Origin of the sequence: Nostoc cf. commune SO-36 (assembly GCF_023734775.1) — a bacterium.
GTDB lineage: Bacteria > Cyanobacteriota > Cyanobacteriia > Cyanobacteriales > Nostocaceae > Nostoc > Nostoc commune_A.
The window spans coordinates 3,874,823-3,931,668 of record NZ_AP025732.1 but is presented as its reverse complement, the minus strand read 5'-3'; the positions used below and the strand labels follow the sequence as shown (position 1 = coordinate 3,931,668).

Genomic DNA, 56,846 nt, shown 5'->3' with positions numbered 1-56,846 from the left:
CTGGAAAATTTACAATTCCTGATCTGATACAGCAAATCATTTAGCAAAAAAACAACGGCAGGTATTAACATTACAGAACTCGTTTCTTGCGAATAGGTGATACCAATACTCAAGCAAGAAACTATTGCTATTTCTGCTAAATACATTTTTTTTGACCAGTTGGTGAGAGATTGTTGTAGATACCAATACCAACCCACCAAACCAAGAAGTATCAAAACAATTAAGTTTGACAAAAGCTTGGCGAAAAATGGGTTATTAGGAAGTAATCTCGGCCCCACAACCATCAAATCGAGACGACTGATAGATATATAAGGGCTAACTGACGGATCATTTTGCCAGAGGGAAAATCCATGAAATGCATCCGAGACGAATTGTGTCAAAGAATTACCTGTCAAAGCTAAACCTAAAAATGCTAGACAAGTTACTGTGATAATAGATACAAAAACTAGAGAGAACCGTCTTTTAAGTAGAAAATACAGAACGAATAATGCAGCTAATGTTGGTTTACAAAGGGCAATCCCCAAGCAAACTCCTGCTGGAATATCCTGATTTTTTCTAGCCCAGATAAACATCCATAAAATAAGAATTGCAATAAAAATTGCAACATTAGCAACTTGAAGATCGCGAACTACGCCATAAATTAAGGCAACCGAAATTGTGCAAATAGTTCTCAAAGCTTGCGACTTCGACTCCAGCAGGATATTCGCCCCCCATAAAGCCAAAGCGATTGCTAATATATGCATCACAAGCCAGATTTTAAATGCAGTATTCATCGAAAAATAAGCGAGAAACCAGAGGAGGGGAATAACATTAGGTGGATAGACAAACGGCGGAATAAAGCCACACACCTTAGTTATGGTGCAGAAACTTTGATTAAAAATCTCGGCATTAAAAGGACTCAAATGTTGATGAGCCAATTTACTCGCCACATAATACCATTTAAAATCCCATAAAGGTGGATCTGGCTGGTTTAGAAAATAAATTAGCCAACCTGTATAACAGAGGAATCTTGTAACGACTAATACAATAGCTGTTTGGATGAGGAAGTTAACAATTGGTTTACGAAAAAATTGTATCAACCATTGGATAACTGAAGATTTTAAGAATAAAGAATTTTCCCAAGCTGCCTTTTCATCATCTTCTAATCGCCAATTATTTTTAAGAACTAAAGCAACTAAAATTACTATGATTAGGTTCCAAAAGCCAAAGCTTATCATGAGAATGATCTCGATAATTATTTCTGCATGTCGTAAATAATATCGCTGAAGTCAATCTTGATAATAGATACTTAAGTATTTTCATAGCTACTTCATACAAAATTGACAATTATTCCCTAGAATTTTCATAATAACTTCACAAAAATTTGACAATTACTCTCTTCCCACCATAAGATTACTAAAAAAGACGCGTCTTTATATGTCACTTGCTTCCTCGTAGAGGTACACGGACTGGCTCTAAGCGTACTCCTACGGAGAAGTAAGCTACACGTAGCGTCTCGCAGACAAGCCTTTCGTTCGCGTAGCGTCTCCCAATTGGGAAAAGAAAAGGCTTTACTTTACGCTATCGCCTACCTATCTCCGGCGCTCCTGCTTATTTTTGGGTTTTCTCAAGTATCTCTTCGTTAGCGCTATCTATTTCAATCTGCAAAAGCCGATTTGGTTAACTGGGAACAAGCATTGCAGTTTCATCAAATAGTATATAAACGAAGTTTGGCATTTTCTTCGCTCTACATTTTTTGGTTTTATTTATTACATAAAGCCTGGCTCAACAACTCGCGGTGCATTAATGCCCTATCGACTAAAGATTGTATTTGGTTTGGTGATAACGGATCGCCATTAGCGTAAAGCTCCATCCAAGTCAGACTAATGAAGTTGGGGTCATCTGGTAAACTAGCTAAATCCCATCCTGGTATTTCCAAGTCTTCCATGAGACGATTTACTTTGGGATCATAACTGAGAGCAAAGCAGCGACAACCTTCAGCAGCAGCCATAATCAAGCTGTGTAGACGCATCCCAATTGCCATTTCCACGCCGCGAAACACACCTTTCAAAAGTTGTGGATCTTCCAGACATAAAATCTTGCTAACATCTTTAAGGTGTGGTTGAATCGCTTCGGCAATACTTAAATCTTCACTTTTTTGAAATGGCAGTAGTAAGATAAAAGTTTGCGTAGCTTTTTGGAAGTCAACTAAAGCACGGGTTAAGTTTGATAGGCGTGTTTCTGTAAGTTGTGGATGCGATCGCAACGTTACCGCAACCCTCGGCGCAGGTAAATCCCAAAGTCCCGGTACTGGTTTAGATTCCAATGCCCAAACCGGGTCAGGAGCTATAATACAAGGAATTTGCCAATCAGACAATAAAGCAGCACTGGCGCGATCGCGGACACTAATTTTGGTACAATTACCAAAGGTTTGCCGTGCCAACCAACGAGTTTGCGGACGTAGTAATGGGCCAATACCTTGCGCCCAAGCAACAGTTTTCAAACCCATTCTCTGCGCCAATGCCATCAGTCCGCCATAATAAAATGGGCTGATAGTACTAGTAACATCTTGGATGAGACTCCCGCCGCCCCAAATCAAGGCATCACTTGAGCGTAAAGCTTGCAGTACAGGTAAAGTAGCCATGCGATCGCAGGTTTCTACATTGTAGCGATCGCGCGTTTCCTCTGGATTCCCCGAAAGTACCACAGGGGTTACATGAGATGGTAACATTTGCAAAAGCGTTGCCAACAAAGCTTCGTCACCACCATTACCTTTACCGTAATATCCAGATAATAACGCCCGCATCTTGACCATTTTGGATTTTGGATTTTAGATTTTGGATAAATAGTTGTTGTTAAATGAATCTCTGTCCCCGATACAGATGATAAACTCAATCCTAAGTTCTACTTTGAATAGTGCAGAAGATAGTTAGAACCCCCTCTGAACTCGGACGTTGAGCCTTTGAACTCGGACGTTGAGCCTCTGAACTCGAAAGTTGAGCCTTTGAACTCGGAAGTTGAGCCTCTGAACTCGGAAGTTGAGCCTCTGAACTCGGAATCTTTAAAATTCTAAAAGAGCAAGCAAAGATTTTGTTTAAAAAAATATAAAATTCAAGCTACATATCACCTTGACACCGCTACTCCTAACTCTTAACTTTCTTATGCAAGCCCTTTCGATTCCCACCTGGATTATTCATATTTCTAGCGTTATTGAGTGGATTGTCGCCATTTGGTTAATTTGGACTTACGGCGAACTCACTGGTAATCGCAATTGGTGGGGATTATCCCTTGCCATGTTACCAGCTTTAGTCAGCGCCATGTGTGCTTGTACTTGGCACTATTTCGACAACGCCGAATCTCTAGAATGGTTGGTAACGCTGCAAGCTACCATGACCTTAGTTGGTAATTTTACACTTTGGGCAGCAGCGTATTTGATTTGGCGTTCTACCAAGTCTCCTAACACTGTCGAACCAGAACCTATTAAATCAGAGCAATGATTTCTAAAGAAACCCTGTTTGCACTTTCACTGTTTCCCTATTTGGGTTTCTTGTGGTTTATCAGCCGCAGTCCGCAAATGCCGCGTTTAGCGCTGTATGGATTTTACGGCACTCTCGTCTTTGTTGCCATCACCATCCCAGCCGGAATTTACGCCCAATTGCATTATGGCGAGTCTTTGGCCAATATAGATTGGTTGCACGGTGGTGCAGAAGTATTTTTGACCCTTTCTAATATCTTGCTTGTGGTGGGTTTTGGGCAAGCTGTAAGGCAATTAAAAATGAAAAATTAAAGATAATAAACCCAGCTATAGCTAGAGTTTTAATTGCAATGAGGAAAAAGTAAATGGATGTAATTCCAGCAATTGATTTATTAGAAGGTCGCTGTGTGCGACTATATCAGGGAGACTACGATCGCTCACAAGTTTTTAGCGATAATCCTGCTGATGTTGCCAAACAGTGGGTAGATCAAGGTGCTACCAGATTACATATAGTTGATTTAGATGGTGCTAAAGCAGGTAAAGTAGTAAACCTGGGGGCAATTGAAGCGATCGCACAAGCGGTGTCAGTGCCGATTGAAATTGGTGGAGGATTGCGCGATCGCACCAGCGTACAACAAGTATTCAATCTAGGCATACAGTGGGCAATTCTCGGAACCGTTGCGGTAGAACAACCCCAGTTAGTGCAACAACTCTGCCAAGAATTTCCTGAACAGATTATCATCGGTATCGATGCCCGTAACGGCCGAGTAGCAACTCGCGGTTGGTTAGAAACCTCAGAAGTTTTAGCAACTCAACTGGCTATACAAATGCAAGAATTGGGTGCAGCCGCCATCATTTATACAGATATCCACCGTGACGGTACACTTATCGGCCCCAATTTAGAAGCTTTACGAGAACTTGCAGCAGTAATTTCCATCCCGATAATTGCTTCTGGTGGGGTAAGTTCTGTCACCGATTTGTTAAGTTTGTTGGCATTAGAACATCAAGGCGTGAGCGGTGTGATTGTCGGACGTGCCTTGTATACTGGGGATATTTTACTTAAAGAAGCATTACGAGCGATCGGGCCTGGACGGATTCAGGATATTCCACCGAATTTAGATTTTTCTACCTTTGCTTGACATTTTCTGTCTTTGCTAAAAGGTTTTGTCTGCGTTTAATATACTCGACATAGGGACACATCTGTGATGTAGCTATTTCATGCCATAAAGTCCCTATGATTATCCTGGCTTTTCACATTATGTGGAAAAGCTATAAAGCTTTCAGTAGCTAGTCTGATTCAATCTTCCTACTCGATAGCAACTAAAAGTAAAGGCTTAGTATTGGTATTGCATAAGCAATTGATTCAAACAACAAGGCTTTTATTCTTTTATAAAAAAATTATATATTCTCCTTTTTATATAAGTATATCTTATATAGTTACAACCTGATACATAAAAGTATGGGAAAAAGCTGTATATTATATGGTGTACTTGGTAAAAGAGATTAAAATTCTAGTTTTGATCTCTTTCAAGTATTAATTTTACTTATTGCAAGTATTGCTAGTAATTGCAATTTTATGTTCTTTATCGAACATGGAGTAAAACCAAGTTTGAAAATAAAGTGAAACCGACAATGCAAAAAATAACTGTCAATCTGCCTCAAGAAACAATTGAAGTTCTTAAACGACTCGCTGAAGAACAAGGTATTACTGCTACTGCTGCTTTACGTAAAGCGATTGCAACAGAAGACTTTTTGAGAAGTGAAGCAATCAATAAAGATGCAAAAGTCATCATTCAAGAACCTAATGGTGTAACTAAGCAAATTGTTTTTAGGTAAGTCTAGTGTCAATTGGCCCACCTAATTCCGATGAAAATCCTAGTACGAGTACTAATCTTACGTCCTCTGACAGTTCTGATTTAGATTTAGTTACCGAAACCGCAAAGGGAGAAAGTAACTATGATCCTCACAAAGTCAAGAAGGTTTTTGATGGGGAGAAATGGAGAGAAAGTACTCGTACTTTTCTAGCAATAGCTTTATTGTTGAACATTGCACTAACTCAGCTTTCAGTTATTCTTTACTTATTTATTCCTAATGTTATTTCTCTGGTTACTAAAGATAAAAATGATGATTCCAAGGAAAAGGATTTAAACAGAAATCTTGTAAAGTTAAGTAATTCAACCTTTGTATATGTGGTAGATAATGACAAAGAAGATAAAAGCAAAGATAGCAGAGAACTGATTACTTTAATTTGGACATCTCAGGTAACTTTAGTTGGGGGTGCATTAGGATTCTATTTTGCGGCTAGTAAAGAGAAACAGTAGCTTTAATCGAATTCATTAAATCATTTTCTCTTTAATAAACTTCACTTTACTTACTTGTGATCATAATTTTTTTAATCAAAATTATAGATCCGCTAGACAAATTTCTAATTCTATCGATAGCGATTCTGAAATTATTTTATCGCGCTGATGGAAAAGCTGATCAAAGCTGCTTATCCCAGCTTCAGTAGATATTCTAATTTGTAATCGGATCATTCACAAAGATATTAAACCCGGCAATATTTTAATTAATCCAAAAACTAAAGAAGTTAAATTAAGGCGAAGGAACAGAATTTGTCATTGAGATTCTAGTGTCTTACAACAGTTTTTGATCAAACCCACCACAAAATAAATCCTAAAAAACAAAGTCCAGTATTGCTTTCAGTAATTTTATCTGTGGCACGTTTGATTGCAATTTGCTGTAAGCGATCGCTGACTCATATATTAAGATTTGTGTTTATCCCATTAAAAGTGAAGGTTCCTACAGGGGTAACATTCCATACTAAGTTTTTCTAGTTAGACTTAAATTTTCTATGATATATTTCTGTAATCAACAATACTCATGATGTAGATAATATTGTAGGAGATTTTAAAATTTAGTATTATGTCTAGTCAAGAACAAAATTCCAATCAAGCATTTAAGCAAACACAAGCTACCGGAACAAAGAGGAAGAAACCACAACCTCCCCCAGACATCAAAAAACCAAGGAAAACTGACTGAAAATCGCTATAGTTCTTAGTAGAGACTTAAATTAAATCAAGTCTCTACAATTCTTATCAAAAATAAATTAGCTTATTTGTTTTTCGCTTGAGTCTTTGCTTGTTCCAAAGCTATTTCTTTAATTGCCTGATATGAATTAACATTTGAAGTACCTTCAATAGCTTTAACCGCCAAATCTTGAACCTGTTTGAGAGCAGATTCAAGTTGTTTAGAAAGGTTTTGAATTCTCGTCTCTTGATTAGTAATAGTTTGTTCTAAAGATTGCAGTCTTTGTTCATAGAAGCGCTTTTGCCCTTCTACTTCTTTAGAATATAAATCTGATTTTACTTTAGCTTGGTAGTGGGCAATGCCTTTGCCTTCTTCTGTAGCCTTTTTAATAGCCGCTTCTTTATCTTTTGGAAAAGCCTCTACCTTGGCTTTTAACTCTTCAAATTGTTTCTCCCTCTCAAAAATTGCTTTCTCTCGTTCAGCCCACTGTTTTTCTGTTTCTTGTAGTAATTCTTCTAGCTGCTTATATAACGCTTTCTGCTCTTGTTCGTATTCGTCATTTTCTAATTGACGCTGGAGTTCTAAATTATACTTATACTCTGAAGCATCCCGTTGTCGGGTTTTATTCAAGTTTTCATTCCGTTCTTTTATCGCCCGTTGCTGTTCCTCTTGTTCTTTCCCCCAAGTATTCCTTTGCTCTAATATTTCTTGAAATAACACTTCAGAACGCCGGGTATATTCTTCTTGATAGGCTTTAGTATTATCTTCATAGGCTTGAATAAGAGTATCCAAAATATCATCAGAAATTTCTAAATTGTGCAACTGTGTTAATTGTTGGATTTCTTCTTCTAAATCTCGCCTAATTTCTTCTAATTTAGAGGCTTTTGTGGTTAGCTGTTCCGATAGTTCATTAGCAGCACTGCCAAAGCCTAATTGAATCTTCGCCAAGCTTTCAATTGTATTATTCATTTTTTCTTGGACACTAGAAAGCTGATTCATAGCTGTTTTTTGTTCTAAGTTAGGCTGTTGTTTTGTTCCAGACTGGTTTTCCTTAGCAACTTGTTCGAGTTGCGATTTCAGCGCTGCTTTTTCTTTAGCTAACTCCTCATACGCCTGAAGAATTTCTACTTTAGTATTCTTATCAGTCGGCTTTTTCACCACCACAATAAACCTCCTCTTCAGGAATTAAAAATGATCTACAGACTCGCAACTATTTAGAATTAGAGCTACCAAAAGCTCTCATAGCTAAGTCTTGTGCTTGTTTTAGTGCCGTTTGCAATTGAGTAGAAATACCTTCAATTTGCTCAGACTGTTTCTTAATAGTTTCTTCCAGAGATTGAATTTTTAATTCATAACTCTGTTTGCTAGATTCCCATTCTCTTTCAAATAAATCAGCCTCAAACTTAGCTTTTTGGCTTGTTTCTTTAATAGCTTCTTCCCTAGCTTTCTTGACGGCTTCTTCAAGTTCGTTAGGAAATGTAGTTACCTTTTGTTGATAGTCTGCAAAGAGCGGTTGGCGTTCAGCGAGAATCTTTTCTCGTTCTGCCCAATCTTTATTTTTATTTTGAGAGTTTTCTTGTATTTCCCTTTGTTGTTGCCGCTTTATCGCTTCGTAGCTATCTGTATTAAGTTTACGAGTAGTTTCTAACTTATACTGAGATTCTTCTTGTTCTTGCTGGCGATCTTTGGCTAACAAATCATTATATGTTTGGAGTTTTTCTTCATACTCTGCTTGTTCTTTTTGCCATTCTTTTCGCCTAATTGTAATTTCTTTCTCTAAAGCTTCTTTTTTACTAATAGTGTCTTGTTCAAGGTTTTTTAATTTTTCTTGATGTTCTTGACTTAAAACGTCTAGAGTATCTGCTATCACTCTGATTTGTTGAAGCTCTTGTAAGCGTTGAGTTTCAATTTCTATAGCTCGGTTTAACTCATCTAATTTGGAATTTTCTTGAGCTAGTTTTTCAGATAATCCATTGAGAATACTGCCAAACTCCAATTGTAAATCAGCTAAACCTTTGACAATACTATCAACTGTATATGCAGAAGCTGCTTGCAGAATTTCTTGACTTTTTGCCTTTTCTGCTTCTTCTTGTTTAGTCGCTATTCTAGATTCCAGTTTTTTTCTTTGGATAATAATTTGTTGAAATGCTTGCATTAGTTGTTGTTTGCTGTCCTTGACTCCAACTGTAGTCATCTTCCAACTCCCTTCAATAGGCAAATGATTTATTGGGTAGCAAGCCATACCAATGACTACCCTATGCAGACATCAGAGTAGCTTTTAAATAAACATTTTTAACGCAGTGTAAATACTGAAATGATCAACAGCTGACACTTAGGTGCTACGAATTTTCCACATATATGTCCTTCTGTGTTTCATGTATAGTTTTGTCTTTGAGTGTTATAGTATTTTTGTACTATGATAAATATACTTAACCTAATCTCCTTTTGTCAAGATAATCCTTCATGTAGTCCTTTCCCTGTCATTGATCATCAGAATCGAAGTAGGGGCGCAAGTCCTTGCACCCCTACGATAGGATATGGTTCAAATAGATGAAACCTGCTGTAAAAGAATATTTAGAAGCTTGCGGCCACAGTGATTTATGATTGAGGATGCTGCTGTGGTATGTGTTACTTTTTGTAAATAAAATCTAAAAGAATTATCCCTAGTAGAAGCGCGGTTGCAGCAACGCGAGATAATAGACTTGATCAGCCTAATTGATACAAGCACAGTCCCAGACTTTTGTGATATCAATGTATACCAGTGAATCGACCAAATATTCTGCAAGAACGGACATTGGGCAAACCAGCCGTATTCTAGTAGTAGAAGATGAAGAATTAATCCAAGAAATGTTAGCTGTAGCTCTGGAAGAAGAAGGTTATGGGGTGATAACTGCTCCTGATGGGCGATCTGCTATAGAGTATCTCAAAAGTTTTGAAACCAATTCAGGAGAACTTCCCTTTGATTTAGTCATTCTTGATTTGATGCTGCCGCAAATTAATGGGTTAGATATTTGCCGTTTGCTGCGTCATCAAGGAAACCCAATACCTATTTTAATGCTCAGTGCTAAGGGTAGTGAAACTGACCGCGTTTTGGGTTTAGAAGTGGGAGCAGATGACTACCTGACTAAACCTTTTAGTATGCGAGAGTTAGTGGCTCGTTGTCGCGCTTTACTCCGCCGCCAACGTCTAAGTAATTTACCGCAAGTACCAGTATTAAAATTCAAAGATGTCAGCTTGAATCCTCAAGAATGTCGTGTGCTAGTTCGTGGTCAAGAGGTGAGTCTTTCACCTAAAGAGTTCCGCTTACTGGAACTCTTTATGAGTTATGCCCGGCGCGTATGGTCACGGGAACAATTGCTCGATCAGGTTTGGGGGCCAGATTTCGTCGGCGATAGTAAAACCGTAGATGTTCACATTCGCTGGTTGCGCGAGAAATTAGAGCAAGACCCTAGTCATCCCGAATATATTGTGACTGTACGAGGTTTTGGCTATAGGTTTGGATAATTAGTTTGGATAGTTGTTAGTTTTTAGTAGTCACGAAGAAACTAACAACTCAAATGCTTTTATTGGGATTTTGTCTGGGTTTAGCGGTAGGCATTGGGTTTTGGGTTTGGCAACAGGTTCAACTTAACCGTTACCTGGGGCGCTTACTCCGGCCGTTAACCTCGCATTCTTACAAGATGGGACTGCTGCTGATTCCTGGGTTGCAGCAGGAAATAGCGATGGTGAAGCAGCATCGGCAAGATTTGCAGCAGTCGTTGCAAACTTACCAAGACCTGCTAGATTTTGCACCAGTGGGATATTTGCAGGTGGATGAGGAAAATCAACTGCTGTGGTGTAATCGGCAGGCGCAAGAAATTTTGTATCTGCAAAGGTGGCAACCAGAACAGGTGCGCTTGTTACTGGAGTTGGTCAGGTCTTATGAACTCGACCATTTAATTGAGCAAACTCGTGATTTGCAAAAACCACAAACGGGAGAATGGATATTTCATCCATCTTGTGATGATGCGGCAGAGATGGCAAAAATAAAATCTTTGGCTTTGCGGGCATCCAGCTTGCCTTTACCCAATGGACAAGTGGGAGTCTTTTTAGAAAATCGTCAACCCCTATTAGATATAAATCAAGTACGCGATCGCTCTTTTTCTGATTTAGCACACGAACTCAGAACACCGCTAACTTCAATTCGCTTGGTTGTAGAAACTTTACAAAACCGCTTGGAACCACCTTTAAATCGCTGGGTTAACCGCCTAATGCAAGAAGTTGACCGACTGATTAACTTAGTGCAAAGCTGGTTAGAACTTACCCAAATGGAAGCAAACCCAAATATACAATTGCAAGCCAAAGCTGTAGAATTGCGATCGCTCATTACATCTGTTTGGGAAACACTAGAACCTTTGGCACAGCGACAACATCTGTCTTTTTCTTATTCTGGGCCTGAAAATATTTGGATTAAGGTAGATAGAGCCAGGATTTACCAGGTTTTTCTCAATTTGCTAGACAACAGTATTAAATACAGCCCTCCTTCTACAAGCATTCATGTTGAAGCGAAAATCTTATCAACAAAGGATAATGATGGGGCTTCTCCAATACTGGAAATAAATCTTATTGATTCTGGAGCCGGGTTTTCTGAGGCAGATTTACCCCACGTTTTTGAGCGATTTTATCGAGGAGATAAAGCGCGAACCCATTCCCCCCAAGATAGTAACTCCATAGGCGCGATCGTTGGTAATGGATTAGGATTAGCGATCGTTGAGCAAATTCTCATCGCCCACGGTGGTTCAATCAAAGCTATGAACCATCCAGAAACTGGAGGTGCGTGGATGCAACTCCAATTTCCTGAAGTTATGGCAAACTCCTTAAGCCAAGACTATAGTTAATAATATCTTCACGTTTGAGACAACAAGGGTGAAAGCTGTCGATTACAGTCCCAATCCGCAAAGACCCCAACTCGCACGCGCCATTAGGCGCTTAGAACGGGACGTATTACGCATGGGTGCTTTGGTAGAACAATCATTTCGCCTCAGCCACCAAGCGTTATTTGCTCGTAACTTAACCGCAGCTGAGGAACTTCCCCGATTAGATAAAAAGATTGATCGCTTTTATCGTCAAATAGAATCAGACTGTACGGCGATTATGACACTGCAAGCGCCTACGGCTCAAGATTTGCGCTGCTTGAGTGCCTTTATGCAGCTGGTGCGAGACTTAGAGCGCATTGGCGATTATGCTGAGGATTTAGCTGAGATTGCGATTAAAATTTTTCCTTACGCGCCTCATACGTGTTTATCTGAAATTGAAGCTATGTCCATTCACGCCCAAGCAATGCTAGCAACTAGCTTAAAAGCTTTGGGAGATTTTGATGAAGCAGGTGGGCGTCGTTTAAAGCACCTAGATGATACCGTAGACGATGCCTACGATCGCGTTTATCAGACTTTAGCCCAACAACGAGATGTGCCCGGTGTAGTCGAGCCAATTGTACTGCTAGCACTAGCAATTCGCTATTTAGAACGCATGGCAGATCATGCTACTAATATTGGTCAGAGGGTAGCATATATTGTCACTGGTCAACGCTCTTAATTGACGTTCCTTGTAACTATTTGTGCCTATATACTTACTTAATCTACAGAAAATAACAAAAAATTAAAATTGAAGAAGAATTCAGAAGTCAGAATTCAGGAGTCAGAACCAAGACGCGACGCTCGAATACTCGCTAACGCTACGCTATCGCGGACTCGCTAACGCTGCGCTATCCGCCACTCGCACAGAATTCATTCTGAATTCTGACTCCTGACTCCTGAATTCTGTTTGATAATCTAACTAAATATTTTACTAAAAGCTTACCTGGTCTTAAACTTGCACAATTAAAGTAATGAATAAACAAACTAAAAAATTCTCGGTATATCTAATTAATAGATGCCTTAAATCAAAAGTTGTTGCATCAGAAGATTTTGAGTTAGTCCCTAACTCTAATTAAAAAGAAGAGACTTTCAGATACAAAGGTAAATTTTGATACAAATTATTAGAGTTTCTTAATCATTGTAAACAGCGAGATTCCCTGATAATTATGTAGTTACAAATGATCTATTCCACAAGTCCTCCTTCAAACTCTTTTGACGTGTCAAATACTTCTGCTTTCAGCAGACAATTACCCCAGCAGATATTTACTCGTCGGCAAATAATTCCACTTCAAAAAGATGTAATTTGGCGCATTGAACACGGCGCAGTTCGCACCTTAACCTGGAGTGAAAATGGAACATTCATCACTCTTGGTTATTGGGGGTTAGGAGATTTGATTGGCTATCCTTTATCTAAGGTCAAGCCCTACCAGATTGAATGTCTCACAGGCGTGGAATTAAGCATTGTGCCAACTCATTTATGGCATCAAGATATTAGTGCTTTGTTGTCTCACATTCAACAGGCAGAGGAGCTACTAAGTATTATGCATCGAAAACCAATTTCACTACGTTTATGGCAATTTTTAGTATGGTTAAGTGAAAAATTTGGACGTGATGTAGAGAAGGGCAAGTTAATTGATTTAAATGTTACCCATCAAGATATTGCTGAAGTTTTAAATACTACGCGAGTAACAGTTACCCGGCTCCTACAAAAGTTAGAGCAAGAAGGAACAGTTTTACGTCACAAACGCCGCATTATTCTGCGTCTACCAAATAAATTAATTAAAAATTATAGTTCAGCATTAATTAACTGACTTACTTGTAATAATTGCAGGATAAATGTATAATCATTGCTGTGAATGTGTGTAAGATCCCCGAAAGTAAAGTGCTTAAAGCATTTTGTGATTTCTGGATTATATAGGTGTGAGTGAAGGTAAAAACATGACAAAACGATTCTGGAATCTTTTTAAGGTTAGTCCGGTTCTTGTCGCTGCTGCATTTTTCGCTGCGAATAGTGCCCTAGCTGCTGAAGTCAACGAACAAGTAACAAACGTTGCTCAGTTATCTGAATCTCAAGATTCTAACAACATTGGTCAGGTAACATCAGTTTCACAATTTTCTGATGTACAGCCCACAGATTGGGCATTCCAAGCTTTACAATCTCTAGTTGAGCGCTACGGCTGTATTGCGGGTTATCCCAACAGTACCTATCGTGGGAACCGCGCTTTAACCCGTTATGAATTTGCCGCAGGTTTGAATGCCTGTTTAGACCGAGTTAACGAACTGATTGCTACAGCTACTGCTGATTTGGTCAGCAAACAAGATTTAGCTACTTTACAGCGCTTACAAGAAGAATATTCTGCTGAACTAGCAACCCTGCGCGGTCGTGTTGATGGACTGGAAGCCCGCACTGCTGAGTTGGAAGCTAATCAATTCTCCACTACCACCAAGTTGGTTGGGGAAGGAATTTTCGCCGTGTCTGATGTTTTTGGCGGAGATAGGGCAGTTAATGCTGGTAATCCAACTGAAGACTTGAATTACAACACCACTTTTTCTGACCGGGTGCGTTTGAACTTGTACAGCAGTTTTACTGGTACAGACCAATTGCAAATCCGTTTGAATGCTGGCAATATCGTTTCCAATGCTGGTACTGCTGCAACCGCTACCGCACCCGCTAGTGGTACTGGTACTAACATGACCCGCTTGGGTTTTGACGGTGATACTGGCAACTCTGTTGCAATTGATAAAATTAACTATGCTTTCAACTTTACTGACGCAGTGCGTGTCAAAGTTGACGCTAGTGGTGGTGAATTATACGAGAACGTAAACACTTTCAACCCTGACTTTGCAAGCTCTGGTAGAGGTGCGCTATCTCGTTACGGACGTTTTAGCCCCATTTATCGTCAAGGCCAAAATGGTGCTGGTCTGACTGTTACTTTCAATCCTAACAGTGCTATCAGCTTGACTGGTGCTTACTTAGCACCTTCAACTGGTAATGGTGTCTTTGGTGCTAATAATCCCGGTCTTAATAATGGGCTGTTCAATGGTGATAACACGATCTTCGGTCAATTAACTTTCAAACCCAACAAAGCCTTTAATATTGGTCTAACCTACGCCCGTAGTTACTTTGCTGGCAATGCTGCCAACAGCCTTTTCCAAGGTACAGGTAGCGCCTTTGCCAACAATCCCTTTGGAGTTGGTACTCGTACTGAATCCAATAACTACGGTATACAAGCTACCTTCCAACTTAGCTCTGCCTTAGCTATTAGTGGTTGGGGAGGTTACACAACAGCTGATGCTAGAGCTGGTGTTAATGCGGGTGCAGACGCAGATCTTTGGTACTGGGCGGGATCACTTGCTTTGAAAGACTTTGGTGGAGAAGGCAATGTCTTAGGTGTTATCTTTGGTCAACCACCTAAAGTTACTGGTGGTAGCATCAAAAATGTTGCCACCAATGTTAACTTAGACGATGATACATCTTATCACTTAGAAGGTCTTTACAAGTTCAAGCTTTCCGATAATATTCAGGTAACTCCTGGCGTATTGGTAATTTTCAATCCAGAGCATAACGACGCTAACGATACAATCTATGTCGGTACTCTACGTACTACCTTCACCTTCTAAGATTGGTGATGAAATTTGACTGCTGAATCCTGTTTCGATAAAGCTGAGAATTAGATAAACAAAACCCCACATTTACGTGGGGTTTTGTTTAGAAAAAAATTAGCTATGTAGGATTATAATCTGGCTGATTAGATATATCTTTTGGGGGGCGATCGCTACTCCAAGCCCACCACACAGAACCACATTGACAATAGTAGAACTCTTGCCATTTGCGACGACGGTCTTCTGTAAGTACAGGCGATCGCCGATTTAGCCAAACTTTTTCAGCTTCTAGGCTACTTGAGTGGCAGTTAGGACAGCAAAAATCATAAGCGTGTGTTGCCTTATTAGTCCATTCAGGCGGGAGGGGAGCAAAAGCATCCATGTAGTTACAAGTGTAGTCTCAATGGTGATCCAAAACTTTCAGGTTTTGAATTTGGCGGCAAAGGAATAGAATAAAATGCCGCCACACTATACAAACTCAATATTTTTATGGCTTGATCTGAATCTACTCAAGACTGTGAGAGCATCTCACAAATCAAAGGTTAACACGAAAACTTTATTTTTTACACAGCTACTTACTATGCACATTATGGCTAATAATTACATTTATGGAGCCAAATGTTGAAATTCGCCGTTTGTTAGATGTGATGCCTGCTTCTGGTCGGATGACGACAAAAATCGTTAGTAAGCCGGAACAGGCAAAAGTGATTGACGCCTCCTTTCCCCAACCCTGGAATCAGGCGCGACCGATATATATTAATTTCGATTTGTGGCGTCGCTTGCCAAAACCGCAACGAGACTTGCTGCTGTTGCAGATGGTTAGCTGGTTAACGGGGGTGAAGTGGTTTAAACCCGACATTTATCAAGGTATGGTGCTGGCTGGGCTGTTAGGCGGATTATTAGAAGCAGCACAGTCAGATGTGGTGGGTGTAGCCGTAGCGGGGGGATTAAGTGCGATCGCTGCTTTTCGGATCTGGCGCACTAATAAATCTCAAGAGTCAGAGTTAAATGCTGATGCCACAGCAATTCGGGTAGCACAACGGCGCGGTTATTCAGAAACAGAAGCAGCGCAACACTTGTTATCTGCGATTGAAGCGGTAGCCAAAATTGAAGGGCGTTCTGGTTTAAATTTTACTGAGTTGATTCGTTGCCAAAACTTACGAGCGATCGCGGGTTTATCACCAGTGGGTATGCCAGAAAGTTATGATAAGTAGAATAAATCTGACTTAGGATCGTGGATTTAATAAGATATCAAACTTTGTTTGAGGTTTCTTGTCCTATGCGAAAACAACAACCGAGAGTTACAGGTTATTTAATCCACGATCCTTAGATATCAACAACTGGGAGTTTTGTCATACTCCTCGGTATTGCTTATGAGGTGATTACCTCGTGCGTAAAACTTAACTTAAATTCTGTCAGTCACTAACGGAGTTGATGGGAATGGGTAAATTCATTATTTTTGCCTTGATAGTAGTTTATGGAGGCGGCGTTTGGAAGTTTTGGAATGGGTTTGGACGGACTAATTTTAATCCAAGCTTGACCAATCGTATTGGTTTATCTTTGCTATGGCCAGCTTTGTTTATTACAAATCAATCCTATCGCCGAAACTTTAGAAAGGCGCTCAAGGGCTAAAGTTTACTATTGAGTCTAACCTCAATCCCATCCTAAAGGCGGGATATATCTACAATAAACCCAACCTCTCTTGTCTACTGAGGAGAGAGGTTGGGTTTACTCTTTTTAAAAAAGAGAGGAATTAGGGAAGAATAAGTTCGTTAACCGTTGGAAAGTATTTCAGCTGATGAATTTACGAAATTATTTGCCATTGGTTAAATAGATGGATTGCTCCACCGACAGCAGCACCATCAATAGCATTGCCAAGGGTATCTCTGCCATCGCCAGTAATTACGCCAGTTACTGCGCTAGTCCCTGCACCAACTCCAATATCTTGAGCAGCGTTCCGGTGGCGACGATTGCGAGTGTTTCTCAAACCATTTGCACCGTTGACAGCTGCGCCAGTGACACCACCTTTAACAGCATTGCCTAATACATTACCATTTCCCCTAACTGCTCCGGTGACTACGTTGGTAACAGCCCCAATACCTGCATCTCTTAATACTTGGTCATCAGCAGCTGCTGGTTTAGCGGGAACTATAGTGACACCAGCTAAACTTGCAGCCATGAGGCTGGGTAGAAGTGCGCGTTTTAGGATATTATTCATTGTGTTACCTTCTCAAAACATCAAACAATTGGATTAAGTCAAAGTTACTGGAGTCAGAGAAAATCATATTTTTTCAATTGGACAACAGCAACTATCTATTGTTTGAGGACATATACATAATCGCATCTATAAAGTCATAACTGTATCCCCTGAAAGCATGAATATAGATTCAGCCTACAGAAGGCCATGCTGATTTACTAGTTCATACTGGAGATTACATATTGACAAAACCAATAAAATATGAACCTATCTATATTTCTTTTATTAGAAGCAATTTCTAATGATAAATCGTGTAGTGTTTACCCTATCTATCTAAAGATAGTTGACAAAATAATTAAATTAATTTTTCAAAGTTAACTCTTAGTTTAGCAGCCAAGCGTTGCGATCGCGCTTCTGTTTGCTGCGATCGCTCCCATCTGTATGTAGCAAATTACCCTGATTATCCCACCAGCGCAACCAAGGTAATTCTATATTCTGATAGCGATCTTGCCAAATTCCTAATTCCACACCAATCGCTTCAGTTTATTTTTTAACCCCAAGGAACAACTTCGATATTTTCCTGATAAAATTCTTTATTTGCTATACGGTTGAAGTACTTGCCTTTGTACTCAAAAAGATTTAACAGAATCAGTTCTAAATACCATAAGCCAAGTTTATAAGCATCTATTTGTTCTGGAAAGGGTCGGTTAAGATATTTTTGACGCTTTTTTGGATTAGGATGAACGATTGCATTACGTATCTCTGTTAAAGCCTGTGCGCCATCAACCCAATTTAATTCCTTTGAGGCTTTGAGCAATTCAGTTAAGCTGTCAGGTATTTTTAGTGGAACACCACACTGTGAAAGGAGATGTCTTAGTTTTTCTGCTGCTTTAAGTTTTTCAAATTCTTGTTGACTGATAATACCTTTTTCTTCCACTAGAAGAGTCCAAGCAAGGATTTCAAAAGCAGCTTGCATCAAAACAATGGAACCTTGTACAGCTCCGGCTTGAGCAATACTTTCCAAATACCAATGGATTGCAAACCTTATCGGCTGATTCCAAGTAGTACTTCGCCAGCGATTAAGGAAACCTGGAAAAAGTTTGCCGAGACTGCAAGAATCTTGTGAATCTGCAAACCACGAATGCACACTTCGCCAGGCTGACGTTGTATAAGAATAAGTACAGTTTTCCCAAACCTTTTCGCTGCTGTTGTCATAACCGACTAATAGGATGGGAGAAGTCCTAAAGCCTCTACAAAAAGAGACAAACCAATGCAAAGCTTCCAATACATCATCAGCATCCTTTGTGGTAAAAGGCTTTTTATCAGAACGTTCGAGTCTCCCCACATGAGTTATAGCGTAGCCTCCTTTTGATTCAAGAGACTTTATAATATCTCCGAGGTTTTGCAGGCTGTCAATGAAAACATTCCAATTCTCAGCTTCTAATATGAGTCTGCCTCGCCACATTGCCCTTGATGTTGATATAGGCATCCCACTAAATTGATGAAAGTTGGTTAGGTGAAAGACTATATGTGATAAATTATTTTCCGACCTTAATATTGCTGGTTTATTTAAAGTACCTGAAATATCTCCACTTTCATGCTCAAAGTCCATAGGAATACTAGAAATAAAAACTTCAGCATAGCTTTGGATTTCTGAAAGATTTAGATTACCTTTACCAAGTTCAAGCTGAATAAGAAACTCATTATCAGATTTTGAAAATAGGAACTTAACATCGGGAGATGGCAGCCATTCAAAGAAAACAGTACCATTTCCTTCATATACAGTTCCTTCTTGAGTAATTTTTAAGGAACCTTGATAAAGTTGGATAGGTTGATTGGGTTCTCCAGTCAAGTAAATTGGTATAATTGCAGGAAAAGATTGTTTAAAACGCGATTCCGAAGATTCCATTGAGAGTATAGTTAGTATATTGAATAAAGTTTTACTGTTACATCCTTAAATATACTAAGTCAGTTAAGCTAGTTATTACCAGGGTGATATCCTCTCAAATTCAAGATTCTGTTCTTGCCCAATTTTCTAAATTAATCCCCTGAACTCTCAGCAAATCAGAGTCATTAGAAACCAGAATTAAACCGCGTGCGATCGCTGTTGCTGCTATCAATATATCTTGCTCTTGGATAGTAAAGCCCCTGCGTTGTAAGTCCACATATATTTCACACGCTAGCTCAATAATCTCTAAATCATCTATTAATAAAATTTTATAGGTTTGACAAAACTTATTAAACTCAGCTAACTGTCTAGTAGCATTGATAGCTAAAAGACCTCGTTTGACTTCATAGTAAGTTATGCAACTAATAAACACATCTTCTTTCAGACGACGAACTTCCCTAAACTTCTGATCTACAATTAAATTTCTCTTCAAAATATAACTAACAATATTTGAATCTAGTAAATAACTCACCTTATTGGTCTTCCTTCTACTGCTGCATCAAAAATAGCTATTTGCTCCGGTGTTAAATCATTTAACGTACCTGAAACTGCCTCTAAAACTAAAATACTATCAATTCTGTCTGTCAAATCATCATCTTTAATTTCACTTATTTCTTCTGGCGAAAATTTCCCAAATAGTTCAACTAACATTTGGATCATTTCCCGTTGGTTTAACTTTACTTGATATAAACTATTACCTTGAAATAAATTTTCCACAATTGGCGATATCCGATTGATAAGTTCCTGATGATAGCTAAAAACTTCTTGCATAACTTCCTACCAATATTTAACTAATTATCTCAATTATAAACAATCTCACTCAGCGCCCCTCTGTGTAAAAAAAAAGGCGGGCTTTTCAGCCCACCTCACAAAATTTTGAGAATATTCTGTTGCTATTAACCCAACAATTGTTTAGCCTTAGCTAATACATTATCAACGCTAAAGCCAAACTTCTCTAGACAAACACCACCTGGAGCCGAAGCACCAAAGCGATCAATACTAACGCAATCGCCTTCAGTACCTACATATTTGTGCCAACCGAAACTGCTAGCAGCTTCTACAGACAAACGCTTGGTAACAGCTTTTGGCAAAATCGACTCTTTATAAGCCGCATCCTGCGCTTCAAACAGTTCCCATGAAGGTAGTGAGACGACACGAACTTTCTTACCTTCAGCCTTGAGTTTTTCGGCTGCGCCAACGGCGAGGCTCAATTCTGAACCAGTAGCAATCAAGATGATATCGGGTGTACCTTCGCTATCTACCACGGTGTATCCACCCTTCGCTACACCTTCAATGGATGTACCTGCTAAGTTGGGGACGTTTTGACGGGTGAACGCCAACAGAGATGGAGCGTTTTCCTTGGATTTCTCTATCGCTACGCGCTTTATAAGCGCCAGAAGTTTCGTTACCGTCTGCGGGACGAAACACTAATAAATTAGGAATGGCTCTCAAGGAAGCAAGAGTTTCAATGGGTTGGTGTGTTGGGCCGTCTTCACCTTGTCCAATGGAATCGTGAGTCATCACCCAAATCGAACCAGCTTGAGAAAGGGCGGATAAGCGGATGGCAGCACGCATATAATCTGAGAAGATCAAGAAGTAGCACGTAGGGAATTAATCCCGAAGTGTGCAGCGCTATACCATTACAGATTGCGCCCATAGCATGTTCCCGCACCCCAAAGTGGATGTTGGGATTTTGGTATTCTCCTTTTTGGAAGTCGCCCTTACCCTTGATTTCGGTCAAGTTGGAGTGGGTTAAGTCAGCCGAACCACCGATCAATTCAGGTAAAACCGCCGCTAGTTTGTTGAGGCAGGTTTCTGAATGCTTACGGGTGGGCAATCCTTTGTCTTCGGGGGTGTAGGTGGGTAGTACCTTATCCCAACCATCGGGTAGTTTGCTGCTAATGTAGCGTTCAAACTCAGCTGCTTCTTGAGGATACTTAGCTTTGTAGTCGGCAAATGTTTTGTTCCATTCGGTTTCGTAACCTGCGCCGCGTTCAACTGCTTTGCGTGTGTGGTTGAGAGCATCTTGTGGAATATCAAAAGGCTCGTATTCCCAACCCAAATTTTTCCGAGTCAATGCTATTTCGTCTCCACCCAAAGCAGCACCGTGAATACCAGCAGTGTTTTGTTTGTTGGGGGAACCGTAACCGATGGTGGTTGTCACCTTAATCATTGATGGTTTATCGGTGACAGATTTAGCTTCTTCAATTGCTTTGGCGATCGCTTCTAAATCGGTATTACCATCTTGAACATGAAGCACATGCCAACCGTAAGCTTCAAAGCGCTTGGAAACATCTTCGGTGAATGCCACATCTGTGGAACCGTCGATGGAAATGTGGTTGTCGTCGTATAGAGCGATGAGTTTGCCTAATCCCAAGTGTCCTGCGAAAGAACAAGCTTCACCGGAAATTCCTTCCATGTTGCAACCGTCACCTAAAATTACGTAGGTGTAATGGTCAACAATCTTGGTATCAGGTTTGTTAAATTTTGCGGCAAGGTGCGCTTCGGCGATCGCTAAACCAACTCCATTGGCAATTCCTTGACCCAAGGGGCCAGTTGTGACTTCCACGCCTGGGGTCATGAAGTTTTCGGGGTGTCCAGGGGTCTTAGATTCCCATTGACGGAATAGCTTGATATCTTCAATGGTGACGCTATCGTAGCCTGTCAAGTACAGTAGGGCGTACAGCAACATCGAGCCATGACCGGCAGATAAAACAAAGCGATCGCGGTTAAACCATTTGGGATTTTTGGGATTAAACTTCATAAAGCGATCCCAGAGGACAAAAGCCATCGGAGCCGCGCCCATTGGCAGTCCTGGGTGTCCCGATTTTGCTTTTTCTACGGCATCAACAGCCAAGAAGCGGATCGAGTTAATACAAAGTTCTTCGAGGGACAATTCTTTGGCGGATTGGGTTGCAACAGTCATAATCTCTTGTTTTTAACGACGGGTTAGCACTCTTGGTAGCTTCTCTTGCTGGGGTTATTTTAGATTCCCCACAGTATCCTCATCATCCCATTCCCGCTTGTGGATGGACAAGCGGGATCTCCTGAGTTTATGGTGATAAATCAAGCTGATAATTGGGTCATGTTGAACGCTTACTTTATATCGGAATGATATTTCTGATACTTTGGGCATTGGGCATTGGGCATTGGGCATGGGGCATTGGGCATTGGGCATGGGGCATTGGGCATTGGGCATGGGGCATTGGTTATTAATTCTTCCCTCACTCTCTCATCCCACTGCTCCCTGCTCCCCTGCCTCCTGCCTCTTGTTTAAACGTATTTCTTAAAAGGCCAGTGTGACATTATGACCGCCAAACCCAAAAGAATTGGATATTGCCCACCTGCAACATTTTTGAGCGCGGCTAGAGTTAGGCACGTAATCTAAGTCACACTCTGAGATCGGGACGTTTTCTAGATTTATTGTCGGTGGAATTTGGTCATTAGCCGATCGCCAGTACTGTTGCGACTTGCCTTTCAATACCTCCAGCAACCGCCCAATAAATGACCTGTCATCGATTTGGTAGAGCTAATTGCCACCTTATAGGCATGTTCTCCCAAGGCTTTTTTGATGGCTGAGGTTTCAGTTGAATCATTCGCTGGGGTACTAGTGCCGTGGGCGTTAATATAGCTAATCTGTTCGGGAGTTATACCGCCGTCCTTCAGGGCTAGTTCGATCGCTCTAGCGGCTCCGAGTCCACCGGGTACGGGAGAGGTGATATGGTAAGCGTCACAGGTCATACCATAGCCAATCATTTCGGCATAAATGTGAGCGCCGCGACTTAAGGCGTGTTGCAGTTTCTTCTAAAATTAAAATTCCTGAACCTTCACCCAAGACAAATCCGTTGCGATCGCGGTCAAAGGGACGGCAAGCATGAGCCGGATCATCATTGTTAAAAGAGAGGGCTTTGCAGGCGGCGAACCCAGCTATCGATAATGGTGTGACAGCTGACTCCGTTCCCCCGCAAATCATCGCTTGGGCATATCCCCCTTGAATTAAGCGAAAAGCATCGCCTACAGCGTTAGAGCCAGCAGCACAGGCAGTTACAGGGCAAGAGTTTGGCCCTTTAGCACCTGTATGAATTGCCGTTAGTCCTGCCGCCATATTGGCGATCATCATTGGGATCATGAATGGACTACAGCGATCGGGGCCACGGTTGAGGTAGATGGTTTGCTGGTCTTCTAATACCTTAATGCCACCAACGCCAGAACCGATCATCACACCTACTTGTTCTGCATTCAGGTCATTGATCACTAACTCCGCGTTAGCTAGAGCCTGTTTTGCTGCCGCAACCCCAAATTGAGAAAATCGATCCATGCGCTTGGCCTCTTTGCGCTCCAAGTAATCATGCGGATCGAAGTTTTTCACCTCACCAGCAATGCGGCAATCATGGCGAGACGCATCAAATAAAGTGATGTAGTCGATGCCATTGCGTCCACTCAATAATCCATTCCAATATTCTGTTGCTGTGTTACCTATAGGTGTAATCGCGCCAACACCAGTTACAACAACCTGCGTTTACGTGTATAATCTGTCATGATTCAGTTAAAAATGGCGAAAAAGCAGCAGGCGAAAAATTCGGGTGTTAGCGAGTAGTGTAATGTGAGCCCAGGGTGGTGTTAGGGGTTTCTGAGGCCACTTGCTCTCTTGTTTAAAGACACTATGCAAATATTTGAGAAAACCCCATTGCTTTTAGTGTCTTACGCCACTTGCTTCACTTGGGGACGGACCCCAAGACCGCAGTGGCTCTCCTTCTCCCCAAGGGAGAGGCTAGCGCCAAGGGAGAAGATCGCAATGGCTGCCCATGAGCGACTGACCTTAGCGACGTTAAAAGCGTTACCCTTGCGGTGACTAGGTACGGAGAAAATTTTCCCAATCCCTAATCTCCCATCCCCAATCCCTAATTAAGCTGATGCGGCAACTTTGTTATTGATGTAATCTACTGCGTCTTGAACGGATATAATCTGCTCGGCAGCTTCGTCAGGAATTTCGATATCAAATTCTTCTTCCAAAGCCATCACCAATTCAACGGTATCTAAAGAGTCTGCTCCTAGATCGTCCATAAACTTGGACTGGGGTGTGATTTTGGCAACGTCGTCAACACTCAATTGTTCGGCGACAATTTTTTTGACCTTATCAAAAAGTTCCGTTTGGCTCATAAGTAATAAAAGTCCTTAACCAGTTCTTAGGTTCTGCTCTTTATGGGAGACATTGTTTTGAGCATATACATCTTATCGTCAAGCGCGATCGCCAGTACACTGCTAAAGGTTTTTCTTCTAAAAAACTCCTGCCATTTCTAAAACGAATGGGGTAAGTTTTTTGGCAACACTTGGGCAGTAGAGGAGGTGACAGCATGGCCGATACCGTCTAAATGCTTTAGTTTTCCAATTATTGCTAAAATTTTTTACAATGTCTCTATCAGTATTTAAAGCCTTGCTAGCAATAAGAATATCTAGATGCTGCGGCTTTGAACCTAGACGGTTAAAGGATCGTTGAACATCAAACATCAGAACTTCGCTGCTAACAAGGGAATGATAAAACAGTTATTTTTAGAGCGATCGCTCTAACTCAAACATACCTCTATGCTACCTCACACGCTGAAATACGCTTACTTCCCCGGTTGTGTTGCTCAAGGCGCTTGTCGGGAACTTTACCAATCAACTCAAGCGCTTACCCAAGCACTGGGTATTGAATTGGTTGAACTTAAAAAAGCTGCTTGCTGCGGTTCTGGCACATTTAAAGAAGATTCGCAACTACTAGAAGATACAGTTAACGCCAGAAATATTGCTTTAGCAGAAGAATTAAATCTCCCCCTACTTACCCATTGCAGCACTTGTCAAGGTGTTATTGGTCATGTCAACGAACACCTGAAAGAATGTCAGACTTCTAATCCTGTCTATATTGAACAGGTTAATGGCTTACTGCATAAAGAAGGCTGTTCGCCTTATCGCGGCAGTACTGATGTGAAACATCTTCTCTACGCCTTGGTGACAGATTACGGTTTAGAGGAAATTACCAAACGTGTCACTCGGAAGTTAAGTGGATTAAAATGTGCGGCTTTTTATGGCTGTTATCTCCTGCGCGCCCAAAAATCTATGCCCTATGATGACCCCTTCCAACCGGAAGCGATGGAAAATATGTTTCAGGCGGTGGGTGCAACACCAATTTATTACCGAGGCCGGACACAATGTTGTGGTTGGCCGCTTTCTAGTTATGCCACTACCCAATCTTTTAAGATGGCGGGGATGCATATTCAGGATGCTTTAGCATCTGGTGCTGACTGTATAGTTACACCTTGTCCTTTGTGCCACTTAAATTTAGATTCGCGTCAGCCAGAAGTAGAAAAGGTGATTGAACAAAAGTTAGGTTTACCAGTATTGCATTTATCCCAGTTAATTGCTTTGGCACTTGGGGTTAGTCCAGAAGAACTGGGTTTAGAACGCCACGTTGTTTCTACAAAACCAGTGTTGGAAAAATTAGGATTTTAGTTTATTGAGTACAAGGGGCTTAAGTGTCAATTTAATGCAAAGTTGCACTAAATGAGTAAAACCAGAAAGTTGGATGAGAGTTAGTTGTTAATCCAAAGATTAATTCCGCATTGGGAAACTGATAAACCGGAACTAAGGCTGTTAGTTGCTTTTCTTGAGATATGTTTTCGTACATATAGTGTTAAATTATGGGATATCAAACCCCATAATTTAACCGTGCTTACATCCTCACGCCACTTGCGGGATGAGATTTTACGCACGATCAATAAAGTTAATCATTGCTATTTTTGAATTTACGTTGCAATTGTTTTAACGATTGATACATATCTGGCAGGCGACCATAAACAGCACATACCTTGAGATATAGTTTGTAAGGAAGGGCTGGAGTTCCGCAGACAATTTCTCCTGGTGCAACATCGCTGTGAATTCCAGCTTGAGCAGATGTCATCACCCCATCTCCTATTTTCACTTGATTGGCTATTCCTGTTTGTCCCGCTAAGATAACGCGATTTCCCAGTTGAACACCTCCCGCCATGCCAACGCTGACCTGCGATCGCACAACCAGCACCGATTTGGCAACCGTGAACCTATTTGCACTAAGTTATCAATTACTTGTATTGCGGCCTACCCCTTGTTTCTCCAACGGCTGGGCGATCAATCCCACTGTTGCAACCAACTTCTACCCCATCTTCTAAGACTGTGTAGCCAGATTGTTCCATTTTGAACCAGCCAGTCCGGGTAGGAACAACAACCAAAGCCTTCAGCACCAATCACAGCACCGACTGTGAATGACACAATCTGCACCGATGCGGGTGCGTTTCGTGGATGGTACAGTTGGCGTGTAAGGTGGTTGCGATCGCCAATTTTGGCATCTGGATAAACTACCACATTGGGATGAATAATTGCACCATTGCCAATTTCTACCCCTTGTTGAATCACAGCATGGGGGCCAATATAAACATCACTACCAACTTTTGCAGTGGAGTGAATCACAGCAGTGGGATGAATTTCTGGGGTAGGGCGATATGGTTGATAAAAAAGTGCGATCGCTTTGGCAAACAACAGTCGCGGTTCTGAAGATGCTATCCAGACAATACCCCTCTCTTGTGCAACCATTTGTAATTTTTCATCTTGGGGCAAAATTAAAGCACTAGCATTGGTCTTGCCGACAAAAGACCCAAATTTTGCCCCTTCTACGTAGCTGATTGTACCGTTGCTAGCTTCATCAATGGCTGCTACCCCTGTAATTTCTGGGTCTTGGTCTGGGTTGCTAGTCAGGCTATGATTAGTGGCCGCGTCACCAAATTGACGGAGGATTTCGCTGAATTTCATTGTTGGGTGTGTTCAAAATTGATCTACAATTGCAAGATAATTTTCCCTCTTTATGATCCTTTTATCGTTATAGTAGTCTGCTACATTACATCTGTTTTCAGGTAAATAGATATGCGGTAGGGGCGCAAGACCTTGCGCCCTTAGAACTAGTCATTAGTTGCCATTGCTAGCCCTGCTAAATACCCGGTTGTCCAAGCACTTTGGAAGTTAAACCCACCGGTAACACCATCAATATCTAAGATTTCTCCGGCAAAATAAAGACCAGGAACTAATCTACTTTCCATCGTCTTGAAGTTGACTTCTTTGAGGTTGACGCCGCCACAGGTAACAAATTCTTCTTTGAAAGCTCCTTTACCGTTGATTAAATATTGTCCCTGAGTAAGTTCTTGCACCAGTTGATTTAAGGTTTTACTAGATATTTCTGCCCAACGGTCTTCTGTGGTGATGCCTGCACGGGCAATGATATATTGCCAGAGACGATGAGGGAGATCAACGCCGCGATGCAATGCGATCGCTTTCTTTCCCCATTCATCTTTAACTGCTAAAACTTTTTCTCGCACTTGTTCTTGTGGCAAATCAGGTAGCCAATTAATCAATAACTTGGCTTGATAGCGGCTTTCGTGGAGAACTCTCGCACCCCAAGCAGAAAGCTTCAAAACAGCCGGGCCGCTCAAACCCCAGTGGGTAATTAACAATGGCCCAATTTGTTGTAATTGGGATTTTCCACCCGCAGATAACCGTAATTGGGCAGGATTAACGCTAACTCCAGCCAATTCCCGCAGACTTTTGATCGACAATGTTGAAGGTAAATAACGAGGGTACTGGTGGTTCAATTTGATGACCTAACTCTCGAAGAATTTTATAACCCACAAGACTGCTGCCGGTTGCAAAAAGTAAGCGATCGCATTTAATCGTCTCTCCCGACTTCAGAAGGATATCAAAACCCCCATCTGCGAGGGTTCTCACTGAAGTTACGTGTGTACCTAGACGGAGTTTTACCCCAGATTTCGCCACCACTTTAATCAGACATTCCACAATGGTTTCTGAAGTATTGGTGACGGGAAACATCCGGTTATCAGCTTCAGTTTTGAGATAGACTCCGTGAGTCGCAAACCAAGTTACTGTATCTTGAGGCCCAAACCGAGTTAAAGCACCCCGCAAAGCTTTTGCACCTCTGGGGTAATTTTGCACTAACTCCTCCGGCTCAAAACAAGCATGAGTCACGTTGCAGCGTCCGCCACCAGAAATTAGCACTTTCGCTAGGGGCTGGCGACTAGCTTCGAGTAAAGTAACTTGGGCATCAGGATTTGCTTTAGCACAAGCGATCGCGCCAAAAAATCCTGCTGCCCCACCCCCAATAACTACAATTTGTAACGGTAACAATTTCAAAAATGTCTCTTTTACAGCACCTACTTTCTAGGCTAGCTGTTATTTTCACTCTTCATCAGGTTCAAAGTCGTCTTTTGTCGCACCGCAAGTTGGACATGACCAATCTTCTGGGATATCTTCAAAGGCTGTTCCCGGTGCTATGTCACTATCTGGATCGCCTTGTTCTGGGTCATATATGTAGCTGCAAACAGTACATTTATACTTTGTCATGTTCGTTTCCCTTAATAATTTGAATTAGTTCGATATCATTAGTTTTTTTCGCCCAGGAGTGGCGCACTATATACCGAAAACTCTTGTATCTTAGACCAATGACCAATGACCAATGACAAATGACTAAAAACGCCACCATGTCCTTTGGGCGTAACTGATAATCCCGATCGCGATCGCCCCAAGTAACAATAGCCAAATTACTCCACCTGGAATAAAAGTAAGAATACCAAAGCCTCTGAGTACCCAAACGGCGACGCTAACGCCGAGAAGGATACCAAAAATCTGGATTAATCTACGATTTAAAGAAGATTGATTCACCTACTTTTCCTCTCAACTCAACAGACATTACATTTGATATTGATAATTAAGATATGAAGTTCTCATGAAGTTGCAGTTTCATCAGAAATAATACGTAAAAGTTTAGAGAAGCTATCCAAACGTTGGGTTAAAGTGCTTGATATTAGGTCGTGTTTGTGCCATTCTAGCGGCTAACAACGCAGTTTTTCATTTATAAATATTGCTTTGATAAAACTTACTTCAGTATTAATTGTATTAATTGTAATAAGAAACACAGTTTTTACAGTAAAGTAACTGAAATAATTAGCAAAAATCGCTGTTTCTGCAAAAGATAAGTATTAGACTGGAGCTAAAGTTTAAGGGGTTGGATCTTAAGCCAAGTTTTACAGCTTGTAGATTCAACTTCATTTAGGTGGATGAGTTGAGGAGTAACTTAAATCATTATGTCTGTATCTTATATATCAGACTCAATTATTGCAGGTTCAGATATGGCTTGGAATCAAGACAAGCAAAACTTGCTGGTACAGGGTGAAATTTTAGTAGAAACGCGATCGCACAAAAGGTGGGGTGGCGCAGTGACAGCCTGGATGTATGTGCCGATGGTGCGATCGCAAGTTTGGCAGCAATTAACTGATTACCCCCGGTGGGTGCAATATTTTCCCGATATCACTAAAAGCGAAATATTGCACAAAGGTGAAGTCAAACGCCTGTATCAAGCAGCACAAAAAGCCTTTTTCTTTTTCACGGCTCAAGTGGAAATTTACCTCAACGTTGTAGAAGTGCTGGGGCAACAAATCCAATTCCGCATGGTAAAAGGGACTTTTGAGGATTTTAACGCCAATTTAGAACTCAAAGATTGCGGTAACGGCACAATACTTGCTTATACTGTGCAAGCTACACCTCTGATTCCAATTCCATCAGTGTTCATTCAACAAGCAATGAACTTGGAGTTGCCTGCAAATATGCGTAAAATGCGACAAGTGATTTGTAAGGGACAGAATAATTCGTAATATCATGTCCGCTTGATTATCAGACCCACAGAACCCCACCCCGCCAAAGCTACGCTTTGTCTCCCCTCCCCGCAAGCGGGGAGGGGTTGGGGGTGGGGTGCAATGACTGTGGAAATCACAACTAAATTATACGGACATGATATGAGATGAGCTTCAATTAGCTGGTAAAGACCTCAGCAGGTAAGCGACTAAAAGAAAGACGCTCATTTTGCACATCTACAAAGATGGTGTCGCCGTTGTTGAATTCGCCGCGCAAGATGGCTTTGGCAATTTGAGTTTCTAACTCTCGCTGAATTGCCCGCTTCAGTGGACGTGCCCCATATACGGGGTCGTATCCTACTTCGGCTAAAAAGTCAAGTGCAGTATCCGAAAGCTTGAGGGATATTTTACGATCGCTAAGTCTTTGGCGCAGTCTCTCAACTTGCAACAGCACAATATGCCGCAATTCCTTCTTATCTAAACCGTGGAAGATGATAATTTCATCAATCCGGTTCAGAAACTCTGGACGGAAGCTATTTCGCATTGCTTCCATGACTCGGCGGCGCATTTCGTCGTAGTGGGCATTATCTCCGGCGATATCAAGAATGTACTGCGAACCGATGTTGCTGGTCATGATGATAATAGCGTTCTTGAAGTCTACTTTATGACCTTGGGCATCAGTGACGCGACCATCATCGAGAATTTGCAAGAAGATATTAAATACATCGGGGTGTGCTTTCTCGATTTCGTCGAAGAGAATCACTGAATAAGGACGGCGGCGAATCGCTTCTGTAAGTTGTCCGCCTTCTTCATAACCCACGTATCCTGGAGGCGCACCGATTAAGCGGGAGACGGCGTGTTTCTCCATGTACTCTGACATATCGATTCGTACTAGCGAATCTTCGCTATCGAACATAAACCCCGCCAGCGCTTTCGCCAACTCGGTTTTACCCACACCTGTCGGGCCAAGGAAAATAAAACTAGCGATAGGACGATTAGGATCGGCTAGTCCAGCGCGCGATCGCTGAATTGCATCGGCTACAGCTGTGACTGCTTCTTCTTGTCCAACTACGCGGCGGTGCAATTCATCTTCTAAATGCAGCAGTTTTTCTTTCTCAGATTCCACCAGCTTGCTGATGGGAATTCCTGTCCATTTAGAAATAATTTCGGCAATATCAGCTTCTGTGACTTCTTCTCGTAATAGTGATTTACCACTTCTTTGAGCGCTTGCCAATTCAGCTTCTACTGTTTCTAATTGACGGTGCAAACTGGTTAAATTGCCGTATTTCAACTCCGCAGCGCGGTTTAGATCATAGTCGCGTTCTGCTTGCTGAATCTCTAAGTTGACCCGTTCAATCTCTTTTTTAACAGACTGAATTTTGTCAATGATATCTTTTTCAGATTGCCATTGACTATTTAGGGTTCTTTGTTCTTCTTTGAGATCGGCAATTTCTTTTTCTAATTTTTCTAGACGTTCACGAGAAGCGGCATCGCTTTCTTTTTTCAGCGATAACTTCTCCATTTCCAATTGCAGAATCTTGCGATCGATTTCGTCGAGTTCTTCTGGTTTGGAGGTAATCTCCATTTTCAATCTGGCGGCGGCTTCGTCTACCAAGTCAATGGCTTTATCAGGGAGGAAGCGATCGCTAATATATCGACTCGACAATACGGCGGCTGCAACTAAAGCACTATCCGAAATCTTCACCCCGTGGTGGTTTTCATAACGTTCTCTCAACCCGCGCAAAATCGAAATACTATCTTCTACACTGGGTTGATCGACATAAACTTGCTGGAAGCGTCTTTCTAGTGCGGCATCCTTTTCGATATGTTTGCGGTATTCATCTAGAGTTGTCGCCCCAATACAGCGCAATTCGCCCCGCGCCAACATTGGTTTTAACAAGTTACCCGCATCCATTGCGCCTTGGGTTGCACCAGCGCCGACAACGGTGTGAATTTCATCAATAAATAAAACAATATTGCCGCCAGATTCAGTAACTTCTTTTAATACTGCTTTTAGGCGCTCCTCGAACTCACCGCGATATTTTGCGCCGGCGATCAACGCGCCCATATCGAGCGCCATCAGCTTCTTGTCTTTCAAGCTTTCAGGCACGTCGCCATTGACGATGCGCAGCGCAAGGCCCTCCGCGATCGCAGTTTTACCGACGCCTGGTTCACCGATTAGAACGGGGTTGTTCTTGGTACGGCGCGACAGGACCTGAATGGTGCGGCGAATCTCGTCGTCGCGACCGATGACAGGGTCGAGCTTGCCTTCGCGGGCTTCTTCCGTCAGGTCACGCGCGAACTTCTTCAGCGCATCGTATTTGCCTTCTGGATTTTGATCAGTCACTTTTTGACTCCCTCGAACTTGTTTAATAATATTTTTGAGTTTGCCTTCGTCTAAACCAAACTCTTGGAATAAAGCTTTGCCAAAGCGGTCATCTTTAGCGTAAGCCAACAATAAGTGTTCAATTGAAATATATTCGTCTTGAAACTCTTGGCGATATCCGTCTGCTCGATCTAGAAGTGTATCTAAGCTGCGTCCTAAGTAGACAGAACTGCTAGTACCGGATACTTTCGGCTGACGTTGAAAAAATTGTTCAGTGCGATCGCGCAGTTTTTGGAGGTTAACACCCGCCTTAGTGAGAATCCCTGTTGCTAGACCATCTTGTTCTAGCAGCGCTTTCATCAGGTGTTCGCTTTCTATTTGCTGTTGTTGATATTGTTTAACAATATCCGGGGTATGGGCGATCGCTTCCCAGGCTTTTTCTGTAAATTGGTTAGGATTAGTAGGTTGCATAGGCTTTTTCAGGAACGAACCATCTTAGACATCATAAAAGCGTAAAGCACTGCTGACCTCAGACCACGGCGGCTTTCTGTAGGTTAGACTCCAAGAAAAGGAAAGTTTTTGTTTTCATATCGTTATTGTAAGAACATGATGGCGATCGCCTAGATCGGTGTTCACGTCTTGTAAAAGTGGTATTTTCCCGTAGTTCCCATTTCTTATTTGTTATTCTCACTCATTGCACTTAACGCGATAGCTGAAGTTGCATCAAATGAAAATGATTAAATTTTCTACTTCGATATGCTGTAGTTAAGCTTGCAATCGCTCATGATATTGGTCATCTCTTTTGCCATCTTCAGGCGCAGTGTACACATACAGTAACTGAAATTTTGTGTTAACTAGTACCGAACGATAGAGAAATTCTACTTCGTTAGACATATTATTGACAGCATTAGTTATTGAGCATGGGAATAATTTAAATTTTTTATTCAGAGAAATTATTAGTAGTATTATACAAGTTATACAAGTTATACAACTTATACACTATTAAAACATTGATTGAAACATGAGCTTTAACAATAGGATGTTATAGTAAAAATTGTTAATGAAAACTATACATAGTAAGCTGTAGACTGGGCGGGCAGGATGCCCACCCCACAGCAATATTGGATAATTTATTTCTTGGAGTTCCCTAAACCGATAGTTGTTGATGATTTTGTTGCTGTACTTGGCATTTTAGCAATTGCTAATAATCCTTATCCTCATGCTAACTAGCTTTAATTAATATCTTAGATATATTAAGTTTCTGGGAATTAATACTATGGGTCATTTAAGGAGTTTTGTGAGGGGGATTTAGACTAGGGTGTTGACTTTGATGAAATTTGGGCGTTTTGACTTATACTTCATACTATTTATGTATCAGTTAAGAATATTTGTAGGTTGGGTTGAACGAAGTGAAACCCAACAAACCCCGCAAAATGTTGGGTTTCGTTCCTCAAACGCCACGTGCTACAAGTCGGCATAGCCGCCCAACGCAGTGCATTGGTGTCAACTTAAGTTCAAACGCTTATCCCACAAACGTTTTACCCCCCTTAATCCCCCCTTATAAAGGGGGGAAAAAAGAAATCTTGTTCCCTCCCCTTTATAAGGGGAGGGTTAGGGTGGGGTAACGAGGTGAGTGATGGGAAGCCAAAGAACTCAATATCAAGTTTTGACAAGCGTTTCACGTTAAGTTGACACCAATGAACGCAGTGGCTCCCCAACCTACACATTTTTATTTTTTGGGCTTAACCGAACTTGGCGTGCCGTAGGCAAGACTTGCTAACGTAATTGCGAATTGCGAATTGTTTTAAGACTCTTATTCTCCCCTTTTTTAAGGCTACGGTGTACACACAAGTCTTTTAAAGTTGCTACGAAACGTAGGGTGGGTTAATTTTTGTAGATCGATGCAACAAAGGTGCAAATTGATACAACAAAGGTGCGAATCGATACAACAAAGGTGCGAGTCGATGCAACAAAGGTGCAAATCGATGCATCAAAGGTGCAAGTTGATGCAACAAAGGTGCAAGTTGATGCATCAAAGGTGCAAGTTGATGCATCAAAGGTGCAGGGCGATGCATCAAAGGTGCAGATCAAGAGACTTGTGTGTACACCGTAGCTTTTTTAAAGAGGGTTAGAGGGGATCAAAAAATATTTGATACTTCTTAAACATCCTCTTAGTTGCTAAACCATTGCAGTGCTAAACTTTATCCTATGACATCCGAGCAACCCTCTGAACAACCTGTATCTGATACCGCTAATGAAGTGTTAGACGTAGAGCAACAAAACATTGCAAATGCTTTATTTCCCATCGTTGGCATTGCCGCCTCTGCGGGTGGATTAGAAGCATTTACGCAGTTGCTCAAACATTTGCTTACCGATACAGGGATGGCATTTGTGCTGATTCAACACTTAGACCCTAACCACAAGAGTCTATTGAGCGAGATTCTGGGAAGAGTAACTAAAATGCCCGTCAATGAAGTGAAAGACGGCGTGATTGTAGAACCGAACCAGGTCTATGTTATTCCGCCTAATACTAAGATGATGTTGTCTGGTGGAGTATTGCGACTCACGCCGCGAGAGAAAATTCAGGGTAAATATATGCCTGCTGATGCTTTCTTCACTTCATTGGCAGCAGAACAAGGGCACAAAGCGATCGCAGTGGTTTTATCGGGAGCGGATGGAGACGGTTCACTGGGGCTGAAGGCAATCAAGGCAGAGGGAGGCGTGACTTTTGCTCAGTGTGAAGACACAGCAAAATTCGATAGTATGCCCAATACTGCTGTTGCTACCGGGAATGTCGATTTTGTGCTGCCGCCGCAAAAAATTGCCGAGGAACTGGTAAACCTCAGTCACAATCCTTTTATTGCTGACTCATTGCCACCGATCGCAATTGAGAACTTGCCCGAACAGGGAGATGCCCTGACGACTATATTTATGTTGTTGCGATCGCAAACTGGCGTTGACTTCAGCCACTACAAGCCCAACACCATCGAGCGCCGAATCCAGCGCCGAATGCTGTTGTATAAACTAGAACGCTTGCAGGATTATGCCGAGTATTTGCAAAATAATCCGGGTGAAGTCAAGGCGCTCTATGAAGAAATTCTGATCCATGTAACCCATTTTTTCCGCGATTCCGAAGCATTTGAACTCTTGAAAGAGCGAGTCTTTCCTACCATCATCCAAAACAAATCAGCAAAGTTGCCGATTCGGATTTGGGTAGCTGGGTGTTCGACGGGCGAAGAAGTGTATTCCATCGCTATCTCCTTGCTGGAGTTTTTGTCAGATAAAGTAACCTCGCCGCCGATCCAAATTTTTGCCACAGACATCAGTGAAATAGCGATTGACAAAGCGAGATCGGGTATTTATGCAGAGAATCAAATGGTGGAAGTCTCACCAGAGAGCCGCCGCCGATTTTTTAATGCCCTTGAGGGCGGTGGATATCAAATTAACAAAGCTGTGCGCGAACTATGTGTGTTTGCTAGGCAAGACTTGGGTAGCGATCCCCCTTTTTCTGACTTAGATTTAATTAGCTGCCGGAATGTACTGATTTACTTGAACGAAACGTTGCAAAAACGGATATTGCCCATCTTTCATTACAGTCTTAACCCGACTGGCTTTTTGCTGCTAGGGACTTCAGAAAGCACAGGTAAATATTCGGACTTGTTTACTCTAATTGACAAAAAGTATAAAATCTATAGCAAAAACCTAACTGTAATTCGTCCAAGTTTTTCGTTCATTACCAGCAATTATCCTGTCGCAAAAGTGGACGAATCAAAGCTAACTAATGAGAATCCATCGGATGAGGTGGACTTAGAGAGAAAAACTGACCAACTAATCTTGAATCGCTATGCTCCAGTGGGTGTGGTGATTAATGACAAGATGGAGGTGCTGCAATTTCGGGGAGAAATCGATCTCTACCTCAAACTTGCACCTGGGAAACCGAGTCTTAACTTATTCAAAATGGTACGCCAAGGCTTGCTCATCGAGCTACGGGCGACAATTTATCAGGCACAACGACAAAAAATTCTAGTTAGAAGAGAAGGGTTACGAATTGAAGATGGTGATCTTTCAAAAATCATCAATCTTGAAGTGATTCCATTCAAGCCTGGGACTGACAAAGAACTCTACTTTCTGGTTTTATTTGAACAAGTGCCACCCACGGTTAATAATATCAACACAGTAAATCTTGAAAGTTTAGAGCAGCCAGACTTAGAGCGAGAGATTGTTCGGCTCAGGCAGGAACTTGCAACCGCCATCCAAGAGCGGGCTGCGACTCAAGAATATCTACAAGCGGTGATCCAAGAGCAGGAGGATATCAATCAAGACCTGAAAGTTGCCAATGAAGAAATCCTCTCCAGTAATGAAGAGTTGCAAAGCACCAATGAGGAGTTAGAAACTGCCAAAGAAGAGATTCAGGCAACCAACGAAGAACTCAACACAACCAATGAAGAATTTCGCTCTCGAAACCAGGAATTACACCTAGTTAACAACGATCTCACGAATTTGCTTGCCAGTATCAATATTCCCATTTTGATATTGACTTTGGACTTATGCATTCGACGTTTTACGCCAATGGCGCAGCGACTTTTCAATTTAATTCCCGCCGATACTGGACGACCTTTGAGCGACATCAGAGCTAATCTCGATGTTCCTGACTTAGAAACTCTAATTTTGGAGGTACTTGACACACTCAGCATCAAAGAATTAGAAGTCCAAACTCTGGGGGGACATTGGTATAACCTCCGCATCCGTCCTTATCGCACTACAGAAAACAAGATTGACGGTGTAGTGTTGGTGTTAATAGATATTGATGGTCTTAAACGCAGTGCAGTAACGTTAGAAGAAGCCCGGAATTACGCTGAAGCAATTGTGGAGACGGTACAAGTGCCGTTAATCGTCCTTGATTCTGATTTCCGGGTGAATAAAGCCAATCACTCGTTTTATGAAACATTTCAGGTTTCACCATTAGAGACAGCCGAATCTCTGATTTTTGAACTAGGGAATGGTCAATGGAACCTGCCCGGACTGCGATCGCTCTTAGAAGACATTCTTGCCAACAATACCTCTATTGAAAACTGGGAAGTAGAGCATAGTTTTGAGCGGATTGGGAAGAAAATCATGCTGCTCAATGGTTGGAAAATTATTCAACAGGGAGATGTCCAAAGGATTTTGCTGGCCATTGAAGATATTAGCGATCGCAAACAGTTTGAGTTAGAGCGATCCGATCTTCTGGCACAGGAGCAATCAGCCCGTCAACAGGCGGAAATTGCCAACCGAGCCAAAGATGAATTCCTCTCGAACCTCTCCCATGAACTTCGTAACCCGCTCAATACTATACTGGGCTGGGCGCAACTTTTCCGCACCCGCAATTTAGATTCTTTAGCGATCGCTCGTGCCTGGGAAGTGGTGGAGCGGAGTGCTAATTTACAGGCTCAGTTAATCGATGATATGCTCGATCTATCACGGATTACGAGTGGAAAGCTTCATTTAAACACTCGTCTAATCGATTTGGTTTCAGTAGTGAATGCCGCCATTGAGTCTATCGAATTTTCCGCAGAAGCGAAAAGCATTGAAATTGTTTCCGACTTGAACTCGGCGATGGTTGTCGGAGATTTTGATCGCTTACAGCAAGTTTTGTGGAATTTACTTTCTAACGCGATTAAGTTCACTCCAGATGGTGGGCGAGTGGGAATTATCCTCGAAGCTGTATATAGTCATGCTGAACTTCGAGTCTGCGACACAGGAGTTGGTATCCGGGCAGAGTTGCTGCCATACATTTTCGATCGCTTCCGCCAAGGAGATTCTAGCAGCAGCAAAACAACTCAGGGACTTGGATTAGGCTTGTCAATCGTCCGTCATATTGTAGAACTTCACGGTGGAACAGCTGAAGCGCAAAGTGCAGGCGAGGGACTAGGAACCACCATCCTCATCAGGCTGCCTCTGCGCTTAATGCCACCGGAGATTACACCGCCAACTGATTTAGAGCCGAGCCTTTTGTCGCAGACTCTAGACACATTCAATGGTCAAAATCCACCCCTTACCCTTGAAGGGTTATGCATTTTAGCTGTAGACGATCAAGCGGATAGCCGCGACTTAATTAGGTGGATGTTAGAAGACTTCGGGGCTGAAGTAGTAGTTGTTACATCGGCAAGGGAAGCGATGGCTGCTTTAACTGAATCTCCTAGCAAATATGATCTGCTTCTAGCAGATATTGGGATGCCAGAGGAAGATGGTTTTTCCCTGATTAGTCAGGTGAGAGCGCTTGCAGATGAAGCTGGGGGACAAATTCCAGCAGCAGCAATCACTGCCTATGCCACCGAACAAGAGCGGCAAAAGGCAATTGATGCTGGTTTCCAAATGCATCTAGCTAAACCGCTTGAACTGAATGAATTAGTATTGATGATTGCAAATTTGACTGGACGAGTTACAGATAATTCGTAATTCGTAATTCGTAATTGAGGTACAGACCAACTAATTTTAACGAACCGTATTGTGGCATAGCCAACGATCCGCAACCCCGGACGTAAATCATAACTAATTTAAGTAGTTTTGTGGGAGCATCCCAATTTTGCAAATTTACCAATTAGAACTAGTCATTGCGAATGGAGCGAAGCGGAATGAAGCAATCGCAAAGTCTAGCGGCTGCGATTGCTTCGCTTCATTTCATTACGCTCGCAATGACAAAATATGTTTTTACACATTTGGGATGCTCCCAGTTTTGTGGGGTGGACAATTTCCACCCCATCTAACTTATGGTTTCTAGAGTGCGCCCTCATCTGTAGTTTTAGATTTAGCTTTTGCCTTATTTGCACTGCGCTTGAGGGCAGAGAGTCTTGCTTCGTATTTCGACCGTTGACGCTTACTAGGGGTATTGTCAATCAGGGTTTTTAAGGCGCTGCCAAGGCTCTTGTAGGCATTGGGGAGGCTATAACCAAAACGAGTTGCCAAAGCGATCGCTTTTTCATCAGCATTGAGCAATTCTCTCAGCTGCTTTTCCCCACTATTCTTTTGGTACAGTCGCCAGCCTGACACGCCACAAAGCGACAAAGCTAACACCAGCAGCAATCCATCTTGTACCCACAATTCGCCGACAGCACCACCTAAACCGATGGCTAGTGCTGCCATTTCCCAACCATCTTTAGGAATTGTGTCATTTTGAACGCGGGCAACTTCATGCCAGAACAGCAGATTACGCTGATCCATTGCGAGGGCATCCCATTTCACCAAGTCAATTTGAATTTCTACTTGGTCTTTACCAATTTCTTCGCAACGAACCAGGGGTGGATTGACTTCAGTTGTGCCTTCAACCGTGACCCAGCTCTGTAATTCTGGCGGTAGTAAGCCTTTCAACCGCCGTAGTTCACTCATTTCCGCTTTAGCAGAGGAGGTTGCATAGGATGTCATAATATCCAGCCCCAGAAAATTTCAGTATATAGTGAGGGTATCACTTTGGAGTATAGCGATTTAAGTGATGATCCGTCTCACTCGCTGGGAAAACTTCCTCGCTTTTTTCGCGCTTCCATTGCCTTTTCTAGCAAATCTAACAATCCTGGCGCTTCTTCTTGGATACTGAGTAATAGTCTTTCCCCAAGTTCTATATTCCCCGGATCAAGACCTGTTGCCATAACTTCTTTTAAGCGAGGTATCGCCACACCATCCACAATCTGAATTAACCCACTCAGACAACGGTGAAATTGTCTTTCTGTGAGAATCGAGTCTTCTAGAGGAAACTCAATGATGGCACGGATTTCGCCATCGGATGGGTCATATTCCCATTGCAACATTTTGGTTTCCCAGGAAATGGCTAGCATTGTCTGTAGGATAACTCCCTTGTGAGGATGGTCTTGAATTCCTGACAGAACTTGAGGCGCAAATACCCGGAAAAATTTTCCCTCTTCATCCAACTGGACAACTATTAGGAAATCTTCTAAGTTATCAGCCTCCACGCCTGTTATAATTCGGTCTTCTTCATCATCAAAACGGTAGTCCCAACCAAGGTTGTCTAAATAATCGGCAATCTGTTTGAGGTTAGCTCCCATAAAAGCCTCATAAAGAACGTGGAGCAGTTGTTACCAGACCTAGTTTAACCTGCTAGGGGTATTTGTTTGGGTTGGTGTAGATACTTCCGATCGCATAAAAGTGTGCAATTAGGGAATTGGGCATGGGGCATTGGGCATGGTGCATTGGGTATGAAGATAGAAAAAACAGATGCTCATTCTGCACTGTGAATAATATGTCTTCAAAGACTCTTGCTCATTATTCAAGAAGTGATAATTACTTTTTTCAAAATATTAGTCAGTGAAGTACATATAGTGGTTTCCATTCAGATGTGGTACAACATTACATCACGAGGTGTAGGGGCACGGCACTGCCGTGCCCCTACGGGTATACCTCACGAAAACGAGAACCGCTATAACATTAACTCACTGAAATTTTAATCTTTTTTTAGAGGTTTCATGAATGTATTACTAAATCAAGTATAGTGGCAGGATTTTTAATCAAAGTTAAAAGCTGAAGCCAAGTTGAGATAATTTATGCAAGTATCTAAGGCTTTTAAAAATATAAGAAAAAACTTAAACTAGCACTTTTAAAAGCGGATAAACATAGCACATAGGCTGCTAAAGTTTTATATTACAAGCAACAAATTGTTTTCACTAAATGATTGTAGTGAGCAATGCATTTTTTATTGATTATCTAGTAAGTTATGAAGTTTATGCGTAACTCAGCTTTAATTCTAGCGATCGCACCTCTAGTATGCGCGATCGCGGCTTGTGGTGAAAATTCAGGACAAACAGCAAGTACATCGGGCACTCCAGGCAGTAATCCAGCAGTACCAGCAACTAGAAATCGCTGGGATAATATTAAAAGCCGTGGTCAGTTAATTTGCGGTGTCAGTGGTGAAGTACCAGGGTTCAGCTTTGTGGCAACCGATGGTAAGTATAGCGGCATTGATGTAGATATCTGTCGCGCGATCGCCGCAGCTTTATTTGACAACCCAGATGCAGTAGAATTTCGCAATCTCAATTCCAAAGAGCGGTTTACAGCTTTGCAAACTGGCGAAGTAGACATTCTCAGCCGCAATACTACCTGGACACTTAGCCGTGATACCTCTGTAGGTCTAGAATTTGCACCCGTGGTCTTTTATGACGGCCAAGCCATAATGGTTCGCAAAAGTAGCAACATTAAGTCCCTAGCAGACCTGAAGGATAAAGCAATCTGTGTTCAAACTGGCACTACTACCGAACAGAACTTAGCAGACCAAATGCGGAAAAGGGGCATCACTTACAAACCCGTTGTCTTTGAAGACGTTAACGTTACTTTTGCTACTTATGTAGAAGGTCGTTGCGACGGTATTACAGCTGATCGGTCAGCATTAGTTTCGCGTGGGACAATTTTACCCAAACCAGAAGATAACGTGATTCTCAATGAAGTTATATCTTCAGAACCCCTTGCACCAGCAGTTGCTAAAGGAGATATTAGGTGGGGAGACGCTGTTAAGTGGGTGGTTTATTCTCTGGTAAAAGCTGAAGAGTTGGGCATTACTTCCCAGAATGTTGGTCAGTTTGCTACTAGTACTGACCCAGATATTAAGCGCTTTTTAGGAACCGAAGGCAACCTTGGCGAAGGACTCGGCTTAACCAACGATTTTGCAGCCAGAATAATTAAGCACGTTGGTAACTATGCCGAAGTTTACGATCGCAACCTCGGCCCCAAGACAAAACTAAATCTAGCTCGTGGTCAAAATCAACTCTGGAGCAAAGGCGGACTGCTTTATTCTCCGCCGTTTCGGTAGAAGAGGGCAGAGGAGGCAAGGGGAGAAATAATAAATGACTAATTTAAAACCGTCTATATGGCGTGATGTTCGTTTTTGGCGCATTGCTTTACAACTCATTGCTGTATTTTTAGCAGCAGTTGTAGTAGTAATACTGTGGGGCAATCTCCAGCGCAATTTGCAGCAATTGGGTATTCTGTTTGGATTTGATTTTCTTAAGCAACAAGCATCTTTTGATATTGGCGAGACGGTGATTAGCTATAAACCCACTGACGCCTACAGTCATGCTTTGTGGGTGGGGTTAATTAACTCCTTGCGAGTAGCGATCGCCGGAATTTTTCTGACAACCATTGTCGGGGTAAGTGCTGGGATTGCCCGACTTTCTGACAACTGGCTGGTGCGAAATATTGCAATGGTTTATGTAGAGGTTTTCCGCAATACGCCTTTACTGCTGCAATTGCTGTTTTGGTATTTTGCTGTGTTTCTTAGTTTCCCGAAAACAGAAAATAAGATATCCCTTTGGGGCTTTGTTGGCATTAGTCAAAATGGTTTAGAACTTCCTTGGTTTACCCTATCACCAGAGTTTTCGACTTTGCTGTTGGGATTAACTTTTTACACAGGTGCGTTTATTGCGGAAATTGTCCGGGGTGGGATTCAATCAGTACCGAAAGGACAATGGGAAGCAGCGCGATCGCTAGGATTAAAACCAGGGTTAGTTATGCGATTGGTGGTTTTTCCCCAAGCCTTGCGGGTAATTATTCCACCGTTGACGAGTCAATATCTAAGTTTGACAAAAAATACCAGTTTAGCGATCGCGATCGGCTACCCCGATATTTATTTTGTCGCCTCCACCACCTTTAACCAAACAGGGAAAGCCGTAGAAGTGATATTACTGATTATGCTCACCTATCTCACTCTGAGTTTAACCATCTCTGTAGTCATGAATTTATTCAATCGCAGCGTGCAAATTCAAGAGAGATAATACGATTTTAGATTTTAGATTTTAGATTTTAGATTGTGTTTGCGTAGGGTGTCGTAGACAAAGATTAAGTGGTAATTGCTTTTTGCTTTTCATCTGTCGTAATCATATTTTAAATTGGTCTAATAGAGATATGGGGAGAATAAATAATTAATATGACAAGCAATCCAAAATCCAAAATCCAAAATCCAAAATTGTTGTGGTTGCGTAAAAACCTCTTCAGTACTTGGTACAACAGCTTGTTAACTGTTGTCTGTTTAGTGTTAATTTTTTGGATGCTGCGAGGAATTCTAACTTGGGCAACTACTCAAGCACAGTGGGCGGTAATTCAGGTTAACTTACGTTTATTTTTAGTTGGCAGATTTCCGCAAACGCTATATTGGCGAACTTGGATTGTGTTGGCGATCGCTTCGACTTTAGGCGCTATAACTGCGGGTGTATTCTTTGGTAAACAACAATTAACAAAACGTGGGATTGCTTTGTTTGCTTTTATCATCAGCGTTTCCTTAATTGTTTTACCATTAGACTTTACATCCCGCCTTTGGTTATTGTTAATTGCATTTTTAGCATTTGTAGGTTTTTGGCTGGGAGGGAAGTTTACTAAAGTACTATCTCCTTGGCTTTCTCCACTATGGTTATTGTCTTTCCCGGTAATTCTCTGGCTAATTGGCGGTGGATTCGGATTGCAATCTGTACCGACAAATTTATGGAACGGTTTACTACTTACCCTACTGATGGCAGCAGTCAGTATTGTACTTTCCTTTCCCATTGGGGTTTTACTGGCTTTAGGGCGCACAAGCAATTTACCCGTAGTCCGTTGGTTTTCCATCTTGTACATTGAAATTGTTAGGGGAGTACCACTGATTGGGATTTTGTTCCTAGCTCAGGTAATGCTTCCCTTATTTTTATCAGCAGACGTGCGTCTAGATCGGGTATTGCGAGCAATTGCTGGACTAGTATTATTTAGTGCCGCATACATGGCAGAAAACGTGCGCGGTGGACTGCAATCAATTCCTCGCGGGCAAATTGAAGCTGCAAAAGCGCTAGGATTAAATACAGGCTTGGTGGTTTTATTAATCGTTTTACCTCAAGCCTTGCGTAGTGTGATTCCTGCGATCGTTGGTCAGTTTATCGGTTTATTTAAAGACACTTCCCTCTTATCATTGGTAGGATTAGTGGAACTCACAGGTATTGCGCGTTCCATATTGGCACAACCACAATTTCTCGGACGCTATGCAGAAGTTTATCTATTTATTGGATTTATTTATTGGGTATTTTGTTACTCAATGTCCTTAGCTTCTCGGCGGTTAGAGAGACACATTAGTCATTAGTCATTAGTCATTAGTCATTTGTTATCGGTTGTTATAAAAATAATATTAATTATTAAGGCTTTGAATAATATGTCAGATATACAAAAAATAATTGTTGCTGAAGATGTTCACAAGTGGTATGGAAAATTCCACGTTCTTCAGGGTGTGAGCTTGACAGTCAATCGTGGAGAAGTAGTAGTGTTGATGGGGCCATCTGGTTCAGGTAAATCTACCTTTATCCGCACATTTAACGCTCTAGAAGAATATCAACAAGGAAAAATTGAAATCGACGGCATTACCCTCAGCCATGACTTGCGAAATATTGAAACGATTCGCAAAGAAGTGGGAATGGTATTTCAGCAATTTAATCTATTTCCTCATCTCACAGTGTTGCAAAATATTACTTTAGCGCCAATTTGGGTACGGCGATCGCCAAAAGCAAAAGCTGAAGAATTGGCAATGCAACTATTAGAAAGAGTAGGAATTTTAGAACAGGCGCAAAAATATCCAGGACAGTTATCTGGTGGACAACAGCAACGAGTAGCGATCGCACGTGCTTTAGCCATGCAACCCAAAATTATGCTCTTTGACGAACCCACCTCAGCCTTAGATCCAGAAATGGTACGCGAAGTTTTGGATGTAATGCGAGGTCTAGCCCGTGATGGGATGACAATGGTAGTAGTCACCCACGAAGTTGGATTTGCTCGTGAAGTCGCCGACCGAGTTATTTTAATGGATAGCGGTTCCCTCGTCGAGTCAGCCACCCCTGACGCATTTTTCAGCCACCCCAAAGAAGAAAGAACACGCAAATTTTTGTCACAAATTCTCTAAAACCTCTGCGCTACTTTGCGCTTACCTCTGCGCCCCTCTGCGTTTCACTTCTAATAATATTGACCAGGAGGCGATCGCCCAATGGCAAAGCTAGACGAATATCGACAGTATATTAAGGATTTGCTTCAACAACACGCGAGTATTGTTTGGGATAATCGCATTCAAGCACAGATAATTTATGATACAGAACACGATCATTATCAATTAGTTTATGTAGGTTGGCGCGAACAAGACCGCATATATGGGCCTGTTCTCCATCTAGATATTATTGACGAGAAAATCTGGATTCAGCAAGATGGGACAGAGATAGGAATTGCTAATGAATTGGTTGAATTAGGTGTCCCAAAAGAGGATATTGTTTTAGGTTTTCAGTTACCTTCTGTGCGTAAATATACAGACTTTGCTGTTAGTTAAGGGTGAGTTTCAAGCCGCGTTCAACAGTCACCTTTAAGGCTTTTGACAATAATTTCAGCCATTTTTTAACAGATTGCGTTTTACTTATGATTGTATCTGCGATCGCTCTGCATCTTCTAGTTAAAAAAGAGCGATCACCTGAACTAAAACAATATCCCAGCCTCAATAACCTTTATTGCTCATAATGATATTTACAAGTCAAAATAATCAATAAATCTTCTTGCACTTTGTAAACTAATCTATGTTCATCTGTGATTCGCCTTGACCAGTAACCTTGTAGTTCATATTTTAATGGTTCTGGCTTCCCTATCCCTGCAAAAGGCTCTCTTTGTATATCTCTAATCAGTGCTAATATTTTTTTGAAAATTTTCTTGTCTTCTGTTGCCCACTGACCTAATTGTTCAAAAGCTTCTGGTTCAAAGGTAATTTTTTTCATATTCATCTAAATCTACATAAATTAGATTTCCTTTTTCTACATTTTCCAAAGCTTTGAGCAGATATTTTTTGTTATTCTCTGATTTCAAAAGATAAGTAGTTTCATCCTCTTCAGTTGATGGTTCAACTAGCACAATAACTTCTACAATTGTTCCTTCTGGTAGTTCGGTTGCTGAGAGTTCAATCTTGCCATCTTTGCCTACAATAGCTTTTTGTTTAATTCCACTAAGCATAATTCATATTTCCTCCTATCTTTACTACCTTATTGTAACTATGTTTGACTGAGATGATACAGCGCTTCCCGCTATTATGCAATACAGTTTTTCTTATTGCCTCTCTCCTAACATAGCTTTTAGCTTTGAGGATGTACCTCATAGCTGCCGGAAGTGCTGTATTTGAGCGATCGCTTTTCTTGGTTGGCGTGGGTGGTTCGTCAAAAAGAGCGATCGCTATTAGAGAGAATAAAACTCAAATTGGGAATACTGAGTAAAGCGCAGGTATTTGCTGTGCAGAATCGAAGTGACTAGCTAGCAGACATCACGCTGTTGAAATTTTAGCAAATAAGAGAAAATTATGGAAACAGTTACAGCAACATTTTCAATTCCTGACTGGATTAATGAAGGCTTAAAAACTAAAGCCTACGAACGTGTTGGAGGTGTTATTCGTGATTTTCGTACAAAGCAGATAGTTGCTATGTTACGTGAAACAGTACCTTATTTAACTCAAGCATCAACAATACTTTCTCAATTTGGTTCAGCAGCAAGTATTCTTAATCTGGGTGTTTCAGTAATAGGATTCGTCGTTGTAATTAAACGCTTGGGGGAAATTGAACAGCGCCTTAAAATTGTACAAGAAGATGTCAATAAACTCAATCTTAAATTTGACCTTTCCGTTTATGCTAATTTTCGTGCTGCTCTTGATTTAGCGCGTGATGCTTTTACAATGACTAAACCTGAGAATCGTGTCAATATGGCGAATTTAGCTATTAACCGATTTTTAGAGGCTCAACATACTTATACTGGCTACTTTGATATAGCATTAGAACAAGATATTCAAGTAGCTGATGAATATTTATCGTCGATATTTTTAACCTATGTAGCTAGAGCAAATTGCTACTTGGAATTAAAAGAAATTTCAACTGCACTTCTTTGTCTGCAAGAAGGTACAAAATTTGGGAGCATCCAGTTTTGGCAGAAATACTCAAATAGCCAGTAAACCATTGAGATAAGCACAACGAACTGAGAGGATTTGATTAACACTATCAACATTCCATTGTGCGCCAGAAATTTTCATCCTAGCTCCAATCTGTTTAATAGCAGACTCGACTGCACCAGAACCAATAGAACAAAGTTGTTCAGCCTGGTAATAGCTGTAGTTGACAATGCGAGAGCGATGTTTTTCAAGATAAGCGATGAAGTTCTTAACTTGTTTGCCTCGACGATTATGAAATAAAGCTTTAGTTTCTTCGACTTGACCTTGCCACAAAAGAGTTTCAGCAACTTTAAGCCGCTTTAAAGAACCGCCAATTTTGTAGAGATTTTCTTTGAGGTGATACCAATCCAATATTTCCCAACGCTGAAAATGCTCTGTTTTACCAAACTCTTTGACTAAATTCCACACGCCATCATGACCATCCCCCAAGCATACTAATGGGTTAACCAGACGCTGGCTATTGACATAATCAACTAATGATTGGTTGTCATCAAAAAACGCACTATAGTAAATTCCTTGTAGTCTTACGGTTTTATAGTCTCGCCAGTGACACCCGGCTTTCGGTTTACCCCGGAGTCGGACTTTTCCCCCATCTACACTGACTTCTGAAACTGCTTGTTTTGCAAGTGGTAATTCAAAATCTTGTGACAGTACTAATTTTTGTTGCGTTGAGTGACCCACTTTCACTCCTGTCAATGCCTCAACTTCAATTTCTGCTTTTTGGTATGATTCGTTAGCTGACAGCCTCAAACAACACTTTTGAAGTAATGGGCTTAACCGACTTCTGGGCTTCAAACCCAGTTTCTGTAACTGTTTGGCTTTAAGAGTCAGTTCCCCCACCAAGCTTTTAATTTTCCTGGTTTTACCTACTTTTGTTCCAGTTTTTTGTTCGATAAAAAAAGGGCTATTTCTGGGCTAACTAGTTCTAATATTTGACTGCGAACTGTTTTTTCTATGCCTTCCAGGTCTGTTAGCTTACTTTTGTCTGCTTCTTCATACAACAATGTTGCCACTTCTTGTAAGCACGCTTTGAGCCGTTCTTGTTTATCCTGGTTCATGATTCCTGGTTCACGCTTCTTTCTGTCTGTTATTTTCTCCTAAAATCTGTATATCTTCCAAAAGTGGATGCTCCCAGCAGCTGGCTGTAGAACTATTTATATTGATGGTAGTTTCGTCACCAGTAAACAAAAACCTGGAGACTTCGATGCCTGTTGGGAGGACAATGGAGTTGATATAAATTACCTAGAATTTATTGCTCCTATTTTATTTAATTTTGCGCTGCGGCGTGCCGAACAAAAAATTAAGTATAAGGGTGAAATCTTTCCGTCAAATTATCCAGCTAATGATTCTGGTACAGCCTACATAGATTTTTTTCAATTTGATACCAGGACGAATGCACGCAAAGGAATTATTGCTATAGATTTACAAAGGTGGAAACCATGATGATCAAAAACGAGCAACAATATCAACATTCCTTAGATTGGCTGCAACGCTTTGAACAGTCTATAGCGTCATTGGATAGCAATGAACACTTGAAAGCAGAACTAGAGCGATGGAAGCTTCACCGAGACTCATATCAAAGTCAAGTTGACGAGCTAAAGTCAGAAATCACGGAATACGAAAGACTTATTAATTGCGATACCAGCAAGCCTTTAAAAATTAAAGTTGATTCTTTAAATAAGCTGCCAAATGCTTTAATTAAAGCTCGGATAGCAGCCAAAATTAGTCAGCAAGAACTTGCTGATATATTAGGAATTGATGAACAAAGAGTGAAAGAATATGAGGATACAGATTATCAATGTGCCAGTTTTGTAGAAATTCTCGAAGTCAGCACCGCTTTGGGTGTTGAATTTGAAACGGCAACTGTGCAAGTAGATTTTGCAGAAATAGAAGCAGTTAAAAAAAGCGTGGACAAATGGCGCAAAGGAAAACTGAATATTAAAACTAAAGCTTCAAAAGATTACTGATTTTTTGGGACGGAGCAACTTACCATCGTTCCAATAAAATCAAAGCTTTTTTGGAATCTCTAAATAGAGATTCACCACAAGAACAATGTCCTCTCCTCAAAAGAAAATAAGAGTAATAGCAGTAAGGGATTCGGTGCTTAACGGTCTTCCAAAAGAGGTTAAGAATAATTTCATATTAATTGGAATATTATATATTATCTTTTTTATGTTTGTATGGGCAATATCAGAACAATTATTAAAGTCCATTATTCTTCCATTATCAATTATTTTTGGGAGCGATTCTTTTTATGATTGTCCTAGTTTATTTAAAATAGCCAATGGTTCTCGTTTATGTATGCCCAAAAATTGGGTAAGCGAAAGCATAAATTTTCTATCGTTTATAATGAGTTTTATTTTTTTACTTACACCTATAGAAATTGAATAGAATTAGAGGAGTTTTAGCTCTTTAAACGTTAAAAGTTAGCTGATAATGTCAAGTATCAAGCAACTATTAATTCATCGATAATTAGAGATTAATTAAGTTAATTTGAACACAAAAATTCGCATTGTTTTGGGCATTTTAGCCTTTAGTGTATTATCAAGCATGGTAAACAAACTATTTTGTAACTGCCTAGCTAGTAGTAATTGAGGCGAGAAAAACAGAGACATTACCAAGTAGCGCCTGAGTAATAACTTCCAATAAGTTAAGACCCTGCTTAGAAGCAGTGGAAAGATGCATAACGGATATTAGCGAATGAAACCGCAAACTCGAAGGAGCGAAAACCCACCGGAAATCTTCTGCTTACATTTCATCATCCGCAAGTCACGTTCTGCCTGATTATTGGTAAAGGGAACATCAGGTTGTGTCAGAAACCGTAAAACATCACTCTGAAAATTTGAAGCCGCAACAACAAGTTATGACCAACACGTCGTTTCACCCGCCCACGATTACCTTTGCGGATTAGGGGTGATTGAGAGGAGTGAAAACTCAGCCCTCGTTGTAGAATTTGCTCGTACAGTTGAGTCAGACGAGCAACAACATTTTTGGGAATACCTGATTGATAACGATGCTTGTAATTGCAAGCTAAAAGCAACAACTTGTTCATGGATTTAGCCCAAGGTTCTTGCTCGATTTCATCTATTGCTTTGAGTTCTCGAAGATGATGGGCATTACACAAAGCGTGATTGACATCAAGGAGTTGATAATAGGGTTTCCAATGGTCGTGGACTACTACACCCTTGATATCAGCTAATACTTCTATGTCTTTACGTTGAGGAGAAACTCGATACCAAGTTTGTGTTTTAGTGGCAACCACGTGCAGCCAATTGGTTTTACCACCAATCCTCAAAGAAAGTCTCGTCTAAATGTTTAACTGCTGCTGCTTTTACCTCAGAGGCCATCTCTGCTACTACTGGTTCTATGATTTGAGCCAGAGTCAAAGTTGTCTTTGCGATTGTCCCTGGTGTCATTCGGCAACCAAATAAATCTAGCAGCACTTCACTCAATCGGTCTTCGGGAATAAAGTGTTGATGATTTAGATAAGCTGCAACTGCTCTAATTCTGGCTCCATACTGTACTGGTGCTGTGACAGATTCTGGAAAACTACCTTGTAGGAGAGTTTTACATTCTGGACATTCTTTGACTGCCACTCTGTGTTCTGTGACGATGATGCGTGGGGCTGGTATATCAAATACTTGTCGCTTGATGATTTTTTTGATTCCTACATCCCCAATATCACTTCCACATCCAGGACATGAGCATGGTGTTGGATGTTCTACTATTTTCTCTGGCTCTAATACTTGTTTTAATGTCTGCCCTGGATGACCTATCTGCCCCCCTGATGGCCGCTTCCCTTTTTCTCTTAAACTTTTTGTCCGTATTTGATTTGACTTTTTGAGTCCGTCGCTGGCTGGTGGTTTTGAACTTGTTTGGCTATCTAGTCCCAAACTTCTCTCTAGCTCTGCTATCCTTTCCAGCAGTGCCTTAACCTCTAGCTCTAGCCTTTCTATTTTTTGATCTTTTTCTTCTGGACTCATTCTTGAACATTACCATCTTTCCTCCCTTCACGGGAATATCCCTGACTTTCCTACCTGGGCAGTTACCTATTTTTTGAAAAATCATCTGAACAAATAGCTAAAGAAACGTGTAAAAATCTATTAGAAGCAGTTCCTATTCAGCAGGTTGGAATAACGGTTAGAGTTGACAGTAAAACTTATAATTGTAATTAATACGAAGCAACCTATAAAAACGTATCAACCGCAATAATGCCATTATTTCTCTACACCTTGGCGAATTGCATTATCCATATCCCCAAAAGTTTTAGGTTCTCCTCGATATTTTAAGCAACCTGCTACATCATCTAATTTAGTTACTGAAAAAAATTACTAGGCTTTAATAAATCACCGACTTCTGAAATTGCTTCTATTTTAATTACAACTTTTTTCATATTCTTCCAGATTTTTATAGGTGGGAATAGATTGGTTAGTAACCACAGAATAAAGAACATCTGGGTCTAAATCTGCGCCATTATCCCAGTGAATTGTTCCCCATTCAGCGTTAAGTTTAACAGTTTTAAAATAGTTTAAATCTTTTAAAGGTGCAAAAATTCCTGTAAATTCGATTAACTGGTTAACATCAACAATACCTTCTTTTCCGTCTTCAAACTTCAAAAAGAGTTGATAGTTATCGTGAGCAATAACTTCTATAATATCTTTAAGCATAATTCACTCTAATGGTTGAATTTTTTCTAAGGGATTATTTTGTCTTGCCAATTGCCAGTTTTCTCTAAGTTCTGATTGGTGCATAGCTGCCCATTCAATTACTAAACCAAGAACTCTAGGAGTGAGTTTGCCTTCTAAAATTGATAAGGTTTCTATATCAATAATTGCCTTTTACTTATTGTAGCGGACATGGAAATGAGGGGGCGGATGGTCGTTATAGTACATAGTAATGATAATCCCTAAAAAACGACAAATTTCAGGCATCACATCATATCCTAAATTATCCTGTCTATTCAGCTATATCTACTTGATTGTAACTATTTATAGTAGCTCTCACTTTGCGCCTTTGTGAGACAAAAAAGGCGAACTTTTTGGGTTCGCCTTAATTATATGCTGTTGCTCAATCCAAACCCAAATTTAAATCTTCGCTTCTTCTCTCACCAACTTATCCCAACCCAAATCTTTCAAATCATTATTCCGACGTAGCGGACGAGTCACCAACTCTAACATGTCACGCGCATTCGTAAAGCCGTGAATTTGAGCAAAAGTGAACTCCACAGACCACTTTGTATTAATACCCCGTGCTTCTAACGGATTAGCGTGCGCCATACCAGTAATTACCAAATCTGGTTTCAACGCATAAATCCGCTGAAGTTGATTGTAATTATCCGGCTTCTCTACAATCCTTGGCAGAGGTGAATTCATTTCCTGGCAAGTTTTCTCCAACAGCGCCAACTCAGCAGCTTGATAACGCTTATCCATGTAGGGAATGCCGATTTCGTGAACAGTCATCCCACAACGGATTAAGAATCTTGCTTGGGAAATTTCCAACAAGTTATCACCCATGAAGAATACAGACTTACCGCGAATCAGTTTCACGTAATCTTCCAAACCTGCCCAAATTTGGGCTTCCCGTTCATCCAAACCCTTGGGAGTAATACCAAACACCGAGCAGATTTTCTCAATCCAAGCGCGGGTTCCATCGGGGCCAATGGGGAAGGGTGCGCCAATGAGTTTACACTTACGGCGGCGCATTAAAGTGGTAGCTGTGCGGCTGAGGAAGGGGTTGACACCAGCGACGTAATACCCTTCTTCCAGTACTGGCATTTCTGTGAAGCGCTTCGCGGGTAGCCAGCCAGAAACTTTGATTCCTTGTTTCTTCAGTTCCAAGGTTAACTGAGTAACTACGGGGTCGGGAAGGGAGCCAAAGAGAACTAAGGGTGGATGATCTACATACTCAGATTCATCTTGGGCAACATCTTCTTTCTTTTTACCGAAGTTGAGCAATTTAGCGATCGCATTTCGTTCAATTTTCTCTGTTTCCGCCACAGGAGCCTTATCAGGGCAACGGTTAGCCATAGCTGCTAATACGGTGTCTTCCCCTTGGGTGAAGGCGTAATCTAGACCATTTGCCCGCGCTACAACGATGGGAATTCCAATCTCAGATTCTAGTTTTGGTGCCAAGCCTTCCAAATCTGTTTTGATAATTTCGGTGGTGCAAGTGCCAATCCAGACAATTACACTAGGATTGCGATCGCGTTTAATTTGCAAGCACAACCGCTTTAACTCTTCATAATCACTCAGTTGTGCGGAAATATCGCCCTCTTCCAACTCTGCCATTGCATAGCGGGGTTCAGCAAAAATCATTACCCCCATCGCGTTTTGCAGGAAGTAGCCACAAGTTTTTGTCCCAATCACCAAAAGAAGCTATCTTCAATTTTTTGGTATAACCATGCCACGCAGCTAATTGGGCAAAAGGTATGGTAATTCCCGGTTTCACATTCAAAGCTTAAAGCTTCTGGTTGTTGAGCGATAGTCATTTTGGTTTTTTCTCCCCTTGATATTTAATGGCAGGTCAACCAATTTTAGATTTTAGATTGATAATTTTGGATTGAAGACTGGGACAACAAAAGTATCCTCTGTCTAACGACAATTTCCCTAATTCCTCATCCAAAACCCCAAATCTAAAACTTAAAATTGCGAGGAATGGCAATAATTAAGCGTTGGGGAAGAGACGGGCAATTTCTGATTCATCAAAAACGCCTGCTGGCAGTTCTTCCCCTAAAAAATCGTTACTTTCTTCAGCCTTTTGTAAAGCTGTTTCATCACCCCAGACATCTGACAACACGTCTTTAAACGCATTCTCATCTATTGGACTATCTTCAAGCCCCTCGTCTTCATCCAGCTTTATTTCCATTACAGCTGTTGCATCTGCATCGAAGGCAATTTCCCCAAACTCATCTGCTTCTAAACTAGAGGTTTCGAGAGACTGATCTTTTGAGTCGTGTCCGTTGGTTAAGGAAATATCGCCAAAGGCATCTTCGGTTTCCTCTAACTCGCTGATTTCCAGCATTGGATCGTCAGAATCCACTATTGTGAACTCCTGAACTACCGCCACCGCCGCAAAGCCATTTGTATGAGAATGTGCCAATGTTTCTTCTTCAGGCTTTTCGTCGATGACAGCTACTGCTTCTTCTATGAATCTCTCTACTTCTGGGTTGCCAACAAAGCGATTACCGAGAACTAAATCTGGGTCAAAATGCAAATCCAGCACTTCAATCAAGGTATCGGCATCAGGATTGAGTTTGGCAAAGGGCAACATTAACTGTGCTAGTTTTGGCTCTAGGGCGTTAAGAACTCCCAGGATGAGGTAAGAAGGTGGTCGCTTCCCGCCATCAGGGGTGTACACTGACTCCACTTCCATGTGTAGGGTAATCCAGTCTCGATTACTCTGGAAAAATTGCAACCACTTTTGCTTTATTGAATCCGTAAAGCTGTGAAAGAATGCCATGTTATTGTCCCCCATCCTGAGAACTTGGTGATTTATACAATCATCAAGTCTAGTTCCTCTTCTGAATTAGGAACCTGGGGTTTACCCGGATTTAGATAAAAATCGGATAACAAAGAGAACAACTCCCGATCTGGTGTGTCATTAGGTACAACACCTTCAGGACGCGCTAGAATTTGGTCGGCAATGTTGAGATAGTAGTCGCAAACGTAGTCTAGGGAAGGATCTTGCTCTGCCATTTCAAACAAAGTTTTGCCTTTCACACGGGAAACACGGATATCTTCAATTAAAGGTAAAACTTCTAGAACTGGCATGGGCACAGCTTCTATATATTTTTCAATCAAGTCGCGTTTGGAGGTGCGGTTGCCAATTAACCCAGCTAAACGCAGTGGGTGAGTTCTTGCTTTTTCGCGCACTGAAGCAGCGATCCGATTAGCAGCAAATAAAGCATCAAAGCCGTTGTCTGTAACGATCAGGCAGTAATCTGCATAGTTGAGTGGTGCTGCAAAACCACCGCAAACTACGTCACCCAGAACGTCAAAGAGAATTACATCGTATTCATCAAAGGCGTTGAGTTCTTTAAGTAATTTTACGGTTTCACCAACTACGTATCCACCGCATCCAGCACCCGCAGGTGGCCCACCAGCTTCTACGCAATCCACACCGCCATAGCCTTTATAAATTACATCTTCCGGCCAAACATCTTCGTAGTGATAGTCCTTTTCTTGGAGGGTGTCGATAATTGTCGGAATCAAAAACCCAGTCAGGGTAAAGGTACTGTCATGTTTGGGGTCGCAACCAATTTGCAGCACTTTTTTGCCACGTTTAGCTAGGGCGACTGATATGTTACAGCTAGTTGTGGATTTACCGATACCACCTTTTCCGTAGACTGCTAGTTTCACTTTTTATTTGCCTCTTATAGCTACTTGTCAAACTTGTGGCTCAAACATTTGCCTTCACCTGTCCTGAGATGGCGATGCGTGAGGTCTGTGAATGTCATTATTGGGCAAATTACATAGAAAAGAAAGTGGCTCTTAATTTGGAAAACGGTCTTATCCGATGAATTAAATCTTAATTAGACTTATTTGGGTTTTTATGAACCTTAAAGACTTTAAAAACTCTCAAAAGAGGTAATAAAAAATTTTTATTACTTGTTTTTATAAAAGTAGTTACAAAATATAAAAAGCTGAAATCGTCTTTTTTAAATGCTTTTCATAGAATTAGTTGATGTTTTTACAACGTGTTTTCAAACCATTGGGGCGCTGCGTTAAGGGTAAAGAGAGGTATATGCAGACTGATGCTGGAAATACTACTGGAATTTGCGTTAGCGTAGCTCACCAAAGGTATCGCAGATAAATTGCCAGTTTTCAGTCTGTAGTCACAACCATTTAATTGCTGCTTGAGAGTAAGTTATTCAGTTTTTGTAAAAATTTATTAAATTACCAAATTTAGGAGGCGGCAGCCCTCTTAATGGGCATTCCCAGCCAGAGACTGGGAACAAGGCTAATTAAGACACCTCAGTTTCAACTCCGTGGATTTCCTGTAATGTTTGCCAGCCAGCTTGCCACTGGGAATTATCTTGTAATAATTTGGCATTTATCCAGAAACGGACTTTCGGATCACAAGCAGCAACCATTTCGGCATAAACCCAGTTAGCCTGATTTTTACGATTGACAACTTGGAAGTGCCGCCAGCCATCAACTTTTTGCTGTGCCGTCCACTTAGAACCAACTAGGTAAGGAAATTTTTGTTTTTTAGTCATTTGTCATTTGTCATTTGTTAATGGGTATGGGTTCTCCTTTTTGCACCCAATTTCCAGCTAAGATGTCACCAAATCACCGTTACGGGTAAACTTTTGACAATCCAACTCACTATCTTGCTGGACACATAGCGAAAACCATCTAATATGGCTCCAGCAGGTGTTGATATTGTTGGTAATTTTGCGCTTTTTCTTAGAAAGGCGTTGCCTGACAATTTCATTAGGGCAAAGAATCTCTAACGTCCCTGTACCATCTTCGTAATTGACGATGCGAAATAGACAATCTTGCAACATCGCACGGCTACTGCTGTCGAAGAACCGCTTAAACCTCTGTAGCTTTTCCCCTTCAGTCATTTGGCTGATGGGTTTTATGTTTAAGAAATCTTCATCCTCAAAATCAAACTCATCATCTTCAAAGTCGTAGAGGTCAATCATTTTCAGCATCCACTAGGCGACCTGAGATTATGTTAACTCTGTGTGGGGGCAGGAGGAGAATGGCAAAGACATAATTTGAGGCAAAGGATTT

Annotated in this window: 57 protein-coding genes and 6 pseudogenes (1 of these 63 cut by a window edge); 27 read left to right on the top strand and 36 right to left on the bottom strand. The window is 41.3% G+C overall.

The window, feature by feature from the left end:
• On the bottom strand, nt 1-1,217 hold the 5' portion of the coding sequence (locus tag ANSO36C_RS17665) for a glycosyltransferase family 87 protein (protein ID WP_251955602.1). The gene continues 262 nt to the left of window position 1, outside the view; only the first 1,217 of its 1,479 coding nucleotides appear in the window; the start codon lies at nt 1,215-1,217; its stop codon lies beyond the left edge, outside the window.
• A 524-nt stretch (nt 1,218-1,741) separates the two neighbouring features.
• Nucleotides 1,742-2,785, bottom strand: coding sequence for a polysaccharide pyruvyl transferase CsaB (gene csaB, locus ANSO36C_RS17660; protein WP_251960359.1), 1,044 nt, complete (start codon nt 2,783-2,785; stop codon nt 1,742-1,744).
• A gap of 355 nt (nt 2,786-3,140) precedes the next feature.
• Here csaB and ANSO36C_RS17655 point away from each other — a divergent pair, with 355 nt between their 5' ends.
• The 5 genes from ANSO36C_RS17655 to ANSO36C_RS17635 all read left to right on the top strand — a co-directional run bounded on the left by ANSO36C_RS17655 (nt 3,141) and on the right by ANSO36C_RS17635 (nt 5,775).
• The gene (locus ANSO36C_RS17655; protein WP_251955601.1) at nt 3,141-3,476 is read left to right on the top strand and encodes a DUF2499 domain-containing protein; all 336 of its coding nucleotides are present in this window, start codon (nt 3,141-3,143) and stop codon (nt 3,474-3,476) included.
• Entirely contained in the window at nt 3,473-3,766 is a 294-nt protein-coding gene (locus tag ANSO36C_RS17650) for a DUF3593 domain-containing protein (RefSeq protein WP_251955599.1), read from the top strand. The genes ANSO36C_RS17655 and ANSO36C_RS17650 overlap by 4 nt, the downstream gene beginning before the upstream one ends.
• Before the next feature lie 53 nt (nt 3,767-3,819).
• On the top strand, nt 3,820-4,593 hold the full coding sequence (gene hisA / locus ANSO36C_RS17645) for a 1-(5-phosphoribosyl)-5-[(5-phosphoribosylamino)methylideneamino]imidazole-4-carboxamide isomerase (protein ID WP_251955598.1): 774 nt from the start codon (nt 3,820-3,822) through the stop codon (nt 4,591-4,593).
• Nucleotides 4,594-5,086: 493 nt separating this feature from the next.
• A complete protein-coding gene (locus ANSO36C_RS17640; protein WP_251955597.1) occupies nt 5,087-5,290 on the top strand; it encodes a ribbon-helix-helix protein, CopG family in 204 nt (67 codons plus the stop codon).
• A gap of 5 nt (nt 5,291-5,295) precedes the next feature.
• A complete protein-coding gene (locus ANSO36C_RS17635; protein ID WP_251955596.1) occupies nt 5,296-5,775 on the top strand; it encodes a hypothetical protein in 480 nt (159 codons plus the stop codon).
• 790 nt (nt 5,776-6,565) lie between these two features.
• On the opposite strand, the gene ANSO36C_RS17630 is transcribed toward ANSO36C_RS17635, so the two are convergent.
• Both ANSO36C_RS17630 and ANSO36C_RS17625 read right to left on the bottom strand, forming a co-directional pair.
• A complete protein-coding gene (locus ANSO36C_RS17630; protein WP_251955595.1) occupies nt 6,566-7,645 on the bottom strand; it encodes a coiled-coil domain-containing protein in 1,080 nt (359 codons plus the stop codon).
• A gap of 46 nt (nt 7,646-7,691) precedes the next feature.
• A complete protein-coding gene (locus ANSO36C_RS17625) occupies nt 7,692-8,675 on the bottom strand; it encodes a coiled-coil domain-containing protein (RefSeq protein ID WP_251955593.1) in 984 nt (327 codons plus the stop codon).
• Nucleotides 8,676-9,232: 557 nt separating this feature from the next.
• On the opposite strand from ANSO36C_RS17625, the gene ANSO36C_RS17620 reads away from it, so the two are divergent.
• From ANSO36C_RS17620 to ANSO36C_RS17600, 5 genes are all read left to right on the top strand, one after another.
• Nucleotides 9,233-9,985 carry a winged helix-turn-helix domain-containing protein gene (locus ANSO36C_RS17620; protein WP_251955592.1) on the top strand — a complete coding sequence of 251 codons (753 nt, stop codon included), beginning with the start codon at nt 9,233-9,235 and terminating at the stop codon, nt 9,983-9,985.
• A gap of 53 nt (nt 9,986-10,038) precedes the next feature.
• On the top strand, nt 10,039-11,358 hold the full coding sequence (locus tag ANSO36C_RS17615) for a sensor histidine kinase (RefSeq protein ID WP_251955591.1): 1,320 nt from the start codon (nt 10,039-10,041) through the stop codon (nt 11,356-11,358).
• 28 nt (nt 11,359-11,386) lie between these two features.
• Nucleotides 11,387-12,055: a phosphate signaling complex protein PhoU gene (gene phoU, locus ANSO36C_RS17610; RefSeq protein ID WP_251955590.1), complete on the top strand. Its 669-nt coding sequence runs from the start codon at nt 11,387-11,389 to the stop codon at nt 12,053-12,055.
• Between the two features lie 499 nt (nt 12,056-12,554).
• Nucleotides 12,555-13,187 carry a Crp/Fnr family transcriptional regulator gene (locus ANSO36C_RS17605; RefSeq protein WP_251955589.1) on the top strand — a complete coding sequence of 211 codons (633 nt, stop codon included), beginning with the start codon at nt 12,555-12,557 and terminating at the stop codon, nt 13,185-13,187.
• Nucleotides 13,188-13,314: 127 nt separating this feature from the next.
• Nucleotides 13,315-14,997 carry an iron uptake porin gene (locus ANSO36C_RS17600; protein WP_251955588.1) on the top strand — a complete coding sequence of 561 codons (1,683 nt, stop codon included), beginning with the start codon at nt 13,315-13,317 and terminating at the stop codon, nt 14,995-14,997.
• Nucleotides 14,998-15,100: 103 nt separating this feature from the next.
• On the opposite strand, the gene ANSO36C_RS17595 is transcribed toward ANSO36C_RS17600, so the two are convergent.
• Nucleotides 15,101-15,361 (bottom strand): hypothetical protein, encoded by a 261-nt coding sequence (locus tag ANSO36C_RS17595; protein ID WP_251955587.1) that lies wholly within the window; start codon nt 15,359-15,361, stop codon nt 15,101-15,103.
• 226 nt (nt 15,362-15,587) lie between these two features.
• On the opposite strand from ANSO36C_RS17595, the gene ANSO36C_RS17590 reads away from it, so the two are divergent.
• Complete coding sequence (locus tag ANSO36C_RS17590) at nt 15,588-16,193, top strand: DUF3318 domain-containing protein (protein WP_251955586.1); 606 nt, start codon at nt 15,588-15,590, stop codon at nt 16,191-16,193.
• A gap of 226 nt (nt 16,194-16,419) precedes the next feature.
• On the top strand, nt 16,420-16,611 hold the full coding sequence (locus tag ANSO36C_RS17585; RefSeq protein WP_251955585.1) for a hypothetical protein: 192 nt from the start codon (nt 16,420-16,422) through the stop codon (nt 16,609-16,611).
• Nucleotides 16,612-16,783: 172 nt separating this feature from the next.
• On the opposite strand, the gene ANSO36C_RS17580 is transcribed toward ANSO36C_RS17585, so the two are convergent.
• The 9 genes and pseudogenes from ANSO36C_RS17580 to acpP all read right to left on the bottom strand — a co-directional run bounded on the left by ANSO36C_RS17580 (nt 16,784) and on the right by acpP (nt 24,284).
• Nucleotides 16,784-17,197, bottom strand: a complete 414-nt coding sequence (locus tag ANSO36C_RS17580; protein WP_251955584.1) for a hypothetical protein — start codon at nt 17,195-17,197, stop codon at nt 16,784-16,786.
• A gap of 360 nt (nt 17,198-17,557) precedes the next feature.
• A complete protein-coding gene (locus tag ANSO36C_RS17575; RefSeq protein WP_251955583.1) occupies nt 17,558-17,704 on the bottom strand; it encodes a hypothetical protein in 147 nt (48 codons plus the stop codon).
• 22 nt (nt 17,705-17,726) lie between these two features.
• On the bottom strand, nt 17,727-19,085 hold the full coding sequence (locus ANSO36C_RS17570) for a hypothetical protein (protein ID WP_251955582.1): 1,359 nt from the start codon (nt 19,083-19,085) through the stop codon (nt 17,727-17,729).
• A gap of 100 nt (nt 19,086-19,185) precedes the next feature.
• Nucleotides 19,186-19,596 (bottom strand): type II toxin-antitoxin system VapC family toxin, encoded by a 411-nt coding sequence (locus ANSO36C_RS17565; RefSeq protein ID WP_251955581.1) that lies wholly within the window; start codon nt 19,594-19,596, stop codon nt 19,186-19,188.
• A complete protein-coding gene (locus tag ANSO36C_RS17560; protein ID WP_251955580.1) occupies nt 19,593-19,895 on the bottom strand; it encodes a hypothetical protein in 303 nt (100 codons plus the stop codon). The genes ANSO36C_RS17565 and ANSO36C_RS17560 overlap by 4 nt, the downstream gene beginning before the upstream one ends.
• A gap of 125 nt (nt 19,896-20,020) precedes the next feature.
• Nucleotides 20,021-22,050: pseudogene (tkt, locus tag ANSO36C_RS17555) on the bottom strand (transketolase).
• A gap of 54 nt (nt 22,051-22,104) precedes the next feature.
• Nucleotides 22,105-22,323 (bottom strand): hypothetical protein, encoded by a 219-nt coding sequence (locus tag ANSO36C_RS17550; protein ID WP_251955579.1) that lies wholly within the window; start codon nt 22,321-22,323, stop codon nt 22,105-22,107.
• 87 nt (nt 22,324-22,410) lie between these two features.
• Nucleotides 22,411-23,663: pseudogene (fabF, locus tag ANSO36C_RS17545) on the bottom strand (beta-ketoacyl-ACP synthase II).
• A gap of 366 nt (nt 23,664-24,029) precedes the next feature.
• Nucleotides 24,030-24,284 carry an acyl carrier protein gene (acpP, locus tag ANSO36C_RS17540; RefSeq protein ID WP_251955578.1) on the bottom strand — a complete coding sequence of 85 codons (255 nt, stop codon included), beginning with the start codon at nt 24,282-24,284 and terminating at the stop codon, nt 24,030-24,032.
• 423 nt (nt 24,285-24,707) lie between these two features.
• Between acpP and ANSO36C_RS17535 the strand changes: the two genes are divergently transcribed.
• Nucleotides 24,708-25,613: a CoB--CoM heterodisulfide reductase iron-sulfur subunit B family protein gene (locus ANSO36C_RS17535; RefSeq protein ID WP_251955577.1), complete on the top strand. Its 906-nt coding sequence runs from the start codon at nt 24,708-24,710 to the stop codon at nt 25,611-25,613.
• A gap of 31 nt (nt 25,614-25,644) precedes the next feature.
• Here the strand turns inward: ANSO36C_RS17535 and ANSO36C_RS17530 are convergent, their stop codons facing one another.
• The 5 genes and pseudogenes from ANSO36C_RS17530 to ANSO36C_RS17510 form a co-directional block, all read right to left on the bottom strand.
• Nucleotides 25,645-25,788, bottom strand: coding sequence for a DUF928 domain-containing protein (locus ANSO36C_RS17530; RefSeq protein WP_251955576.1), 144 nt, complete (start codon nt 25,786-25,788; stop codon nt 25,645-25,647).
• A gap of 96 nt (nt 25,789-25,884) precedes the next feature.
• A pseudogene (lpxD, locus tag ANSO36C_RS17525) lies at nt 25,885-26,945 on the bottom strand (UDP-3-O-(3-hydroxymyristoyl)glucosamine N-acyltransferase).
• A gap of 146 nt (nt 26,946-27,091) precedes the next feature.
• Nucleotides 27,092-28,328 (bottom strand): annotated as a pseudogene (locus ANSO36C_RS17520) (NAD(P)/FAD-dependent oxidoreductase).
• A 51-nt stretch (nt 28,329-28,379) separates the two neighbouring features.
• Nucleotides 28,380-28,544: a rubredoxin gene (gene rd / locus ANSO36C_RS17515; RefSeq protein WP_251955575.1), complete on the bottom strand. Its 165-nt coding sequence runs from the start codon at nt 28,542-28,544 to the stop codon at nt 28,380-28,382.
• 123 nt (nt 28,545-28,667) lie between these two features.
• On the bottom strand, nt 28,668-28,862 hold the full coding sequence (locus tag ANSO36C_RS17510; protein ID WP_251955574.1) for a hypothetical protein: 195 nt from the start codon (nt 28,860-28,862) through the stop codon (nt 28,668-28,670).
• A 422-nt stretch (nt 28,863-29,284) separates the two neighbouring features.
• Here ANSO36C_RS17510 and ANSO36C_RS17505 point away from each other — a divergent pair, with 422 nt between their 5' ends.
• Complete coding sequence (locus tag ANSO36C_RS17505; RefSeq protein ID WP_251955573.1) at nt 29,285-29,851, top strand: SRPBCC family protein; 567 nt, start codon at nt 29,285-29,287, stop codon at nt 29,849-29,851.
• A 157-nt stretch (nt 29,852-30,008) separates the two neighbouring features.
• Here ANSO36C_RS17505 and clpB read toward each other — a convergent pair whose 3' ends face one another.
• Nucleotides 30,009-32,627, bottom strand: coding sequence for an ATP-dependent chaperone ClpB (clpB, locus tag ANSO36C_RS17500; protein WP_251955572.1), 2,619 nt, complete (start codon nt 32,625-32,627; stop codon nt 30,009-30,011).
• Nucleotides 32,628-32,921: 294 nt separating this feature from the next.
• The gene (locus ANSO36C_RS33920; protein ID WP_267145324.1) at nt 32,922-33,050 is read right to left on the bottom strand and encodes a hypothetical protein; all 129 of its coding nucleotides are present in this window, start codon (nt 33,048-33,050) and stop codon (nt 32,922-32,924) included.
• Between the two features lie 207 nt (nt 33,051-33,257).
• Between ANSO36C_RS33920 and ANSO36C_RS33915 the strand changes: the two genes are divergently transcribed.
• The 3 genes from ANSO36C_RS33915 to ANSO36C_RS17490 all read left to right on the top strand — a co-directional run bounded on the left by ANSO36C_RS33915 (nt 33,258) and on the right by ANSO36C_RS17490 (nt 38,594).
• Nucleotides 33,258-33,386: a hypothetical protein gene (locus ANSO36C_RS33915; protein ID WP_267145323.1), complete on the top strand. Its 129-nt coding sequence runs from the start codon at nt 33,258-33,260 to the stop codon at nt 33,384-33,386.
• 682 nt (nt 33,387-34,068) lie between these two features.
• Nucleotides 34,069-34,269 carry a hypothetical protein gene (locus ANSO36C_RS17495; RefSeq protein WP_251955571.1) on the top strand — a complete coding sequence of 67 codons (201 nt, stop codon included), beginning with the start codon at nt 34,069-34,071 and terminating at the stop codon, nt 34,267-34,269.
• Nucleotides 34,270-34,364: 95 nt separating this feature from the next.
• Entirely contained in the window at nt 34,365-38,594 is a 4,230-nt protein-coding gene (locus ANSO36C_RS17490; RefSeq protein WP_251955570.1) for a chemotaxis protein CheB, read from the top strand.
• 318 nt (nt 38,595-38,912) lie between these two features.
• On the opposite strand, the gene ANSO36C_RS17485 is transcribed toward ANSO36C_RS17490, so the two are convergent.
• Nucleotides 38,913-39,557 (bottom strand): DUF3318 domain-containing protein, encoded by a 645-nt coding sequence (locus ANSO36C_RS17485; RefSeq protein ID WP_251955569.1) that lies wholly within the window; start codon nt 39,555-39,557, stop codon nt 38,913-38,915.
• Between the two features lie 77 nt (nt 39,558-39,634).
• On the bottom strand, nt 39,635-40,192 hold the full coding sequence (locus tag ANSO36C_RS17480) for a YbjN domain-containing protein (RefSeq protein WP_251955568.1): 558 nt from the start codon (nt 40,190-40,192) through the stop codon (nt 39,635-39,637).
• 674 nt (nt 40,193-40,866) lie between these two features.
• Here ANSO36C_RS17480 and ANSO36C_RS17475 point away from each other — a divergent pair.
• The 5 genes from ANSO36C_RS17475 to ANSO36C_RS17455 all read left to right on the top strand — a co-directional run bounded on the left by ANSO36C_RS17475 (nt 40,867) and on the right by ANSO36C_RS17455 (nt 45,459).
• Nucleotides 40,867-41,946: an amino acid ABC transporter substrate-binding protein gene (locus tag ANSO36C_RS17475; protein ID WP_251960358.1), complete on the top strand. Its 1,080-nt coding sequence runs from the start codon at nt 40,867-40,869 to the stop codon at nt 41,944-41,946.
• A gap of 34 nt (nt 41,947-41,980) precedes the next feature.
• A complete protein-coding gene (locus ANSO36C_RS17470) occupies nt 41,981-42,907 on the top strand; it encodes an amino acid ABC transporter permease (RefSeq protein ID WP_251955567.1) in 927 nt (308 codons plus the stop codon).
• Between the two features lie 152 nt (nt 42,908-43,059).
• Nucleotides 43,060-44,235, top strand: a complete 1,176-nt coding sequence (locus ANSO36C_RS17465) for an amino acid ABC transporter permease (RefSeq protein ID WP_251955566.1) — start codon at nt 43,060-43,062, stop codon at nt 44,233-44,235.
• 69 nt (nt 44,236-44,304) lie between these two features.
• Nucleotides 44,305-45,045: an amino acid ABC transporter ATP-binding protein gene (locus ANSO36C_RS17460; RefSeq protein WP_251955565.1), complete on the top strand. Its 741-nt coding sequence runs from the start codon at nt 44,305-44,307 to the stop codon at nt 45,043-45,045.
• A gap of 81 nt (nt 45,046-45,126) precedes the next feature.
• Nucleotides 45,127-45,459 carry a XisI protein gene (locus tag ANSO36C_RS17455; RefSeq protein ID WP_251955564.1) on the top strand — a complete coding sequence of 111 codons (333 nt, stop codon included), beginning with the start codon at nt 45,127-45,129 and terminating at the stop codon, nt 45,457-45,459.
• 172 nt (nt 45,460-45,631) lie between these two features.
• Here the strand turns inward: ANSO36C_RS17455 and ANSO36C_RS17450 are convergent, their stop codons facing one another.
• Together ANSO36C_RS17450 and ANSO36C_RS17445 are read right to left on the bottom strand one after the other, a co-directional pair.
• On the bottom strand, nt 45,632-45,895 hold the full coding sequence (locus tag ANSO36C_RS17450; RefSeq protein ID WP_251955563.1) for a Txe/YoeB family addiction module toxin: 264 nt from the start codon (nt 45,893-45,895) through the stop codon (nt 45,632-45,634).
• Nucleotides 45,876-46,127, bottom strand: a complete 252-nt coding sequence (locus ANSO36C_RS17445) for a hypothetical protein (protein ID WP_251955562.1) — start codon at nt 46,125-46,127, stop codon at nt 45,876-45,878. The genes ANSO36C_RS17450 and ANSO36C_RS17445 overlap by 20 nt, the downstream gene beginning before the upstream one ends.
• A gap of 131 nt (nt 46,128-46,258) precedes the next feature.
• Here ANSO36C_RS17445 and ANSO36C_RS33910 point away from each other — a divergent pair, with 131 nt between their 5' ends.
• Both ANSO36C_RS33910 and ANSO36C_RS17440 read left to right on the top strand, forming a co-directional pair.
• Complete coding sequence (locus ANSO36C_RS33910; protein ID WP_267145322.1) at nt 46,259-46,384, top strand: hypothetical protein; 126 nt, start codon at nt 46,259-46,261, stop codon at nt 46,382-46,384.
• A gap of 83 nt (nt 46,385-46,467) precedes the next feature.
• The gene (locus ANSO36C_RS17440; RefSeq protein ID WP_251955561.1) at nt 46,468-47,109 is read left to right on the top strand and encodes a hypothetical protein; all 642 of its coding nucleotides are present in this window, start codon (nt 46,468-46,470) and stop codon (nt 47,107-47,109) included.
• Here ANSO36C_RS17440 and ANSO36C_RS17435 read toward each other — a convergent pair.
• A protein-coding gene (locus ANSO36C_RS17435; RefSeq protein ID WP_251955560.1) for an ISKra4 family transposase occupies nt 47,095-48,164 on the bottom strand; the annotation gives its coding sequence in 2 pieces (ribosomal slippage) (nt 47,095-48,008 and nt 48,008-48,164; 1,071 coding nt in all). The genes ANSO36C_RS17440 and ANSO36C_RS17435 overlap by 15 nt on opposite strands.
• A gap of 67 nt (nt 48,165-48,231) precedes the next feature.
• Here ANSO36C_RS17435 and ANSO36C_RS17430 point away from each other — a divergent pair.
• The 3 genes from ANSO36C_RS17430 to ANSO36C_RS17420 all read left to right on the top strand — a co-directional run bounded on the left by ANSO36C_RS17430 (nt 48,232) and on the right by ANSO36C_RS17420 (nt 49,497).
• On the top strand, nt 48,232-48,549 hold the full coding sequence (locus tag ANSO36C_RS17430) for a DUF6932 family protein (RefSeq protein ID WP_251955559.1): 318 nt from the start codon (nt 48,232-48,234) through the stop codon (nt 48,547-48,549).
• Nucleotides 48,546-49,073, top strand: coding sequence for a helix-turn-helix transcriptional regulator (locus ANSO36C_RS17425; protein WP_323374464.1), 528 nt, complete (start codon nt 48,546-48,548; stop codon nt 49,071-49,073). Before ANSO36C_RS17430 ends, ANSO36C_RS17425 begins: the two co-directional genes overlap by 4 nt.
• An 85-nt stretch (nt 49,074-49,158) precedes the next feature.
• Nucleotides 49,159-49,497 carry a hypothetical protein gene (locus ANSO36C_RS17420; protein WP_251955558.1) on the top strand — a complete coding sequence of 113 codons (339 nt, stop codon included), beginning with the start codon at nt 49,159-49,161 and terminating at the stop codon, nt 49,495-49,497.
• A 302-nt stretch (nt 49,498-49,799) separates the two neighbouring features.
• On the opposite strand, the gene ANSO36C_RS17415 is transcribed toward ANSO36C_RS17420, so the two are convergent.
• From ANSO36C_RS17415 to ANSO36C_RS17365, 10 genes and pseudogenes are all read right to left on the bottom strand, one after another.
• On the bottom strand, nt 49,800-49,922 hold the full coding sequence (locus tag ANSO36C_RS17415) for an IS66 family transposase (RefSeq protein WP_251960356.1): 123 nt from the start codon (nt 49,920-49,922) through the stop codon (nt 49,800-49,802).
• The gene (locus ANSO36C_RS17410) at nt 49,919-50,368 is read right to left on the bottom strand and encodes an IS66 family transposase (protein WP_251955557.1); all 450 of its coding nucleotides are present in this window, start codon (nt 50,366-50,368) and stop codon (nt 49,919-49,921) included. Before ANSO36C_RS17410 ends, ANSO36C_RS17415 begins: the two co-directional genes overlap by 4 nt.
• A gap of 16 nt (nt 50,369-50,384) precedes the next feature.
• A complete protein-coding gene (locus tag ANSO36C_RS17405; protein ID WP_251955366.1) occupies nt 50,385-51,089 on the bottom strand; it encodes a DUF6444 domain-containing protein in 705 nt (234 codons plus the stop codon).
• 390 nt (nt 51,090-51,479) lie between these two features.
• Nucleotides 51,480-51,773 carry a DUF2442 domain-containing protein gene (locus tag ANSO36C_RS17395; RefSeq protein ID WP_251955556.1) on the bottom strand — a complete coding sequence of 98 codons (294 nt, stop codon included), beginning with the start codon at nt 51,771-51,773 and terminating at the stop codon, nt 51,480-51,482.
• A 3-nt stretch (nt 51,774-51,776) separates the two neighbouring features.
• Nucleotides 51,777-51,998 (bottom strand): annotated as a pseudogene (locus tag ANSO36C_RS17390) (DUF4160 domain-containing protein).
• A 192-nt stretch (nt 51,999-52,190) separates the two neighbouring features.
• A pseudogene (locus tag ANSO36C_RS17385) lies at nt 52,191-53,593 on the bottom strand (ferredoxin:protochlorophyllide reductase (ATP-dependent) subunit N).
• Between the two features lie 176 nt (nt 53,594-53,769).
• A complete protein-coding gene (locus ANSO36C_RS17380; protein ID WP_251955555.1) occupies nt 53,770-54,564 on the bottom strand; it encodes a DUF5331 domain-containing protein in 795 nt (264 codons plus the stop codon).
• A 32-nt stretch (nt 54,565-54,596) separates the two neighbouring features.
• Nucleotides 54,597-55,463: a ferredoxin:protochlorophyllide reductase (ATP-dependent) iron-sulfur ATP-binding protein gene (gene bchL, locus ANSO36C_RS17375; protein WP_012410753.1), complete on the bottom strand. Its 867-nt coding sequence runs from the start codon at nt 55,461-55,463 to the stop codon at nt 54,597-54,599.
• 605 nt (nt 55,464-56,068) lie between these two features.
• Nucleotides 56,069-56,323, bottom strand: coding sequence for a TIGR02450 family Trp-rich protein (locus tag ANSO36C_RS17370; RefSeq protein WP_190941465.1), 255 nt, complete (start codon nt 56,321-56,323; stop codon nt 56,069-56,071).
• A gap of 57 nt (nt 56,324-56,380) precedes the next feature.
• Complete coding sequence (locus ANSO36C_RS17365) at nt 56,381-56,755, bottom strand: hypothetical protein (protein WP_251955554.1); 375 nt, start codon at nt 56,753-56,755, stop codon at nt 56,381-56,383.
• Between the last annotated feature and the right edge of the window lie 91 nt (nt 56,756-56,846).

Excerpts from the sequence above, each read along its gene's own strand:
- csaB (WP_251960359.1), bottom strand. The coding sequence starts at position 2,785 with ATGCGGGCGTTATTATCTGGATATTACGGTAAAGGTAATGGTGGTGAC.
- ANSO36C_RS17655 (WP_251955601.1), top strand. The coding sequence starts at position 3,141 with ATGCAAGCCCTTTCGATTCCCACCTGGATTATTCATATTTCTAGCGTT.
- ANSO36C_RS17650 (WP_251955599.1), top strand. The coding sequence starts at position 3,473 with ATGATTTCTAAAGAAACCCTGTTTGCACTTTCACTGTTTCCCTATTTG.
- hisA (WP_251955598.1), top strand. The coding sequence starts at position 3,820 with ATGGATGTAATTCCAGCAATTGATTTATTAGAAGGTCGCTGTGTGCGA.
- ANSO36C_RS17640 (WP_251955597.1), top strand. The coding sequence starts at position 5,087 with ATGCAAAAAATAACTGTCAATCTGCCTCAAGAAACAATTGAAGTTCTT.
- ANSO36C_RS17625 (WP_251955593.1), bottom strand. The coding sequence starts at position 8,675 with ATGACTACAGTTGGAGTCAAGGACAGCAAACAACAACTAATGCAAGCA.
- ANSO36C_RS17620 (WP_251955592.1), top strand. The coding sequence starts at position 9,233 with ATGTATACCAGTGAATCGACCAAATATTCTGCAAGAACGGACATTGGG.
- ANSO36C_RS17615 (WP_251955591.1), top strand. The coding sequence starts at position 10,039 with ATGCTTTTATTGGGATTTTGTCTGGGTTTAGCGGTAGGCATTGGGTTT.
- ANSO36C_RS17605 (WP_251955589.1), top strand. The coding sequence starts at position 12,555 with ATGATCTATTCCACAAGTCCTCCTTCAAACTCTTTTGACGTGTCAAAT.
- ANSO36C_RS17600 (WP_251955588.1), top strand. The coding sequence starts at position 13,315 with ATGACAAAACGATTCTGGAATCTTTTTAAGGTTAGTCCGGTTCTTGTC.
- ANSO36C_RS17595 (WP_251955587.1), bottom strand. The coding sequence starts at position 15,361 with ATGGATGCTTTTGCTCCCCTCCCGCCTGAATGGACTAATAAGGCAACA.
- ANSO36C_RS17590 (WP_251955586.1), top strand. The coding sequence starts at position 15,588 with ATGGAGCCAAATGTTGAAATTCGCCGTTTGTTAGATGTGATGCCTGCT.
- ANSO36C_RS17585 (WP_251955585.1), top strand. The coding sequence starts at position 16,420 with ATGGGTAAATTCATTATTTTTGCCTTGATAGTAGTTTATGGAGGCGGC.
- ANSO36C_RS17580 (WP_251955584.1), bottom strand. The coding sequence starts at position 17,197 with ATGAATAATATCCTAAAACGCGCACTTCTACCCAGCCTCATGGCTGCA.
- ANSO36C_RS17570 (WP_251955582.1), bottom strand. The coding sequence starts at position 19,085 with ATGGAATCTTCGGAATCGCGTTTTAAACAATCTTTTCCTGCAATTATA.
- ANSO36C_RS17560 (WP_251955580.1), bottom strand. The coding sequence starts at position 19,895 with ATGCAAGAAGTTTTTAGCTATCATCAGGAACTTATCAATCGGATATCG.
- ANSO36C_RS17550 (WP_251955579.1), bottom strand. The coding sequence starts at position 22,323 with ATGCCCAATGCCCAATGCCCCATGCCCAATGCCCAATGCCCCATGCCC.
- acpP (WP_251955578.1), bottom strand. The coding sequence starts at position 24,284 with ATGAGCCAAACGGAACTTTTTGATAAGGTCAAAAAAATTGTCGCCGAA.
- ANSO36C_RS17535 (WP_251955577.1), top strand. The coding sequence starts at position 24,708 with ATGCTACCTCACACGCTGAAATACGCTTACTTCCCCGGTTGTGTTGCT.
- ANSO36C_RS17530 (WP_251955576.1), bottom strand. The coding sequence starts at position 25,788 with ATGTACGAAAACATATCTCAAGAAAAGCAACTAACAGCCTTAGTTCCG.
- rd (WP_251955575.1), bottom strand. The coding sequence starts at position 28,544 with ATGACAAAGTATAAATGTACTGTTTGCAGCTACATATATGACCCAGAA.
- ANSO36C_RS17505 (WP_251955573.1), top strand. The coding sequence starts at position 29,285 with ATGTCTGTATCTTATATATCAGACTCAATTATTGCAGGTTCAGATATG.
- clpB (WP_251955572.1), bottom strand. The coding sequence starts at position 32,627 with ATGCAACCTACTAATCCTAACCAATTTACAGAAAAAGCCTGGGAAGCG.
- ANSO36C_RS33920 (WP_267145324.1), bottom strand. The coding sequence starts at position 33,050 with ATGTCTAACGAAGTAGAATTTCTCTATCGTTCGGTACTAGTTAACACA.
- ANSO36C_RS33915 (WP_267145323.1), top strand. The coding sequence starts at position 33,258 with ATGCCCACCCCACAGCAATATTGGATAATTTATTTCTTGGAGTTCCCT.
- ANSO36C_RS17490 (WP_251955570.1), top strand. The coding sequence starts at position 34,365 with ATGACATCCGAGCAACCCTCTGAACAACCTGTATCTGATACCGCTAAT.
- ANSO36C_RS17485 (WP_251955569.1), bottom strand. The coding sequence starts at position 39,557 with ATGACATCCTATGCAACCTCCTCTGCTAAAGCGGAAATGAGTGAACTA.
- ANSO36C_RS17480 (WP_251955568.1), bottom strand. The coding sequence starts at position 40,192 with ATGGGAGCTAACCTCAAACAGATTGCCGATTATTTAGACAACCTTGGT.
- ANSO36C_RS17475 (WP_251960358.1), top strand. The coding sequence starts at position 40,867 with ATGCGTAACTCAGCTTTAATTCTAGCGATCGCACCTCTAGTATGCGCG.
- ANSO36C_RS17470 (WP_251955567.1), top strand. The coding sequence starts at position 41,981 with ATGACTAATTTAAAACCGTCTATATGGCGTGATGTTCGTTTTTGGCGC.
- ANSO36C_RS17465 (WP_251955566.1), top strand. The coding sequence starts at position 43,060 with ATGACAAGCAATCCAAAATCCAAAATCCAAAATCCAAAATTGTTGTGG.
- ANSO36C_RS17460 (WP_251955565.1), top strand. The coding sequence starts at position 44,305 with ATGTCAGATATACAAAAAATAATTGTTGCTGAAGATGTTCACAAGTGG.
- ANSO36C_RS17455 (WP_251955564.1), top strand. The coding sequence starts at position 45,127 with ATGGCAAAGCTAGACGAATATCGACAGTATATTAAGGATTTGCTTCAA.
- ANSO36C_RS17450 (WP_251955563.1), bottom strand. The coding sequence starts at position 45,895 with ATGAAAAAAATTACCTTTGAACCAGAAGCTTTTGAACAATTAGGTCAG.
- ANSO36C_RS17445 (WP_251955562.1), bottom strand. The coding sequence starts at position 46,127 with ATGCTTAGTGGAATTAAACAAAAAGCTATTGTAGGCAAAGATGGCAAG.
- ANSO36C_RS33910 (WP_267145322.1), top strand. The coding sequence starts at position 46,259 with ATGTACCTCATAGCTGCCGGAAGTGCTGTATTTGAGCGATCGCTTTTC.
- ANSO36C_RS17440 (WP_251955561.1), top strand. The coding sequence starts at position 46,468 with ATGGAAACAGTTACAGCAACATTTTCAATTCCTGACTGGATTAATGAA.
- ANSO36C_RS17430 (WP_251955559.1), top strand. The coding sequence starts at position 48,232 with ATGCTCCCAGCAGCTGGCTGTAGAACTATTTATATTGATGGTAGTTTC.
- ANSO36C_RS17425 (WP_323374464.1), top strand. The coding sequence starts at position 48,546 with ATGATGATCAAAAACGAGCAACAATATCAACATTCCTTAGATTGGCTG.
- ANSO36C_RS17420 (WP_251955558.1), top strand. The coding sequence starts at position 49,159 with ATGTCCTCTCCTCAAAAGAAAATAAGAGTAATAGCAGTAAGGGATTCG.
- ANSO36C_RS17405 (WP_251955366.1), bottom strand. The coding sequence starts at position 51,089 with ATGAGTCCAGAAGAAAAAGATCAAAAAATAGAAAGGCTAGAGCTAGAG.
- ANSO36C_RS17395 (WP_251955556.1), bottom strand. The coding sequence starts at position 51,773 with ATGCTTAAAGATATTATAGAAGTTATTGCTCACGATAACTATCAACTC.
- ANSO36C_RS17380 (WP_251955555.1), bottom strand. The coding sequence starts at position 54,564 with ATGGCATTCTTTCACAGCTTTACGGATTCAATAAAGCAAAAGTGGTTG.
- ANSO36C_RS17370 (WP_190941465.1), bottom strand. The coding sequence starts at position 56,323 with ATGACTAAAAAACAAAAATTTCCTTACCTAGTTGGTTCTAAGTGGACG.
- ANSO36C_RS17365 (WP_251955554.1), bottom strand. The coding sequence starts at position 56,755 with ATGATTGACCTCTACGACTTTGAAGATGATGAGTTTGATTTTGAGGAT.